The organism is Microbacterium martis, assembly GCF_047246685.1.
GTDB lineage: Bacteria > Actinomycetota > Actinomycetes > Actinomycetales > Microbacteriaceae > Microbacterium.
Genome location: NZ_JBFOKT010000001.1, coordinates 910798 through 967022, shown reverse-complemented (window position 1 = coordinate 967022; position 56225 = coordinate 910798). Strand labels below are relative to the sequence as shown.

General features: G+C 70.1%; 54 protein-coding genes (1 of these 54 running past the window's edge). 12 read left to right on the top strand and 42 right to left on the bottom strand.

Annotation, left to right across the window (positions count from 1 at the left end; all coding sequences use genetic code 11):
• The 13 genes from miaB to AB3M90_RS04515 all read right to left on the bottom strand — a co-directional run.
• Positions 1-531, bottom strand: partial view of a tRNA (N6-isopentenyl adenosine(37)-C2)-methylthiotransferase MiaB gene (gene miaB / locus AB3M90_RS04575; protein WP_412950230.1) — the start only. 1017 nt of this gene lie to the left of the window's left edge; 531 of the gene's 1548 nt are visible here — the first part of the coding sequence; its start codon is at positions 529-531; its stop codon lies beyond the left edge, outside the window.
• 71 nt (positions 532-602) lie between these two features.
• Positions 603-1508 carry a regulatory protein RecX gene (locus tag AB3M90_RS04570; RefSeq protein WP_412950229.1) on the bottom strand — a complete coding sequence of 302 codons (906 nt, stop codon included), beginning with the start codon at positions 1506-1508 and terminating at the stop codon, positions 603-605.
• A complete protein-coding gene (gene recA, locus AB3M90_RS04565; RefSeq protein ID WP_412950228.1) occupies positions 1508-2557 on the bottom strand; it encodes a recombinase RecA in 1050 nt (349 codons plus the stop codon). Before recA ends, AB3M90_RS04570 begins: the two co-directional genes overlap by 1 nt.
• Before the next feature lie 255 nt (positions 2558-2812).
• Positions 2813-3037 (bottom strand): DUF3046 domain-containing protein, encoded by a 225-nt coding sequence (locus AB3M90_RS04560; RefSeq protein WP_412950227.1) that lies wholly within the window; start codon positions 3035-3037, stop codon positions 2813-2815.
• 21 nt (positions 3038-3058) lie between these two features.
• A complete protein-coding gene (locus AB3M90_RS04555) occupies positions 3059-3367 on the bottom strand; it encodes a helix-turn-helix domain-containing protein (protein ID WP_046014377.1) in 309 nt (102 codons plus the stop codon).
• 141 nt (positions 3368-3508) lie between these two features.
• Entirely contained in the window at positions 3509-3997 is a 489-nt protein-coding gene (locus tag AB3M90_RS04550; protein ID WP_412950224.1) for a CinA family protein, read from the bottom strand.
• On the bottom strand, positions 3994-4569 hold the full coding sequence (gene pgsA, locus AB3M90_RS04545) for a CDP-diacylglycerol--glycerol-3-phosphate 3-phosphatidyltransferase (RefSeq protein ID WP_412950223.1): 576 nt from the start codon (positions 4567-4569) through the stop codon (positions 3994-3996). Before pgsA ends, AB3M90_RS04550 begins: the two co-directional genes overlap by 4 nt.
• On the bottom strand, positions 4569-7265 hold the full coding sequence (locus AB3M90_RS04540) for a DNA translocase FtsK (RefSeq protein WP_412950222.1): 2697 nt from the start codon (positions 7263-7265) through the stop codon (positions 4569-4571). Before AB3M90_RS04540 ends, pgsA begins: the two co-directional genes overlap by 1 nt.
• 91 nt (positions 7266-7356) lie before the next feature.
• Positions 7357-9033, bottom strand: coding sequence for a ribonuclease J (locus AB3M90_RS04535; RefSeq protein WP_412950221.1), 1677 nt, complete (start codon positions 9031-9033; stop codon positions 7357-7359).
• 53 nt (positions 9034-9086) lie between these two features.
• Positions 9087-10064 carry a 4-hydroxy-tetrahydrodipicolinate synthase gene (gene dapA / locus AB3M90_RS04530; protein ID WP_412950220.1) on the bottom strand — a complete coding sequence of 326 codons (978 nt, stop codon included), beginning with the start codon at positions 10062-10064 and terminating at the stop codon, positions 9087-9089.
• 73 nt (positions 10065-10137) lie between these two features.
• Positions 10138-10899 carry an SDR family NAD(P)-dependent oxidoreductase gene (locus AB3M90_RS04525; RefSeq protein ID WP_412950219.1) on the bottom strand — a complete coding sequence of 254 codons (762 nt, stop codon included), beginning with the start codon at positions 10897-10899 and terminating at the stop codon, positions 10138-10140.
• Entirely contained in the window at positions 10899-11372 is a 474-nt protein-coding gene (locus tag AB3M90_RS04520) for a dihydrofolate reductase (protein WP_412951216.1), read from the bottom strand. The genes AB3M90_RS04525 and AB3M90_RS04520 overlap by 1 nt, the downstream gene beginning before the upstream one ends.
• 20 nt (positions 11373-11392) lie before the next feature.
• A complete protein-coding gene (locus AB3M90_RS04515) occupies positions 11393-12202 on the bottom strand; it encodes a thymidylate synthase (protein WP_412950218.1) in 810 nt (269 codons plus the stop codon).
• 115 nt (positions 12203-12317) lie between these two features.
• On the opposite strand from AB3M90_RS04515, the gene AB3M90_RS04510 reads away from it, so the two are divergent.
• The 3 genes from AB3M90_RS04510 to AB3M90_RS04500 all read left to right on the top strand — a co-directional run bounded on the left by AB3M90_RS04510 (position 12318) and on the right by AB3M90_RS04500 (position 13846).
• Entirely contained in the window at positions 12318-12731 is a 414-nt protein-coding gene (locus tag AB3M90_RS04510; RefSeq protein ID WP_412950217.1) for a thioredoxin family protein, read from the top strand.
• A 36-nt stretch (positions 12732-12767) separates the two neighbouring features.
• Entirely contained in the window at positions 12768-13340 is a 573-nt protein-coding gene (locus tag AB3M90_RS04505) for a DUF4395 family protein (RefSeq protein ID WP_412950216.1), read from the top strand.
• Between the two features lie 80 nt (positions 13341-13420).
• A complete protein-coding gene (locus AB3M90_RS04500; RefSeq protein WP_412950214.1) occupies positions 13421-13846 on the top strand; it encodes an OsmC family peroxiredoxin in 426 nt (141 codons plus the stop codon).
• 30 nt (positions 13847-13876) lie between these two features.
• Here the strand turns inward: AB3M90_RS04500 and AB3M90_RS04495 are convergent, their stop codons facing one another.
• From AB3M90_RS04495 to AB3M90_RS04475, 5 genes are all read right to left on the bottom strand, one after another.
• Positions 13877-14314, bottom strand: a complete 438-nt coding sequence (locus tag AB3M90_RS04495; RefSeq protein WP_412950213.1) for a hypothetical protein — start codon at positions 14312-14314, stop codon at positions 13877-13879.
• Positions 14311-15051, bottom strand: coding sequence for a 4-hydroxy-tetrahydrodipicolinate reductase (gene dapB / locus AB3M90_RS04490; protein WP_412950211.1), 741 nt, complete (start codon positions 15049-15051; stop codon positions 14311-14313). Before dapB ends, AB3M90_RS04495 begins: the two co-directional genes overlap by 4 nt.
• A gap of 49 nt (positions 15052-15100) precedes the next feature.
• Positions 15101-15703, bottom strand: a complete 603-nt coding sequence (locus AB3M90_RS04485; protein WP_412950209.1) for a histidine phosphatase family protein — start codon at positions 15701-15703, stop codon at positions 15101-15103.
• A 69-nt stretch (positions 15704-15772) separates the two neighbouring features.
• On the bottom strand, positions 15773-16798 hold the full coding sequence (locus AB3M90_RS04480; protein WP_412950208.1) for an aldo/keto reductase: 1026 nt from the start codon (positions 16796-16798) through the stop codon (positions 15773-15775).
• A 212-nt stretch (positions 16799-17010) separates the two neighbouring features.
• Positions 17011-19281, bottom strand: coding sequence for a polyribonucleotide nucleotidyltransferase (locus AB3M90_RS04475; RefSeq protein WP_412950207.1), 2271 nt, complete (start codon positions 19279-19281; stop codon positions 17011-17013).
• A gap of 363 nt (positions 19282-19644) precedes the next feature.
• Between AB3M90_RS04475 and AB3M90_RS04470 the strand changes: the two genes are divergently transcribed.
• Positions 19645-20955, top strand: coding sequence for a UDP-glucose dehydrogenase family protein (locus AB3M90_RS04470; RefSeq protein WP_412950206.1), 1311 nt, complete (start codon positions 19645-19647; stop codon positions 20953-20955).
• Between the two features lie 122 nt (positions 20956-21077).
• Here AB3M90_RS04470 and AB3M90_RS04465 read toward each other — a convergent pair whose 3' ends face one another.
• Positions 21078-23012 (bottom strand): GDSL-type esterase/lipase family protein, encoded by a 1935-nt coding sequence (locus AB3M90_RS04465; protein WP_412950205.1) that lies wholly within the window; start codon positions 23010-23012, stop codon positions 21078-21080.
• 159 nt (positions 23013-23171) lie between these two features.
• Between AB3M90_RS04465 and AB3M90_RS04460 the strand changes: the two genes are divergently transcribed.
• Entirely contained in the window at positions 23172-23348 is a 177-nt protein-coding gene (locus AB3M90_RS04460; RefSeq protein ID WP_412950204.1) for a DUF5302 domain-containing protein, read from the top strand.
• A 63-nt stretch (positions 23349-23411) separates the two neighbouring features.
• On the opposite strand, the gene AB3M90_RS04455 is transcribed toward AB3M90_RS04460, so the two are convergent.
• From AB3M90_RS04455 to AB3M90_RS04445, 3 genes are read right to left on the bottom strand one after another with little or no spacing between them, the layout of a single operon-like run.
• Positions 23412-24764 (bottom strand): FAD-binding oxidoreductase, encoded by a 1353-nt coding sequence (locus tag AB3M90_RS04455; RefSeq protein WP_412950203.1) that lies wholly within the window; start codon positions 24762-24764, stop codon positions 23412-23414.
• Positions 24765-24822: 58 nt separating this feature from the next.
• Positions 24823-25467 (bottom strand): FMN reductase, encoded by a 645-nt coding sequence (locus AB3M90_RS04450; protein ID WP_412950202.1) that lies wholly within the window; start codon positions 25465-25467, stop codon positions 24823-24825.
• A gap of 1 nt (position 25468) precedes the next feature.
• A complete protein-coding gene (locus tag AB3M90_RS04445; RefSeq protein ID WP_412950201.1) occupies positions 25469-26689 on the bottom strand; it encodes an LLM class flavin-dependent oxidoreductase in 1221 nt (406 codons plus the stop codon).
• 111 nt (positions 26690-26800) lie between these two features.
• Here AB3M90_RS04445 and AB3M90_RS04440 point away from each other — a divergent pair, with 111 nt between their 5' ends.
• Complete coding sequence (locus tag AB3M90_RS04440) at positions 26801-28018, top strand: acyltransferase family protein (RefSeq protein WP_412950200.1); 1218 nt, start codon at positions 26801-26803, stop codon at positions 28016-28018.
• Positions 28015-28872 carry a serine hydrolase domain-containing protein gene (locus AB3M90_RS04435; RefSeq protein WP_412950199.1) on the top strand — a complete coding sequence of 286 codons (858 nt, stop codon included), beginning with the start codon at positions 28015-28017 and terminating at the stop codon, positions 28870-28872. The genes AB3M90_RS04440 and AB3M90_RS04435 overlap by 4 nt, the downstream gene beginning before the upstream one ends.
• Here the strand turns inward: AB3M90_RS04435 and efeB are convergent.
• From efeB to efeU, 3 genes are read right to left on the bottom strand one after another with little or no spacing between them, the layout of a single operon-like run.
• The gene (gene efeB, locus AB3M90_RS04430) at positions 28865-30169 is read right to left on the bottom strand and encodes an iron uptake transporter deferrochelatase/peroxidase subunit (protein ID WP_412950198.1); all 1305 of its coding nucleotides are present in this window, start codon (positions 30167-30169) and stop codon (positions 28865-28867) included. The two genes, AB3M90_RS04435 and efeB, sit on opposite strands and share 8 nt — an antisense overlap.
• 20 nt (positions 30170-30189) lie before the next feature.
• Positions 30190-31425, bottom strand: coding sequence for an iron uptake system protein EfeO (gene efeO / locus AB3M90_RS04425; protein WP_412950197.1), 1236 nt, complete (start codon positions 31423-31425; stop codon positions 30190-30192).
• Positions 31422-32366: an iron uptake transporter permease EfeU gene (gene efeU, locus AB3M90_RS04420; RefSeq protein WP_412950196.1), complete on the bottom strand. Its 945-nt coding sequence runs from the start codon at positions 32364-32366 to the stop codon at positions 31422-31424. Before efeU ends, efeO begins: the two co-directional genes overlap by 4 nt.
• A gap of 159 nt (positions 32367-32525) precedes the next feature.
• Between efeU and AB3M90_RS04415 the strand changes: the two genes are divergently transcribed.
• A complete protein-coding gene (locus AB3M90_RS04415; protein ID WP_412950195.1) occupies positions 32526-33530 on the top strand; it encodes an isopenicillin N synthase family dioxygenase in 1005 nt (334 codons plus the stop codon).
• A gap of 95 nt (positions 33531-33625) precedes the next feature.
• Here AB3M90_RS04415 and rpsO read toward each other — a convergent pair whose 3' ends face one another.
• Positions 33626-33895 (bottom strand): 30S ribosomal protein S15, encoded by a 270-nt coding sequence (rpsO, locus tag AB3M90_RS04410; protein WP_412950194.1) that lies wholly within the window; start codon positions 33893-33895, stop codon positions 33626-33628.
• A 180-nt stretch (positions 33896-34075) separates the two neighbouring features.
• On the opposite strand from rpsO, the gene AB3M90_RS04405 reads away from it, so the two are divergent.
• The gene (locus AB3M90_RS04405; protein WP_412950193.1) at positions 34076-35368 is read left to right on the top strand and encodes an MFS transporter; all 1293 of its coding nucleotides are present in this window, start codon (positions 34076-34078) and stop codon (positions 35366-35368) included.
• Between the two features lie 28 nt (positions 35369-35396).
• On the opposite strand, the gene AB3M90_RS04400 is transcribed toward AB3M90_RS04405, so the two are convergent.
• The 3 genes from AB3M90_RS04400 to AB3M90_RS04390 all read right to left on the bottom strand — a co-directional run bounded on the left by AB3M90_RS04400 (position 35397) and on the right by AB3M90_RS04390 (position 37962).
• Entirely contained in the window at positions 35397-35951 is a 555-nt protein-coding gene (locus AB3M90_RS04400) for a YceI family protein (RefSeq protein ID WP_412950192.1), read from the bottom strand.
• Between the two features lie 193 nt (positions 35952-36144).
• Positions 36145-36513 carry an FKBP-type peptidyl-prolyl cis-trans isomerase gene (locus AB3M90_RS04395; protein ID WP_412950190.1) on the bottom strand — a complete coding sequence of 123 codons (369 nt, stop codon included), beginning with the start codon at positions 36511-36513 and terminating at the stop codon, positions 36145-36147.
• Between the two features lie 273 nt (positions 36514-36786).
• Positions 36787-37962, bottom strand: a complete 1176-nt coding sequence (locus AB3M90_RS04390; RefSeq protein ID WP_412950188.1) for a PrsW family intramembrane metalloprotease — start codon at positions 37960-37962, stop codon at positions 36787-36789.
• 89 nt (positions 37963-38051) lie between these two features.
• Between AB3M90_RS04390 and AB3M90_RS04385 the strand changes: the two genes are divergently transcribed.
• A complete protein-coding gene (locus tag AB3M90_RS04385; RefSeq protein WP_412950186.1) occupies positions 38052-38921 on the top strand; it encodes a fumarylacetoacetate hydrolase family protein in 870 nt (289 codons plus the stop codon).
• 31 nt (positions 38922-38952) lie between these two features.
• On the opposite strand, the gene AB3M90_RS04380 is transcribed toward AB3M90_RS04385, so the two are convergent.
• Genes AB3M90_RS04380 through AB3M90_RS04365 form a run of 4 tightly spaced genes read right to left on the bottom strand, consistent with a single transcriptional unit; the run spans position 38953 to position 43098 of the window.
• A complete protein-coding gene (locus AB3M90_RS04380; protein WP_412950185.1) occupies positions 38953-40410 on the bottom strand; it encodes an aspartate ammonia-lyase in 1458 nt (485 codons plus the stop codon).
• A gap of 59 nt (positions 40411-40469) precedes the next feature.
• The gene (locus AB3M90_RS04375; RefSeq protein ID WP_412950183.1) at positions 40470-41387 is read right to left on the bottom strand and encodes a metallophosphoesterase; all 918 of its coding nucleotides are present in this window, start codon (positions 41385-41387) and stop codon (positions 40470-40472) included.
• Positions 41388-41407: 20 nt separating this feature from the next.
• Positions 41408-41743 (bottom strand): peptidase, encoded by a 336-nt coding sequence (locus AB3M90_RS04370; RefSeq protein ID WP_412950182.1) that lies wholly within the window; start codon positions 41741-41743, stop codon positions 41408-41410.
• On the bottom strand, positions 41740-43098 hold the full coding sequence (locus AB3M90_RS04365; protein ID WP_412950181.1) for an inorganic phosphate transporter: 1359 nt from the start codon (positions 43096-43098) through the stop codon (positions 41740-41742). Before AB3M90_RS04365 ends, AB3M90_RS04370 begins: the two co-directional genes overlap by 4 nt.
• A gap of 154 nt (positions 43099-43252) precedes the next feature.
• Here AB3M90_RS04365 and AB3M90_RS04360 point away from each other — a divergent pair, with 154 nt between their 5' ends.
• Positions 43253-45349 carry a S9 family peptidase gene (locus tag AB3M90_RS04360; protein ID WP_412950180.1) on the top strand — a complete coding sequence of 699 codons (2097 nt, stop codon included), beginning with the start codon at positions 43253-43255 and terminating at the stop codon, positions 45347-45349.
• A 22-nt stretch (positions 45350-45371) separates the two neighbouring features.
• On the opposite strand, the gene AB3M90_RS04355 is transcribed toward AB3M90_RS04360, so the two are convergent.
• The 7 genes from AB3M90_RS04355 to AB3M90_RS04325 all read right to left on the bottom strand — a co-directional run bounded on the left by AB3M90_RS04355 (position 45372) and on the right by AB3M90_RS04325 (position 52364).
• Positions 45372-46400 carry a 6-phosphofructokinase gene (locus AB3M90_RS04355; RefSeq protein WP_412950179.1) on the bottom strand — a complete coding sequence of 343 codons (1029 nt, stop codon included), beginning with the start codon at positions 46398-46400 and terminating at the stop codon, positions 45372-45374.
• 200 nt (positions 46401-46600) lie between these two features.
• The gene (locus tag AB3M90_RS04350; protein WP_412950178.1) at positions 46601-48766 is read right to left on the bottom strand and encodes a DEAD/DEAH box helicase; all 2166 of its coding nucleotides are present in this window, start codon (positions 48764-48766) and stop codon (positions 46601-46603) included.
• 200 nt (positions 48767-48966) lie between these two features.
• On the bottom strand, positions 48967-49920 hold the full coding sequence (locus AB3M90_RS04345; RefSeq protein WP_412950177.1) for a bifunctional riboflavin kinase/FAD synthetase: 954 nt from the start codon (positions 49918-49920) through the stop codon (positions 48967-48969).
• Positions 49917-50354 (bottom strand): hypothetical protein, encoded by a 438-nt coding sequence (locus AB3M90_RS04340; RefSeq protein ID WP_412950174.1) that lies wholly within the window; start codon positions 50352-50354, stop codon positions 49917-49919. The genes AB3M90_RS04345 and AB3M90_RS04340 overlap by 4 nt, the downstream gene beginning before the upstream one ends.
• 56 nt (positions 50355-50410) lie before the next feature.
• Positions 50411-50779, bottom strand: a complete 369-nt coding sequence (locus AB3M90_RS04335) for a hypothetical protein (protein ID WP_412950172.1) — start codon at positions 50777-50779, stop codon at positions 50411-50413.
• Positions 50776-51669 carry a tRNA pseudouridine(55) synthase TruB gene (gene truB / locus AB3M90_RS04330; RefSeq protein ID WP_412950171.1) on the bottom strand — a complete coding sequence of 298 codons (894 nt, stop codon included), beginning with the start codon at positions 51667-51669 and terminating at the stop codon, positions 50776-50778. The genes AB3M90_RS04335 and truB overlap by 4 nt, the downstream gene beginning before the upstream one ends.
• A gap of 47 nt (positions 51670-51716) precedes the next feature.
• Positions 51717-52364 (bottom strand): hypothetical protein, encoded by a 648-nt coding sequence (locus AB3M90_RS04325; RefSeq protein WP_412950169.1) that lies wholly within the window; start codon positions 52362-52364, stop codon positions 51717-51719.
• A 128-nt stretch (positions 52365-52492) separates the two neighbouring features.
• On the opposite strand from AB3M90_RS04325, the gene AB3M90_RS04320 reads away from it, so the two are divergent.
• Positions 52493-53326 carry an HhH-GPD family protein gene (locus AB3M90_RS04320; RefSeq protein WP_412951215.1) on the top strand — a complete coding sequence of 278 codons (834 nt, stop codon included), beginning with the start codon at positions 52493-52495 and terminating at the stop codon, positions 53324-53326.
• Between the two features lie 10 nt (positions 53327-53336).
• On the opposite strand, the gene AB3M90_RS04315 is transcribed toward AB3M90_RS04320, so the two are convergent.
• Entirely contained in the window at positions 53337-55481 is a 2145-nt protein-coding gene (locus AB3M90_RS04315) for a helix-turn-helix transcriptional regulator (protein WP_412950168.1), read from the bottom strand.
• A gap of 174 nt (positions 55482-55655) precedes the next feature.
• Positions 55656-56072, bottom strand: coding sequence for a 30S ribosome-binding factor RbfA (gene rbfA, locus AB3M90_RS04310; RefSeq protein WP_412950167.1), 417 nt, complete (start codon positions 56070-56072; stop codon positions 55656-55658).
• Positions 56073-56225: the final 153 nt, after the last annotated feature.

The window sequence follows — 56225 nt, the reverse complement described above, 5'->3', positions numbered from 1 at the left end:
GCCGACCGAGATCGACACCCAGCCGCTGTGCGCCGAGTCCCGCTTGGTGGGGAGAGTGGACGGGAAGACCTCGAGCGACTCGAGAATCTCGAGTTCGGCGTCGCCGTTGTGTCGCGCGCGCTCGAGCAGACCGGGCAGCGAGCCCATGTTGTGCGTGCCGAACACCACGTCGACCCAGGGAGCCTTGTCGAGCACGGCCTGCTTGTCCATCTGGGCGAGGCATCCGCCCACGGCGATCTGCATCCCGGACTTGCGTCGCTTGACGGCGGCGAGATGCCCGAGAGTGCCGTAGAGCTTTCCCGCCGCGTTGTCGCGGACCGCGCAGGTGTTGATGATCACGACATCGGCCTCGCTGCCCGCGGCGGCACGCACGTAGCCGGCGCTCTCGAGGGAGCCGGAGAGGCGCTCGGAGTCGTGGACGTTCATCTGGCACCCGAAGGTGCGCACTTCGTAGGATCGCTGACGGCCGTCGACGTCGACGGCCGCCGACGACGCACGGATGATCGTCGGCTCGCTGCGGGGGATAGTCATGGTGCTCCCATTCTACGAGCGCTTCCCACGGCGGGGAGCCGGGCGCCTCAGTCGGGCGCTCAGTCGGGCGCTCAGTCGGAGTCGACGAAGCGCACCCCGCTGGAGGTGCCGCCGCCGGACGTGCCGCCGTTCGCCTCGCGCAGCGCCTCCTTCGCGGCCTGCATCGCCACGGCTCCGCCGTACCCGCGACGGGACAGCTGTCCGACGAGACGGCGCAGCGCCGTGTCGCCATCGAGTCGGCTCAGAGATCGCGCCTTCGAACGCGCGTAGTCCAGAGCGCGCTCCGCATCGTCGTCGGGAAGCGTGTCGAGGGCCGCGTCGATCACCTCGCGCGGAATGCCTCGCTGCGACAGGGCGCGGGACAGCGCGACACGCCCCTGTCCCTTCCGCTCGACGCCCGAGGTCACGAGCAGTTCGGCGAGAACGGCGTCGTCGAGGTACCGGAGTCGGACGAAGTCGTCGATCACATCGTCGACACCGGCGGCATCGAGGTCGTGACCCTTGAGGACGAGTCGTGCCTCGGCGATCGAGAGCGACTTCGTTCGGAGCTTGCGCAGGAGGGCCTCTTCGGCCGCGGCTCGGATCTCGTCGGACGATCGCTCGTCGACGGTGACGCCGTCCGCGATCGGCGCGACGGACGCCTGCGGATCCCGCAACGCGCGGAGCTTCGGGGTCGCACTGCTCCCCGATGCCGACGTCTCGTTCCGCCCTCCGGCGCCACCTCGCGCGGGATGACGGTCGCTCGGTGTGCGGCCGTCACGCAGGTCGTCGAGCGGAGCAGGGCCCGCGGGTGAACTCCACGTCGACCTCCACAGGCCGGCGTCTCCGGTTCGCTTCGGCACGATGCTCTCGGCCCGATCCGGATCAGCGACCGATGGAGGCGCGTCACCTCCGGTCGGCCCCGCTGCGGGCTTCCGGCCGAAGAGAGGGATGATGGGGGCGATCCGCTCGGGATCGCCCCGACGGGAATCGCTCATCAGGCCTGGCGACGCTCGGCGAGCTCGTCGGCAGCCGCAGGGGCCGTCACCGCGGCGCCGATGCCGAGCTTCTGCTTGATCTGGCTCTCGATCGCCAATGCGATGTCGGCGTTGTTGAGCAGGAATGTCCGCGCGTTCTCCTTGCCCTGACCGAGCTGGTCGCCGTCGTAGGTGTACCACGATCCGGACTTCTTCACGATGCCGTGCTCCACACCGAAGTCGATGAGACTGCCTTCGCGCGAGATTCCGACTCCGTAGAGGATGTCGAACTCCGCCTGCTTGAAGGGCGGCGCCATCTTGTTCTTGACGACCTTCACCCGGGTGCGGTTTCCCACCGCGTCGGTGCCGTCTTTCAGTGTCTCGATCCGCCGGATGTCCATCCGGACCGAGGCGTAGAACTTCAGCGCCTTACCGCCGGCCGTGGTCTCGGGCGAGCCGAAGAAGACACCGATCTTCTCGCGGAGCTGGTTGATGAAGATCATCGTGGTGTTGGTCTGGTTGAGACCACCGGTCAGCTTTCGCAGAGCCTGCGACATGAGGCGCGCCTGGAGGCCGACGTGGGAGTCGCCCATCTCGCCTTCGATCTCGGCACGGGGCACAAGGGCTGCGACCGAGTCGATGACGATGAGGTCGATGGCCCCGGAGCGCACGAGCATGTCCGCGATCTCGAGCGCCTGCTCACCGGTGTCGGGCTGCGAGACGAGGAGGGCGTCGATGTCGACCCCGAGCTTCGCGGCGTAATCGGGATCGAGGGCGTGCTCGGCGTCGATGAACGCCGCGATCCCGCCGGCGCGCTGGGCGTTGGCGATCGCGTGCAGCGTGAGAGTCGTCTTACCCGAGGACTCCGGGCCGTAGATCTCCACGATTCGTCCGCGCGGGAGTCCGCCCACACCGAGGGCGACGTCGAGGGCGATGGAGCCGGTGGGGATGACCGCCACGGGGGCGCGCTCGTCGCTGCCCAGCCGCATGACGGAGCCCTTGCCGAACTGACGGTCGATCTGAGCGAGTGCGGTCTCGAGAGACTTCTCGCGGTCGGCGGGTGATGGCATTTCCTGCTCCTTCTGCTCGCGTGATGCCGCCTGTAGGCTGCCGCGGCGCTTCCGAATGGGAACAACTCTCCGACAAGGCGTATGGCTCTGGGCCTGTCTTCACCGTAGAAGGAGCCACCGACATTGCGTCGGGAACTCGAGGAACTGTGCGAGATGAAGGCTCGGGAACCACTTGTGCAGAAGACTACGCTCGTTTCGAACACATCTTCGATGACACGCCGGAGGATCGCGGAATGAGGGGACGAAGACGACGGTTCAGCGGCGGCGCGGTTCCTGGCGCCCGACCCCGTGACGCCGACTCTCCGGGACATCCATCTCTGCGCACAGCGCCAGCCAGATGTCGCGCGGCGGCATCCCCTCAGCCAGGGCTTCCACCGCGGTGCGGTTTCCGAGAGCCCCGAGCACGAGGTCGTTCACCAGCGACGAGGCGCGGGCCTGGAACTCCGTATCGACAGCACGGAGGAACTCACTGCGACGCATCGTCTCTGCGGGCGCCGCGGGTCAGCGCAGCGAGAGCTCGGGCTCGATCGATGCCACGAGGTCGTCCGGAACGACATCCGGGAACACCTGGATGCCCTCGAGAACGGAGATGCGGTCTCCGACTTCCCGCATGATGGTCGAAATGGGAACGTCGAGCGCGTCCGCGACCGAGGCGAGGATCTCGCTCGACGCCTCTTTCTGGCCCCGCTCGACCTCGCTGAGATAACCCAGCGCGACCGACGCCTTGCTCGCGACCTGCCGGAGGGTACGGCCCTTCTGCAGGCGGAAGTCCCTCAGCACATCGCCGATTTCCTGTCGTACAAGAATCATCGGAACCTCCTCCCCGTTCGGTTCGTCGGGGTCGCCCCCGTCGACAAAGCCAGTCTAGTCCCGCTGGCCTGCACAGAATCTACCCCTGCACTCTGTGGTTTGAATGTGAGCACATCGAGAACAACCTCGACGCACCGTCGGTTATTCCGCCAGCGTCTCGAGCAGCGCGTCGAGCACCGCGTCGACCGTCCGGGCGCGTATCGCCGCCCGGTCTCCTTCGAGGTGCAACTCTCTCGTCTTCGATGCCGCCGCCGATACCACGCCGACATGGACGGTGCCCGCCGGGACGCCGCCGTGCGCCCCTGGCCCGGCGACCCCGGTCGTCGATATCCCGACGTCGGCGTCTCGGCCGTCGACGCCCACGGCCCGACGGACGCCTGTGGCCATCTGAAGAGCCACAGCGGGATGCACCGGCCCCTGACGTGCGAGGAGCTCGGCGTCGACACCCAGGACCGAGTGCTTGAGCGGGGTCGCGTAGGCGACGATTCCCCCCAGCAGGACCTCTGACGCACCGGGGACCGACACGAGCTCGGCGCAGACCGCGCCCCCGGTGAGCGATTCGGCCACTCCGAGGGTCCAGCCGCGCTCGCGCAGCGCCTCGATCACCGCCGCGGCGCGCGATCCGTTCACGACGACCGCCGCGAGCCCCGGACCTGCGCGACGACGTAGTCGATGCCGCTGGCGACCGTGAGCACGAGGACGACGATCATCAGCACGGCGGTGATCGCGGTCCAGACATCGAGGCCGATGAGCGCGTTCAGCGGCAGCAGCGCCCAACCGAGGGCCACACCCTGGACCGCGGTCTTGATCTTCCCCATCCACGCCGCCGCGACGACGTGCTCGCGCGCGACGAGGAGTCGGTGCACGGTGATGCCCCACTCCCGGATCAGGATCACGACGACGATCAGCCAGCCGACCTCGCCGAGGATGGCCAGTCCGAGGAACCCCGCGCCGGTGAGCAGCTTGTCGGCGATGGGGTCCCAGAGCTTGCCGAAGTCGCTGACGATGTCGTACCGACGCGCGAGGTATCCGTCGACCCAGTCGGTGGAGATCGCGACGATGAACAGGATCGCCGCCGTCCAGCGCAGCCCGGACGCGTCCTCGCCGTAGCGGCCGCCGAGGAGGAGGACGACGAAGAAGACCACCGCGAGAGGGATGCGGGCGACGGTGATCGCGTTCGGCAGCTGCCGCGGGATGGCCATCAGTCGCGACCCGTCAGTCCCCAGGCGTCTTCGTCGCCCTCGCCCTCGACCACCGGAAGGCCCTCGTACTGCGCCTCGATCGGGTCGCGGGGCGGCGCGGGCGCAGCCGCCGGCTGCGACGGCGCCGCGGGGACGTCTTCGCCACGCAGCTTCGCCATGACCTGCGGCAGCTGCTCGGCGGTCGCGAGCACGTCGCGCGCCTTCGACCCCTCTGAGGGGCCGACGATCTCCCGGGATTCGAGTAGATCCATGAGGCGACCGGCCTTGGCGAATCCGACCCGCAACTTGCGCTGCAGCATCGAGGTCGAGCCGAACTGCGACGAGATGATGAGCTCGGCAGCCGCGAGCAGCAGCTCGAGGTCGTCTCCGATGTCCTCGTCGACCTCCTTCTTCTTGCTCGGCTCCAGGGCCTCCTGCACGTCGGGGCGGTAGTCGGGCCGCGCCTGTCGCGTCACGTGCTTGACGACGGCGTCGATCTCCTTCTCGTCGACCCATGCGCCCTGCAGGCGGAACGGCTTGGACGACCCCATGGGCGAGAACAGCGCGTCTCCCTGCCCGATCAGCTTGTCGGCGCCCGGGCTGTCGAGGATGACGCGGCTGTCCGTGACGCTGGTCACGGCGAACGCGAGACGCGAGGGCACGTTCGCCTTGATCAGACCGGTCACGACATCGACGCTCGGACGCTGCGTGGCCAGCACCAGGTGGATGCCGGAGGCGCGCGCGAGCTGCGTGATGCGCACGATGGAATCCTCGACGTCGCGCGGGGCGACCATCATGAGATCCGCCAGCTCGTCGACGACCACCAGGAGGTAGGGGTAGGGCTTGAGGACGCGCTCGCTGCCCACCGGAACCTCGACCTCGCCCGCGCGGACCGCTCGGTTGAAGTCGTCGATGTGACGGAAGCCGAACGATGCGAGGTCGTCGTACCGCATGTCCATCTCCTTCACGACCCACTGCAGCGCCTCGGCCGCCTTCTTCGGGTTCGTGATGATGGGGGTGATGAGGTGGGGGACGCCGGCGTAGCTGGTCAGCTCCACCCGCTTCGGATCGATGAGCACCATCCGCACGTCGGAGGGACGCGCGCGCATGAGCAGGCTCGTGATCATCGAGTTGACGAAGCTCGACTTTCCCGAGCCCGTCGAACCGGCGACGAGCAGGTGGGGCATCTTCGCCAGGTTGGCGATCACAATGTTCCCGCCGACGTCCTTGCCCACTCCGATCGTCATCGGGTGCGTGCTCTTCTGCGCCGCCGGCGACCGCAGCACGTCGCCCAGGGCGACCATCTCTTTGTCGGCGTTGGGGATCTCGATGCCGATGGCGCTCTTGCCCGGGATGGGCGACAGGATGCGGACGTCGTTCGAGGCGACGGCGTAGGCGAAGTTGTTGCTCAGCTGGAGGATCTTCTCGACCTTGACGCCGTGGCCGACCTCGACCTCGTACTGGGTGACCGTCGGTCCGCGAGAGAAGCCCGTGACCTTCGCATCGACCTTGAACTGCGTGAGAACGCTGGTGATCTGCTCGATGACCCGATCGGTCGCCTCCGACCGCATGACGGGAGGCGGGCCCTCGACCAGCAGCCCCGGCGAGGGGAGCACGTACGGCGCCACCGGCGCCTGCGGACCGCGCTCCCCCGGCCCGTCGGTGCCGAAGCCGTCGAGACCCGGCAGCTCGGGCATCTCGCCCGTGTCGGACTCGTCGTCGAGGAGCGCGGTGGCCTGCTGCTCGGCCAGCGAGTCGGTCACCGAGCGGACGTCGGTCAGGACCTCGGTCGCGGCGTCGTAGGCGTTCTCGACGACGACGGCCTGATCGTACGCCGGTGTCGGCTCCGACGTGGTGAGCAGGGCCGTGATGTCGTCCGAGCCGAGCGTGCCCTCGTCGGGGTCTTCCTCGCGACCCGACTTGTTCCGCCGCCACCAGGGCAGCACGTCGGGGTCGTCGACCTTGTCGGCGTCGTCGACCGCGTCGGCGTCCTTGGCCGGCTTCTCCGGCCGCTCCGCATCGAACATCCAGGCGTAGAGGTCGCCGAGTCGCGCCCCGATGCGGTTCGGCGGGGTCTTCGTGAGGATCAGGATCGCGAGGGCGGCCAGGAGGGAGAGCACCGCGTAGGCGGGGATGTCGGTCAGGTAGGTGAGCGGCTGGCCCAGCATCCAGCCGAACAGGCCGCCGGACTCGCTGAGCGCCAGCATGCCCTCCCGGGGCTGCGGACGCGCGCCGGCGACGTGGCAGAAGCCGGCGAGGGCCAGGATGAACAGACCGAAGCCGATGCCGATGCGACCGTTGTCGTGCACGGATGACGGATGCCGGAACAGCCACCCGGCGAGCAGCAGGAGCAGCACCGGCATGACGAACGCGATGCGCCCCACCAGCATCCCGACCGAAGAGGCGCTGATGTTCGCCGCGACCTCGTTGCCGATGAAGAACCACTCGTTCACGGCCCCCGCCACGGCGAGCAGCACCAGCAGGAACGGGAAGCCGTCGCGGCGATCGTCCTTCTCGAGGGTCTCGGGTCCGAACGCGCGGAACAGCCCGCCGACCGCGTGCGCGAGACCGATCCAGGCCCGCGCGGCGAGCGGCGGCTTGTCCTGCTCGTCGATGTACTTCTTGGGGGCGGGCTGGGCCTTGGGAGCCGTCTGCCGCTTCGGGCGCGACGGGGCGCCGGTCGACGCACGCTCGGTCTTCGTGGAACTCCTGGCCATGCTCTCACGTTACGACGAGCCACCGACGATTCCGCGCAATGACGCGGCAGTGCGCCGATCCCGCCACCGGAACCCGCCTCGTCGGCGGGGGTCAGGCCTCGATGACGAGCGGCACGATCATGGGGCGCCGACGCAGCTTCTGGTTGACCCAGCGACCGATCGTGCGTCGGATGACCTGCGAGAGCGCGTGCGTGTCGCGCACGCCGTTGCCCGCCGCCTCTTTGAGGGCTGCGACGATCTTCGGCGACACGTCGTCGAAGACCGAGTCGTCTTCGGCGACGCCGCGCGCATGGATCTCGGGTCCGGAGATGATCCGCCCCGTGCCGGCATCCACCACGACGATGACCGAGATGAACCCCTCCTCACCCAGGATCCGCCGGTCCTTGAGGTCGGCGTCGGTGATCTCGCCCACCGTCGATCCGTCGACGTACACGAATCCGAGGTCGAGCTGCCCGGCCACCCGGGCGACGCCGCCGACGAGATCGATCACGGTGCCGTTCGAGGCGATGATGGTGTTGGCCTCGGCGATCCCCGTGTCCTGCGCGAGCTTCGCGTTCGCGATGAGATGGCGGTACTCGCCGTGCACGGGCAGCACGTTCTTGGGCTTGAGGATGTTGTAGCAGTAGAGCAGCTCGCCCGCCGCCGCATGGCCCGACACGTGCACCTTGGCGTTCGCCTTGTGCACCACGTTCGCCCCGAGCTTGGTGAGTCCGTCGATGACGCGGTAGACGGCGTTCTCGTTGCCCGGGATCAGGCTGGAGGCGAGGATCACGGTGTCGCCCTCGCTCACCTCGATCGCGTGGTCGAGATTGGCCATCCGGCTGAGCACCGCCATCGGCTCGCCCTGCGACCCGGTCGACATGTAGACGATCTGGTCGTCGGGGAGGTCGCGCGCCTTCTTGTAGTCGATGAGCACGCCCGCGGGGACCTTGAGGTACCCCAGCTGCTCGGCGATCGTCATGTTGCGCACCATGCTGCGGCCGAGGAAGGCGACGCGGCGGCCGTGGGCGTGGGCGGCGTCGATGACCTGCTGCACACGGTGGACGTGGCTCGAGAAGCTGGCCACGATGACGCGGCGCGGCGCCTTGCCGATCACCTGGTCGAGGACCGGGCCGATCGAGCGCTCGGTCGGCGTGAAGCCGGGCACGTCGGCGTTGGTCGAGTCGACCAGGAACAGATCGACTCCCTCCTCCCCCAGACGCGAGAAGGCGCGCAGATCGGTGATCCGCCCGTCGAGCGGCAGCTGGTCCATCTTGAAGTCGCCGGTGGCGAGCACCATGCCGGCCGGGGTGCGGATCGCCACGGCGAGAGCATCCGGGATCGAGTGGTTCACGGCGACGAACTCGAGGTCGAACGGACCGACCCGCTCCTGCTGCCCCTCGGTCACCGTGAGCGTGAACGCCTTGATCCGGTGCTCCTTGAGCTTGGCCTCGACGAGGGCGAGCGTGAGACCGGACCCGATCAGCGGGATGTCGCTCTTCAGCCGCAGCAGATACGGCACCGCGCCGATGTGGTCCTCGTGTCCGTGGGTGAGCACGACGCCCACGATGTCGTCGAGGCGGTCGCGGATCGGCTCGAAGTCGGGAAGGATCAGGTCGACGCCCGGCTGGTGCTCCTCGGGGAACAGCACGCCGCAGTCGACGATGAGGATCTTGCCGTCGAACTCGAACATCGTCATGTTCCGGCCGATCTCTCCGAGACCGCCGATGGGGATGACGCGCAGCGTTCCGGCGTCGAGAGCGGAGGGTTCGGACAGGGGGATCGACATGCTGTCTCCTCAGTCGGACACGCGGCGCGTCCGGTCGTTCGTGGCGACGCGGATCAGCGCGTCGTGCCGTGCACCTTGGGCAGGGCCCCGCCCGCTGCCGCATTGCGGTCGGGTCGGAAGTTCGAGAAATCGGCGCCGGGAACACCGTCGACGAGGTCGAGCTCGTCTTCGATGAGCGCCGCCTCCCACTCCTCCGGTCCGACCAGCGGCAGGCGCACACGCGGACTCGAGATGCGGCCGAGGCCGTGCAGGATGTACTTCGCCGCGACGGTGCCGGGCACATGGGTCATCACGGCGCGCACGAGCGGCTCGAGCCGCTGATGCTCGGCCGTCGCCGTGGCGAGGTCGCCGGCGTTGACCGCGTCGACGATCGCCCGGTAGGGCGCGGCGGCGACGTTGGCGGTGACCCCGATCAATCCCGCGGCGCCGATCGACAGGTGCGGGAGCACGTTGGCGTCGTCGCCGGAGAAGTACATCAGGTCGGTCTGGTTCAGCACCCGACTGACCTCGGAGAAGTCGCCCTTGGCGTCTTTCACGGCCAGGATGTTCGGGTGCTTGGCGAGACGCAGGATGGTCTCGTACTTGATCGGCACCCCCGTGCGCCCCGGGATGTCGTAGAGGATGACCGGGAGGTCAGTGGCGTCCGCGACCAGCCGGAAGTGCGTCAGGATGCCGGCCTGGGTCGGCTTGTTGTAGTAGGGCGTGACGATCATGATGCCGTCGGCGCCGGCCTTCTCGCTGGCCTTGTACAGCTCGATGGCGTGGGCGGTCTCGTTCGACCCGCCACCGGTGATGATCTTCGCGCGACCTCCGGAGACCGACTTGCCGACCTCCACCAGCTTCAGCTTCTCGGGGTCCGTCAGGGTCGAGGTCTCGCCGGTCGTTCCCGTCACGACGATGCCGTCCGCTCCCGCGGTGATCACGTCATCGATGTGCTTCTCGACGGCGGGCCAGTCGACTTCGCCGTCGGCGGTCATGGGGGTGACCAGCGCGACGAGAACCTGTCCGAAGGGGTTGCCCGAGTGCGTCATGCCACCAGCGTATCGGTCCCGCGCCGCTCACACCGACGTGGTGACGCGCCGGAACCGGACGATCCGCCCCCGGTCACACCCGGCCGCGCCGGGCGACGCCCGACGTGACCGAATCCGGGAGGAGGCGGGTGAGGGCGACGACCGCCTTGTACCTCAGCGACGGGATCGACACGGCCTTTCCGCGAGCGGCATCGCGCAGCCCTTCGCGCACCACGTCGCGGGCATCGAGCCACAGGATCGCGGGCACGCCCTCCTCCCCGGCGGCCAGCCCCATGCGCTCGTGGAAGGAGGTGTGCGTGAAGCCGGGGCACACCGCCGTCACCGTCACGCCGTCGCGGGCGTACTCGCGGTTCGCCCAGCGGCTGAAGCCGATCAGCCAGGCCTTGCAGGCGGAGTAGGTCGAGCGTGAGATGAACCCGGCGACCGAGGCGACGTTGATGATGCGACCGCCGCGACCGCGCATGGTCTGCAGCGCGGCATGCATCAGCCGCATCGACGCCTCGACGTGCACGCGCAGATGACGCACCTCGTCGTCGATGTCGTTGTCGGCGAACTGCAGCGGCAGTCCGAAGCCGGCGTTGTTCACCAGGAGGTCGACGGGATCGGCGGCGTCGCGCAGGCGACCGGCGACCGTCTCGACACCCCGATCGTCGGCGAGATCGGCGACCACCACCTCGACGGCGATCCCGTATTCGCTCCGCAGATCGCGGGCCAGCGTGTTCAGCGCGTCCTCGGATCTCGCGACCAGGACGAGGTCGGCTCGCCGACGGGCGAGCTGGCGAGCGAACTCGGCGCCGAGTCCGGCGCTCGCTCCCGTGATGAGTGCCGTGGGCATCAGCGCTCGTACCCGAGGAAGCGGTAGCGGATGCCGGTGCGCGAGGTCTGCCACTCTCCTTCGTCGACGAGGCGCCATCCGGCGGTGGAGGGGGCGAACGCGTCGCCATCGACCTCGAGATCGAGTTCCGTCACCTCGAGCCGGTCCGCATCGCCGATCACCTGGCGGAAGATCTCGGCGCCGCCGATGATCCAGACCCGGTCCCTGCCCCGCACGGCCTCGGCGACCGTGGCCGCCCGACGCGCGCCCTCGGCCGTCCAGTCCTGCTGACGGGTGACGACGATGTTCTCCCGCCCTTCGAGAGGACGGAACCGCTCAGGGAGCGAATCCCAGGTCTTGCGGCCCATCACCACGGGAGAGCCGAGCGTGACCTCCCTGAAGTGCGCGAGGTCCTCGGGAACGTACCAGGGCATTCCGCCCGCGGCTCCGATCACGCCGTCGCGCGCCTCGGCCCAGATGAGGCCGACCATCATCCCTCCGACCTGAGCGCCGCTCACACCGCCACCGCCGCGCGGATCGGAGCGTGGTGCTGGTAGTCCTCCACGACGAAGTCCTCGTAGCGGTAGTCGAGGATCGACGCGGGGGTGCGGGCGAAGCGCAGCGTCGGGTAGGCGTAGGGTTCGCGGCCGAGCTGCTCGCGCACCTGCTCGAGGTGGTTGTCGTAGATGTGGCAGTCGCCCCCGGTCCACACGAAGTCGCCGGGCTCGAGACCCGTCTGCTGCGCGATCATCATCGTCAGCAGGGCGTAGGAGGCGATGTTGAACGGCACGCCGAGGAACATGTCGGCGCTGCGCTGATACAGCTGACAGGACAACCGGCCGTCGGCCACGTAGAACTGGAACAGCGCGTGGCACGGCGCGAGGGCCATGTCGGGGATGTCGGCCGGGTTCCACGCCGAGACGATCAGGCGGCGCGAGTCGGGTGTCCGTCGGATCTGGTCGACCACCTCCGAGAGCTGGTCGATGCTCTTCCCCTCCGGCGCGGGCCATGAACGCCACTGCACGCCGTACACGGGCCCGAGGTCGCCCTCGGCATCGGCCCATTCGTCCCAGATGGTGACGCCGTTCTCCTGCAGCCACCGCACGTTCGAATCACCGCGCAGGAACCACAGCAGCTCGTAGGCGATCGACTTGAAGTGCACGCGCTTGGTGGTGATCAACGGGAACCCCTTCGACAGATCGAAGCGGATCTGTCGGCCGAAGACGCTCGTGGTGCCCGTTCCCGTCCGATCGGACTTGTGGGTGCCGTTCTCCAGCACATCGCGGAGCAGATCTTCGTACGGTGTCGGAACGGCTGCGCTCATGGGAGCCACGATACCGCCCCGGCTCCGGCGGCGGGCGGAGCGCGGCGCGTGGCCGCCGGCCGTCATGCGCCGACACATCGGCGCTCGCGGGACGGTCGCGCCGTAGTCTCGAGTCATGTCTCCCGCCCTGGCCGCCATCGTGGCCGTCGGGCTGGTCGGGCTCGCCGTGATCATCGGGCTGGTGCTCCGCCGACGTGACGGCCGTCGCCGCGCGGCCGGCGTGACCCGGTTCGATCCGGCCGATGCCGGAGCGGCCGGGCTCGGATCGCACGTCACCCTGGTGCAGTTCAGCACCGAGCTGTGCGCCCGGTGCCCGCACGTGCGGCGGATGCTGCGCGCCGTCGCCGCCGAGCACCCGGGGATCCGCCACGTCGAGGTCGATCTGACGCACCGACCCGACCTCGCCTCCCGGTACCGGGTGCTGCAGACGCCGACGACGCTGGTCGTCGATGACGGCGGCGCGGTACGGGCACGATTCCCCGGTGTGCCGCAACGGCACGCCGTGACCGACGTCGTCGCCTCGCTCTGAGGCCGAGACCGGAGAAGAAGTGAGACCGGAGAAGAGATGACCACTCCCGCAGGAATCGATCCGCGCGGCCCGCGATTCGCCGCAGGGATCACGGCGGCGCTGCTGCTGGTAACGACGTTCCTCTCGCTGATCGGCATCTCGACGGCCCGACTCCCGGGAACCTGGCTCTCGTTCGCACCCGGGTTCGACTTCGGCTTCCTCGGGGGCGAGCCGTGGGCGATCCGGGTGGCGCCCCTCGCGCAGCGCGCTCTCGACCCCGGCTTCCTCCTCGCCGCCCTGATCGGCCTGCTGTTCCTCTGGGGCGCCGTGTCGCCGAGCACCGCGCCGTGGAGCGTGCTCTTCCGTCGGGCGGTCCGGCCGCGGCTCGCGGCACCGATCGATCTGGAGGACCCTCGTCCGCCGCGCTTCTCGCAGGGTGTCGGTCTGGTGGTGATCGTCGCGGGCCTGCTCCTGCACCTCGCCGGTGTGCCCTGGGCCCTGCCCATCGCCACGGCCGCTGCATTCCTCGCCGCTTTCCTCAACGCGGCGTTCGCCTTCTGCCTCGGATGCCGGCTGTACCTGCTGCTGCAGCGCGCCGGTGTCATCGGGCGCGCGGCGCCCGCCTCCTGAGCCTGTTCCGTCGGCCCGGCCCGCTCGATAGGCTGGCCGCGACGTGCCCCGCCGACGAGGGCGCGAGAACCGGAGGAACCATGCCCGTCACCAGCGAAGCCGCCAGCACCTGGACCGGATCCCTCACGGAGGGCTCGGGCACCGTCGCCTTCTCGTCGTCGCATCTGGGCACCTTCCCCATCGACTGGAGATCGCGCAGCGAGGGAAGCGACACCACGACCACCCCCGAAGAGCTCATCGCGGCCGCGCACGCCTCGTGCTTCAGCATGGCCCTCTCGCACGCCCTCGCCGAGAACGGCACTCCGCCCGAGCGGGTGAACACCAGCGCCGCGGTCACCTTCAAGCCCGGAGTCGGCATCACGGGCAGTCATCTCAACGTCAACGCCACCGTGCCGGGCCTCACTCCCGAGGCCTTCCACGAGATCGCCGAGGGCGCCAAGACCGGGTGCCCCGTCTCGCAGGCCCTCGCCGGCATCGAGATCACCCTGGAGGCGACGCTCGCCTGACCCCGCGGGCGGGTCGGATCGCCCGTCGCGTCAGGACCGAGCGAGTCGGATCGCCGCGCGGATGCTCGCCCTGGCGTCTTTTCGGTGCCCCGCGGCATCCTGCACGACGCCGAGCCGATAGCGCGCCCGCCAGTCGCTCGCGTCGGCATCGGCCGCCGCGGCGTAGCGTTCGATGAGCGGACCGGCGTCGGCACGAGCGATGCGTCCACTCGGTGTCAGCTCCGTCTCGACGGGCGGCATGCCGCCCTCTTCGTCGAGCCGGCGCCCGAGGCGATCGGCGGCGAACCCGAACTGCATCTCCCGGACCAGTGCCCAGGCGCCGATGGGGGCGAGCACGATCAGGGTGACGCCCATGCCGATCGCCAGGGGCGACCCGACGGAGATGAACATCACCGCCAACCAGATCGCCACGGCGAGGTACACCAGCAGCGCGGCCGCCATCAGTCCGACGCTGATGCGCGACATCATGACCGGAGACCGAGATCGATCATCGACTCCAGGCCCACCACCACACCGCGTGCGTCACGGGCGAACGGAAGAGCGAGACGGATGCCGGGGGCGTAGGCCAGCGCGGGATCGATCGTGTCGTGGACGAAGGCGAGCGACTCGCCCGGCCCCGACAGCACGACCTCCTGCTTGGCGACCACGCCCGGCCGGCGCAGAGAATGGATCGGGACGCTGCCCACCTGCTGGCCCCGCGCCCGCTGATCGGCGTGCGGTGCGCTCACCGGCCCCTGCTCCGCTCTGGCCGACGCGATCAGCTCGGCGGTCCGCACGGCCGTGCCGCTCGGGGAATCGACCTTGGTCTCGCGGTGCGCCTCGACGATCTCGGCCGAGTCGAAGAACGGCGCCGCGGCGGCGGCCAGCGCCGACCCGAGCACCGATCCGAGGGAGAAGTTGGGGATGAAGACGGCCCCGGTCTCGGCCGCCTCGACCAGCGGCCGCACGAGGGCGATGCGTTCGGCCGACCAGCCCGACGTCGCCACGAGCACGTTGACGCCCCGGTCGACGGCCGCACGGACCACGTCGATGCTGACCTGTGGCGTCGAGGCGTCGACGACGAGGTCGGCGCCGTCGAGCTCGGCCAGATCGCTCGACGAGGTGAGCACGCGGCTCACCTCGAAGTCCTCGAGCTCGTCGACCACCGCATGGATGATCGTGCCGAGCTTCCCGGATCCGCCGACGAGTGCTACCTGCGTGGTCATGCGTCCAGTCTAGGGAGCGCGCGTCGGCGCCCGGACGGGGCGCGCGGGCTCAGACGGGCATCGGATCGGGGATGCCGGTGCGCAGTTCGACGGGGAGATGGCCGGTGTCGTTGTGATTGAGCAGGGTCCACGGACGACCCTGCTTCTGCGCGATGATGGTCAGCCCGCAGTGCGCCTGGTTGAGGGTCATCCAGCGCCACTCGGGCGCACCGAGGACCTCGCGGACGAACCACGAGATGACGAAGTTGTGCGTGATGAGGACCTCGTGCACCTCGCCGTTCTTGCGCATGAGGAACTCGTTGACCGCATCGGCCATCTGCGCACGACCCGCGTCGATCTCGGCATCCGACACCGATCCGAAGAAGGGCTCGAAGACCGCCGGCGTCTCTTCGGTCATGCCCGTCGGGACGCAGTCGAACAGCAGCGCCGTCGGCTCCGGGACGACCGACGGGAGTCGCCCTGCGATCGCCCGCGCCGTCTCGTTCGCCCGCAGGAGCGGCGAATGCCAGACCGCGTCGAGCGGGAGTCCGGAAAGCCGATCGGCGATCAGCTCGGCCTGACGCTGCCCTCGCGGGGAGAGGGGACCGTCGGCGAGACCGTACTCCGCATCCTGATGTTCGCCATGTCTGACCAGATATATGTAGTGCGTCACAAACTCGCTCGCTTCATCGCCAGCATCCGCCGACCTCTCCCCCAGCCTATGCCACGCGGGGAACGATACTCAGTTGCCCGCGCGCGTGAGCTCGGCGACCTGTGCGCGCGACAGCGCGATCCCGGCCCCCGCCATCAACTCGTCGACGTGCTCGGCCGCGAAGGTGTTCACGATCGGGGCCGCCACCGTGCGCTGCGCGAGGAGCCAGGCGATCGAGACGGCGGCGACGGGAGCGGCGAGCTCTTCGGCGACCTGATCGAGGGCGCGGAGGATCTTGATGCCCCTCCGGTTGAGGTGACCGCGCAGCTGCTCCCCGCGCACGCCGTTCGAGGCCCCGGCCTTGGTGCGGTGGCGACCGGAGAGGAAGCCGTGCTCGAGCGCGTGCGACGGCGTGACCGCGAGGTTCTGCGCGCCGGCCACGAGCCGGAGATCGCCCTCGAAGGGCTGCCGTCGCAGCAGGTTGTAGGGCTCGTCGATCACCTCGATGCGCGGATAGCCGGCGGAGGCGAGGATGCGCGCCTCGACCAGTCGCTCGGGGGCGAACCCGAAGCCCCCGACGGCGCCGATCTTCCCGGCGTCTCGCAGCCACTCGACCGTGGCGAGGGTGTCTTCGACGTTCGTCGTGTCGTCGAGCGTGGCGTCGAGGTACACCAGATCGATGCGTTCGACGCCGAGACGTGTCAGCGAGCCCTCGACCGCACGGACGAGGTTCACCGATCCCAGCCCGGGATTGTCGGCGTGCGCGCCGATGCGGACGCTCAGGATCGTGCGGTCGCGATGCCCGCGCGAACGCAGCCACTGGCCGATGATGTGCTCGCTCCGGCCGCCGGAGAAGCCGTCGGCCGTGTGGATCGCGTTCCCGCCGAACTCCACATAGCGGTCGAGGATGCCGTGACTCGTCTCGAGGTCGACGTTCCAGCCGAACTCCGCCGCACCGAGCATGAGGGGGAAGGTCTCGTACCCCGTCTCGCCGAGCGGCGCGCGCACTCCCTCGCCGACGCCGGGGCCCACGATCGGGATGGGTGCTGACGGGTGCTCGGCGTCGTCGTGGGCTCGCTCGTCGGAGGTTCCCGCGCCTACGCTGAACAACCGCATTCCCTCACCCCCGCGTCGATCGGTGCGTTCCGATCTGCTTCGCTGCCGTACCTGCACCCCCCCCGGTGCGTACTTCGAGGGTAAGGGACGCGGGAGAACGCGCCGACCAATACGGGGAACGGCGCGGAAACTTCCCGTAACGGTTTGGTCACGGATCACGACGAAGCCCGGGCCCGTCCCTCACGGACGAACCCGGGCTCCGAGGGTGATGCCTACTCGGCGGCGTCCTGCGCGGGCGCCTCGTCGCCCGGGGCGTCGTCGAGCACGGGCTCGAGCGACAGCTTGCCGCGGTCGTCGATCTTCGTGATCTTCACGAGGATCTTCTGACCCACCGAGAGCACGTCGTCGACGTTCTCGACGCGCTTGCCGCCGGCGAGCTTGCGCACCTCGGTGACGTGCAGCAGTCCGTCCTTGCCGGGCAGCAGCGAGATAAAGGCGCCGAACGTGGCGATCTTCACGACCGTGCCGAGGAACTGCTCGCCGACCTCGGGGTTGGTCGGGTTGGCGATCGCGTTCACCTGGGCGCGGGCCGCCTCGGCCGAGGGGCCGTCGGTCGCGCCGATGTACACGGTGCCGTCCTCCTCGATCGAGATCTGCGCGCCGGTCTCGTCCTGGATCGCGTTGATCGTCTTGCCCTTCGGGCCGATCAGCTCGCCGATCTTGTCGACCGGGATCTGCACGCTGATGACACGGGGCGCGGTGGGCGCCATCTCGTCGGGAGCGTCGATCGCGGCGTTCAGGACGCCCAGGATGGTCAGTCGCGCGTCGCGGGCCTGGGTCAGGGCGCCGGCGAGCACCGACGACGGGATGCCGTCGAGCTTCGTGTCGAGCTGGATGGCCGTGACGAACTCGCTGGTACCGGCGACCTTGAAGTCCATGTCGCCCAGCGCGTCCTCGGCGCCCAGGATGTCGGTGAGCGCCGCGTAACGGGTCTCACCGTCGACCTCGTCGGACACGAGGCCCATCGCGATGCCGGCGACGGGAGCGCGCAGCGGCACACCGGCGTTCAGCAGCGAGAGGGTCGAGGCGCAGACGGATCCCATCGAGGTGGAGCCGTTGGAGCCGAGGGCCTCGGACACCTGGCGGATCGCGTAGGGGAACTCCTCGCGGCTCGGCAGCACCGGCACGAGCGCGCGCTCGGCGAGGAAGCCGTGCCCGATCTCGCGACGCTTCGGCGAACCCACACGGCCGGTCTCACCGGTCGAGTAGGGCGGGAAGTTGTAGTGGTGCATGTAGCGCTTGCTGGTCGTGGGCGACAGCGAGTCGATCTGCTGCTCCATCTTCAGCATGTTCAGCGTGGTGACGCCCATGATCTGGGTCTCGCCGCGCTGGAAGATCGCGGAGCCGTGCACGCGCGGGATGACCTGCACCTCGGCGTCGAGCGGGCGGATGTCCGCCAGGCCGCGGCCGTCGATGCGGGAGCCCTCGGTGAGGATGCGGCCGCGAACGATCTTCTTGGTGACCGACTTGTACGCGGCGGAGAACTCGAGCGGGGCCGCGGCCGGAAGCGATCCCGCCTCGGTGGCCTCGATGAGCTCGGCCTTGACGCGGTCCTTGACGGCGTCGTCGGCGTTCTGGCGCTCGGTCTTGTCGGCGATCTGGTAGATGCCCACGAGCTCGTCGTACGAGCGGCCCGCCACGAAGTCGTAGACCTCCTGGCTGTACGCCGGGAACACCGGGTAGACGCCCGGCTCCTTCGAGGCGGTGGCGGCGAGGTCGGCCTGCGCCTTCACGAGCTGCGCGATGAACGGCTTCGACGCCTCGAGCCCCTGAGCGACGATCTCCTCGTTCGGCTTCGTGGCGCCGGCCTTGATGAGGTTCCAGCTGCCTTCGGTGGCCTCGGCCTCGACCATCATGATGGCCACGTCTTCCGAACCGTCGGCCTTGGTGACCACGCGACCGGCGACGATGAGGTCGAACACGGCCTCGCCGACCTGGTCGGCGGTCGGGAAGGCGACCCACTGGTCGTCGTTCTCGCCGTGCCCCGGGATGAACGCGAGGCGTACGCCGGCGACCGGGCCGGAGAACGGCAGACCCGAGATCTGGGTCGACGCCGAGGCGGCGTTGATCGCCAGAGCGTCGTAGAACTCGCCCGGCGCGATCGAGAGCACGGTGATGACGATCTGGACCTCGTTGCGCAGGCCGTCGACGAACGACGGGCGCAGCGGACGGTCGATCAGACGGCAGACCAGGATCGCCTCGGTGGAGGGACGGCCCTCGCGGCGGAAGAACGAGCCGGGGATCTTGCCTGCGGCGTACGAGCGCTCCTCGACGTCGACCGTCAGCGGGAAGAAGTCGAAGCCCTCGCGCGGGTGCTTGCCGGCGCTCGTGGCCGAGAGGAGCATGGTCTCGCCGTCGAGGTAGGCGGCGACGGCGCCCTGAGCCTGCTGCGCGAGGCGGCCGGTCTCGAAGCGGATGGTACGGGTGCCGAAGCGGCCGTTGTCGAGAACGGCCTCGGTGGCGGTGATTTCAGGACCTTCCAAGAGGTCTCTCCTTCTTTGTTTAGACTCGCGCATCCGTGTGACGCGCGAGCGTGTTCGAAGGAACGGGACGGCAGGGTTCGGGCGCGCGGGCTCTCCCGCGGAACTCGCCTGCGCTGGCCACCAGTAGAAAGCCACCCGACGACGCCCGCCGAGGAACCCACCACAGGGGACCAGCTTCTCCGCTGTTCGCTCCATGAGTCGATGTTCGGTTGTGCGACCGACAGACGTCGATCCCATCCACCCTATCAGCGGCACCCCCGGGAATCCCTCGCGCACGGCGGGCAGCGGATCCGACACCGGCCGGTCACACCGCGTTCACCGCGCGGATGCCGGTGCGTGGGCGGCATCCGCTCTGCTGGCTCCATGCGCATGTCAGTCATCGGCTGCGGGTACCTCGGTGCCGTGCACGCCGCCGCCATGGCCTCGATCGGACACGACGTGATCGGCATCGATGTCGACGCGGGCAAGGTCGCCGCGCTCGCGGACGGAGTCGCCCCGTTCTTCGAGCCGCAGCTCGACGAGCTCCTCCAGGAAGGAGTGGCATCGGGCCGCCTGCGGTTCAGCACGGAGACGGCCGATGCCGCCGGCGCAGCCGTGCACTTCCTCGCCGTGGGCACGCCGCAGGTCGCCGGTGGGCACGCCGCCGACCTGCGCTTCGTCGACGCAGCCGTCGACGCTCTCCTCCCCCACCTGCGGGCAGGCGACGTCGTCGCGGGGAAGTCGACGGTGCCGGTGGGCACGGCCGCGCGTCTGACTCCCCGGATCGCACAGACGGGCGCCGCCCTGGTCTGGAACCCGGAGTTCCTGCGCGAGGGCTGGGCCGTTCACGACACGATCATGCCGGACCGTCTCGTCGTCGGCATCCCGCAGACGTCGGCCGGGGAGGAGGCGGCAGCACTCCTCCGCGACGCCTACGCGCCGGCGATCGAGGCGGGTGCGCCGTTCCTCGTCACCGATCTCGCGACCGCCGAGCTCGTGAAGGGCGCGGCGAACGCGTTTCTCGCGACCAAGATCTCCTTCATCAACGCGATGGCGGAGATCGCGGAGGCCGCAGGCGCCGACGTGACGCTCCTCGCCGACGCACTCGGGCACGACACGCGAATCGGCCGGCGGTACCTCGGCTCGGGCATCGGCTTCGGCGGCGGCTGCCTGCCGAAGGACATCCGCGCGTTCGCCGCCAGGGCCGAGGAGCTCGGGCGCGGCGAGGCCGTCGGGTTCCTCCGCGAGGTCGACGGCATCAACCTGCGGCGACGCGATCGCGCCGTGCAGCTCGTGGTCGACGCCCTCGGAGGGCTCGTGTTCGGACGCCGGATCGCCGTGCTGGGAGCGGCGTTCAAGCCGTTCAGCGACGACATCCGCGACTCACCCGCACTCGACGTCGCGGTGCGTCTGCGTGGTCTCGGGGCCGACGTGGTGGTGACCGATCCTGCCGCGCTCGAGAACGCCGCCGCCGCTCACCCGCAGCTCGGGTACGCTCCGCACCGTGACGACGCGCTGCGCGACGCGGATGCCGTGGTCATCGTCACCGAGTGGGACCACTACCGGCGCGAGCTCACCCCCGAGCATGCCGGCTCGCTCGTCGCCGGTCGTGTGATCGTCGACGGCCGTAACTGCCTCGACGCCGCCGCCTGGCGCGCCGCCGGCTGGCAGTATCACGGCATGGGCCGCCGCTGACCCGCCCCCCTCTCATCAGGCGAGACCCCGCTTTCGCGTCGAGACCCCGCCCTGCGGACGTCCGCAGCGCGGGGTCTCGGCGATAACACGGGGTCTCGGCGGAAGGAGGGCGGCGAGCGGGGTCAGGCGCGGGGGGCGGGGGCGACGGCGCGGCCCAGTATCACGTAGTCGTCGTGCTTCGCGACGCGACCGTCGCCCGCGGTCCTTCCGTGCAGGCGGCGCCAGACCCACGGCAGTGCGTGCCTGCGCCACCACACGCCGGCGCTGATCGGCTCGTGCTCGTGCAGTGCGGCGTCGAGGGCACCGAGCGCCTCCGCGTGCGGGACGCCGAGCACCTCCCCCGCCCGATACGCGAGGAAGCGATGCCCGCGGCTGCTGAGGTGCACCAGGTCCTCACCCCAGTTCTGCCGATCGCCGAGCGTCGGGTGCAGGTCGGTGTCGATGAGGATCGCCCCGGTGCGTGCGGCGATCCCCGCCACGGCCGTGGCGAAAGCCGAGAAGCGCCTCGCGTAGACCTGGGCGGCGCGTCGGCGCGGGAGAAAAGGCGTGACGAGGAGCACGTCGGCACCGCTGTCGCGCAACCGCACGACGGCCTCCTCGAGCTGTGCGGCGATCAGGCGCACGTCGACCGCGCGACCGACGAGATCGTTCGCGCCGACGAGGATCGACACCAGGTCGGGCCGCAGCGCGAGAGCGCGGTCGAGCTGCGTGCCGCAGACGTCGCGCACGCGCTTCGATCGGACGGCGAGGTTGGCGTAGTGGAGCCCTCCTCGCGCAGCCAGCAGAAGTGCGAGCCGGTCGGCCCAGCCGCGGAGCGACCCGTCGGGTGCGGGATCGCACAGCCCCTCGGTGAGCGAGTCGCCCAGGGCCACGTACCGGTTCCACCGTCTGCCGGAGAGGGCGACCGACGCCTCCGGCCGCGTCAGGCGGCGCGCGCGCAGCCCGGAGTCCACCCTGCGCAGCGCGATCGCGTCGTCGAAATGGCCCAGGAGTTGATCGCAGACACTCCCCCAGCTGCGTGACTGCACCGCCTCCCACCCCGCCCGTCCCAGTGCGCGACGCTTGCGCGCATCACCGACGAGATCCTCCACGCGCATCCGCAGGTCGTCGAGGTCCCCGGGCCGGTACAGCCAACCGTCGACGCCCATGCGCACGAGGTCCAGCGGACCTCCCCGCCCGGTGGCGACGACCGGCACTCCGCTCGCGTGCGCCTCCTGGAGCGTCTGGCCGAACGTCTCGCTCTCCCCCGGGTGCACGAAGACGTCGAACGAGGCCATCGCGGCGGCGAGCGCATCGCCGCTCAGGTGGCCGAGGAAGAGGGCGTGCGGCATCAATGCTTCGAGCTTCGTCCTGCTCGGTCCGTCACCCACGATCACCAGCCGCACGCCCGGGATGCCGTGGAGGCGCGCCAGGTCCTCGACCTGCTTCTCCGGAGCGAGACGGCCGACGTATCCGACGACCACCTCCGCCCCCCACCTCGCGCGCAGCTCCTCGTCGCGACGCCGGGGGTGGAAGCGCTCGGCATCCACTCCCCGTCCCCAGCGGCGCACGCGGTCGACGCCGAGACCGGCCAGCTGGTTCGCCGACTCCGCGGACGGAGCGAGGCTGATCGTGGCACGCCGATGCAGGCGGGCGATCTGGGCCTGAGCGAGGGTCGTCGTCACGGCGACGCGATAACGCTCCGCGTACGCGGCGACGTCGGTCTGGTAGGCGGCCACGGAGGCGAGGTCGAGGCGGTCGGCGGCGAGGACACCGCGCCACCCGAGCGCGAAGGGCGAGGCGAGGTGCACGACATCGGGCCGGAACCCCCGGAGCGACGCCGCCACCCGGTGCGCCGACGAGGTGCCGACCCGCACCGTGCGGTACCCGGGAAGCGGGAGACTGGGGATCGGGTGCACCGGCGCGCCGGAGATCGTGGTGGGGATGCCCTCCGCATCCGGCGCGAGGACGTGCGCGTCGTGTCCGCTCGCCTCGAGATGGCGCAGGATCTGGAGGACGGAGCCGGTGACCCCGTTCATGTGCGGAAGGAAGGATTCGGTGACGATCGCGACTCTCACACGCCCAGGATGACGGGGTCGCGACCATGCCGGCGCCGGAATCGGCGTCGGGCACCGGATGTTCACCGGATGCTGCATCGCCGGACACCCGCCATCCCGACATCGGTTGCCGTTCACCGGCCCCTCCCCCTCCGCACGACCGTGCTCTAGGCTCGGGGCATGAGCACCGAAGAAGGCGCCTCCTCGGCCGAGGAGATGAAGCGCAAGTTCAAGGAAGCGCTCGAGAAGAAGAACGCGCACCACCGGCAGGGCGAGGCTCACCTCGACGGCGATTCCGCCGTTCACGCCGCCGCCGCACCCCAGACGCGGCGCGAGTTCCGACGCAAGAGCGGTTGACCGCCCGGATGCGGGGGCCGCCATGGATCGGCTCCCGCATCCCCTCTGCGCGAAGGGCGCCGCTCAGCGCGGAAGCCGGCCGGCGTACAGCACGCCGTCGGGATCGACGACGTCCCTGACCGCGCGCAGCCGCTCGATCTCCGCCGGCGGCACGCACTGCTCGAGAGTCTCGCCCGGTCCCAGGAACGTCGGGATGGTCCGCAGCGCTGCGGCGTGCGCCAGCACTCCGCGCAGCCCGTCGAGACTCGCGTCGCCGAGACCCGCGGGCGCCCCGGGCAGAGACGGCGCGAGCGCGTGCAGCAGCCACCCCACCGACTGCAGCGAGGCGAACCCGGCGCGGCGGGGCGCGGCGAGCGCTCCACCCAGCATCCGGAGGTCAATGCCGATGATCGACGCCTGCTCGGGCAGATCGCGGAAGGCGACGAGGGCATCGATGGTGGCGTCGTCCAGGCTGGTCAGCGCCATCGATGCGCCGCCGGCCGGCATCGGCTCGGTCGGCTCGGTCGAGGCTGCGACGAGCGCTCCCGGTGACGTGGGACCGGATGCCTCATGCTGCACGCGTCCTGCTCCCCGCACGGCGGCGAGCAGCGCATCGGCCTCACCGTCGACGGACAGCGCCTGCAGCGCGAGGAAGCTGCGCCCTCGGATCGCCTCGGGCAGCTGCGGGGCGTCGGGCATGCGCGCGGAGTTGAGGAACACGTTCAGCGTGGGCGGCGCGTCGGCCGACAGGTCGCGGACGGCCCTGATGACGGCGGCGGAGTCGGCCGCGTCGAAGACGATGTTGGCGCCCCACAGCGAGGGCGTGCGCACGAGATCGATCTCGAGTCGGGTGACGATGCCCACGACGCCGCCCGCCCCGCGCAGCGCCCACATCAGATCGGGATCGCTGCCGTCGTCGACGCGGGTGTGCGAGCCGTCGGGGCGCAGCACCCATGCCGCCCGCAGGTTGTCGGAGCCGAGCCCTGCCGTGCGACTGAACCAGGAGTGCCCTCCGCCCAGGGTGTACCCGCCGACGCTGATCACCGGGCTGGTCCCCGAGGGCGCGGCCCAGCCCGAGCCCTCGAGCGCCGCGATGACCGTTCCCCACCGCACACCGCTGCCCACGTGCAGGACCCCCGCGTCGGCGTCGATCCGAAGGTCGTCGAACGCCGACATCCGAACCAGGATGGCGCCCTCGAGATCGCCGGAGGCGCCGTGACCGCTGGGCTGCACGGCGAGGGGCGCCCCGGTCGTGCGCGCGGCCTCGACGAGCACCGAGAGGTCGTCGATACCCGCCGGCTCGGCGACCGCAGCGGGCCGCTGGTCGACGGTGAGGTTCCACGGCAACCGCGCGGCGTCGAAGCCGGAGTCGCCGGGAAGGAGGAGGGAACCGCTCAGACGGGAGCGGACGGCGTCGAGCGCAGCGGTCGATGACATGACCACACGGTACGACGCTGCCCCGACCCTTGTCGATGCCTCGGCGACGACCGGCGACTCACTCCCCGGCGAGGCCCCCCAGCAGGTGCCCGAACGAGCGGCCCTCGCCGAGGTACGTGGCCGGATCGAACGGGTCGGCGCTCGAGGCGGCGTCGCGACGGGCGACCGCTTCGGCGAGCTCGTTCGCGCCCTTCTCGATCCGCGCCGACAACGGGGCGACCCCGTCGCCCGCACCGCCCCAGTCGCCGGAGGCGGCGAACACGCCCGTCGAGACGGCATCCGCGTGCAGATAGGCGAACAGCGGACGGATCGCGTAGTCGATGGCCAGGGAGTGGCGAGCGGTTCCCGCGTTCGCGCCGATGAGCACGGGGGTGCCGGTGAGCGCGTCGGGGTCGAGCACGTCGATGAACGACTTGAACAGCCCGGAGTAGCTCGTCGAGAAGATCGGCGTCACCGCGATCACGGCGTCGGCCGATACGACGGTGTTGATCGCCGTCTCGAGAGCCGGGGGCGCGAAACCGGTCAGCAGGTTGTTCGTGATGTCATGCGCGTGGTCGCGCAGCTCGATCACGTCGACGGTCGCCTCGATGTCGCGTTCGGCGAGGGCCCGCACCGTCTCCGCCGCGAGCCGGTCGGCCAGCATGCGGGTGGACGAGGGGTTCGACAGTCCGGCCGAGACGACCGCGATACGACGGGTGGTCATCTCAGGCTCCCTTCCGGCTGAGCCCGAAGGCGGCGCCCGCGGGAGCCGGGGTGTCCTCGTAGGGCGAGTCGCCGGTGAGATTGTCGCCGCGGTTCGCGCCGGGGCGGGCCTGGCGCGTCGGGCCATCGCCGAACGCGGCCGTGACGCGCGCGGCGTGGGTGGGGGCGTCGGGGACGTTCGCGGGACGGTTCTTCGCGAGCTCCCTGCGCAGCACCGGCACGACCTCGGAGCCGAGGATGTCGATCTGCTCCAGCACGGTCTTGAGCGGCAGGCCGGCGTGGTCCATGAGGAAGAGCTGGCGCTGGTAGTCGCCGTAGTAATCGCGCATCGCGGCGTAGCGGTCGATGACCTGCTGCGGGGATCCCACCGTGAGCGGGGTCATCTCGGTGAAGTCCTCCATGCTCGGGCCGTGGCCGTAGACGGGGGCGTTGTCGAAGTACGGGCGGAACTGCGTCACGGCATCCTGCGACTTCGCGGCCAGGAACACCTGACCGCCGAGGCCGACGATGGCCTGCTCGGGCGCTCCGTGGCCGTAATGGGCGTACCGCTGCCGGTAGAGCTGGATGAGCCGCTGGTAGTGCTCCTTCGGCCAGAAGATGTTGTTCGCGAAGAACCCGTCGCCGTAGTAGGCGGCCTGCTCGGCGATCTCGGGCGTGCGGATGGAGCCGTGCCAGACGAACGGGGCGACGCCGTCGAGCGGACGAGGCGTCGAGGTGAAGCCCTGCAGCGGGGTGCGGAACTTGCCCTCCCAGTCGACGACGTCCTCGCGCCACAGCTTGTGCAGCAGCGCGTAGTTCTCGATCGCGAGCGGCAGGCCCTGACGGATGTCCTGTCCGAACCAGGGGTACACCGGTCCGGTGTTGCCACGGCCGAGCATGAGGTCCATGCGCCCGTCGGAGAGGTGCTGCAGCATCGCGTACTCCTCGGCGATGCGCACGGGGTCGTTGGTGGTGATGAGCGTCGTCGAGGTCGACACGATGAGGCGCTCGGTCTGCGCGGCCAGGGCCGCCAGGAACGTCGTGGGGCTCGACGACCAGAACGGCGGATTGTGGTGCTCGCCGATCGCGAAGACGTCGAGGCCGACCTCTTCGGCATGCTTCGCGATGGTCAGGGTGGCCTTGATGCGCTCCTGCTCGCTCGGCGTGATGCCCGTGGTCGGGTCGCGCGTGATGTCACTGACCGACATGAGGCCGAACTGCATCGCGCCTGACTGCTCACTCATGATTGCTCCGTCTTCTCCGAAGCGGATGCCGCCGCACCCGTTTCTATTCATTTGAATGTATAGGAGTCAACGCGATCCCGACAACATTATTCCCGGCGGTAGCCTCGGAGGATGACCGATGCAGGAGCGCCCCCGTCCGGCCCGGCGACCGGATCCACCTCGCGCCCCCGCCGGCGCGTGCCGTTCTGGGACAACGCCCGCTACGCGTGCATCGTCCTCGTCGTGCTCGGCCACGCGATCCAGCGCCTGATCTACGATTCCGACATCGCCTTCGCCTTCTATCTCGCCCTCTACGCGTTCCACATGCCCGCGTTCGCGATCATCTCCGGATACTTCTCGAAATCGGGTTCGCCGACGCGCACGCAGATGGCCCGCGTCATCACCGACATCCTCATCCCCTACCTCATCTTCGAAGTGCTGTGGACGCTCACGAAGTGGCTCGTCGAAGGACAGGCGAATCCCAACCCGACGAAACCGTCGTGGACCCTCTGGTTCCTCCTCGCGCTCGGCATCTTCCGGCTGGTCATCCCCTACCTCGCCCTGGTGCGCTGGCCTCTGCTGTGGACGGTCCTCATCTCGATCGGTGTCGGGTATCTGCCCAACGTCGACAGCACCTTCTCCCTGTCGCGGACCCTGGGGCTGCTGCCGTTCTTCGCGTTCGGCTGGTGGCTGCGCGAGCGCGACATCGTGGCCCGCTTCCGCCTGCTCGACGTCCGGCCCTGGTGGGTGCGCGTGGTCGCCGTCGCGGTCCTCGCCGCCGCGGGGTGGGCCGCGTGGCACTGGCTGCCGGTGTGGCAGGCGATCGATCTGCGTCACTGGCTCTTCTACGACGACTCCTACGCCGACCTCGGCGGCGAGCAGTGGTGGGCCGGCGGCGTCCGGTTCGCCCTCATGCTGCTCGCGGTCGTGCTGTGCGCGGCGTTCTTCGCTCTGGTCCCCCGCGGCACCTACTGGTGGACGCATTTCGGCCAGTACACGATGTACGTGTTCCTCCTGCACTCGTTCGTGCTGTATCCGTTCCGCGAATCCGGCGCCCTACGCGACCTCGAGCCGACCTGGATCTGGCTGCCGCTCGTCACGGCGCTCTCGGTGGTCCTGGCACTGGCACTCGCGACCAAGCCGGTACGACGGCTCTTCCGCCCGCTCATCGAGCCCCGGCCGAAGTGGCTCTTCGTCGATCCGGTGCTCGCGGGCCGCGAAGGCCGGCGGAACGACCCCACCGGCTCGCGTCGTCCGCGCGACGTCCCGCGCGACCCCTCTCGCAGGGGCTCCGCCTCCGGCTCCGCCTCCGGCTCCGCCTCCGGCTCCGCCGAAAGCGGCGAGCGGTGACCGCCCGCGCGCTCCGCGACGCGATCGTCGGCCACGCCGACGCCATCGGGTTCCGCGGGCACGGACTGCACGTGCGCGTCGGTGACGACGTCGCCGTGCACCGCTGGACCGCCGACGTCCGGGAGAACGTCCACTCGGTGGCCAAGGGCGTCTGCGTTCTCGCGGCCGGGATCGCCGCCGACGAGGATCTCGTGCGCCTCGACGAGACCGTCGCCGCCCTGCTCCCGGACGCCGATCTCGGACCCGGTGTCGAGACGGTGACCCTGCGCCATCTGCTGACGATGTCGAGCGGCATCGACATGCCGTGGTCCGAGACCGAGATGTCGGACTGGCCCGACCTCGCCGAGGAGTACCTGGCACGCCCCACCCGTGGTCGGGTCTTCCAGTACGCCAACGCCAGCACGTACACCGCGATGACCGCGCTCGCCGCGCGCGTCGGCGACGTCGCCGACTACCTGGGCCCGCGCCTGTTCACCCCGCTCGGGATCGAGGGCGTCGAATGGGATCGGTGCCCCCACGGACGCATCGTCGCCGGCAGCGGACTGGCCCTGCGCACCGACGAGCTCGCGAGGCTCGGCCTGCTCATCCGTGATGGCGGCGTCTGGCAGGGGCGCCGGATCGTGTCGTCGGCGATCATCGACGGGATGCACGCCGACTGGGTCGCCGCCGGAACGGATCCCGGATACGAGCGCTATGCGCTCGCGGGCTGGGACGGGCCCGGCGATGCCTGGCGGCTGCACGGCGCTCACGGACAGCTGCTGATCTTCTCGGGCGACGCGGTCGTGACGATCACCGCGGACGATCACGGACGTGCCGACGCGCTGGCCGCCTTCGTGGCCTCGGCTCTCAGCTGAACAGGCGGGCACCGACGTAGGAGCCCGGCTCGATGCCGCCCGGGACCGCCCAGACACCCGACCCGACGTGCCGGATGTACTCGTTCATCCGGTCTGTGGAGAGCGTGCGCTGCAGCGTGATGAACTGCGCGGGGTCGCGCTGATACGACAGGAAGAAGAGCCCGGCGTCCAGCCGGCCGAGATCGTTGTTGCCGTCGACGTAGTTGTAGCCGCGACGGAGGATCCGGATGCCGCCGTTCCGGTCAGCGTGGGCGAGGCGGACGTGGGCGCTCGCATCGATGGCTGCGCCCGAGAAGTCGGGCGCCGTGAACTCGGAGCCGCCCGACAGAGGCGCCCCCTCCCCCTTGTCGCGGCCGACGATCGTCTCCTGCTCGGAGAGGCGGACGCGGTCCCACGTCTCGATCAGCATCGCGATCTTCCGGGCGACGAGGTACGACCCGCCCGCCATCCACGCCGGCTGGTCGGTCTCTGCGACCCAGACGTGCTCGTCGAGCGCCCGCGCATCGTCGGAGAGGATGTTCGCGGTGCCGTCCTTGAAGCCGAAGAGGTTCCGCGGGGTCGTCTGCGCGGCCGTCGTCCGCGAGGTCTTGCCGAAGCCCAGCTGCGACCAGCGCAGTCGCGCGCGGCCGAACGCGATGCGGCTGAGATTGCGAACTGCGTGCACGGCCACCTGGGGATCGTCGGCGCACGCCTGCACGCACAGGTCTCCGTGGGACGACTGCGGATCGAGATCGTCGCCGAGGAACGCCGGAAGCCGCTCCAGACCGACCGGCCGAGAGGCTGCGATCCCGTACCGGTCGCCCTCCTCGTTCTCGAAGAGCCCGGGACCGAAGCCGAAGGTGATCGTGAGACCCGCGGTGGTCAGCCCCTGCGCCTCCCCGGTGTCATCGGGCGGTTCCTCCGCCGAACCGCCGACGGCGCCGGTCGCGCTGACCTCCAGCCCCTGCACCAGGCGCGACGCGGCGTAGGTCCAGTCCTCCAGCAGTGAGATCAGATCGGCGCGATCGGTGCGGGGCATCATGTCGAAGGCGGCGAAATGCAGATGTTCCTGCACGGGTGTGGTGATGCCCGCCTGATGTCGACCGTGGAAGTCGTACGCGGTCGCGGCGTCGCCCGAGGCTCGGGTGCGCTCGAGCGCCACCCCTCCCGCGAGGCCAGCCGCTCCTACGACGGCGAGCCCGGCGACGCCGCCGCCGATCGCGAGACCGAGCAGGCCTCGCCTGCTCAGACCGCCCGGCGGAGGAGTCGCCGGACCGGCGCCCGCGTCGCGCGCGGCATCCGCTCCCGATCCGTCCACGTCCGTGCCGTTCCGCGCGATCAGTCGAGCACTGTGCCGGTGAGCTGCGACAGCGGCTCGGCGAGGGCGTTGATCAGGTCGGTGAACTCGCGCTTGTCGGCATCGGTGAGCGCGGTGTAGCCCACGAAGCCCTCCGTCAGCGATCCGTGCGCGGCCAGGGACTCCTCCAGAGCCGCATATCCGTCCTCGATCTCGCCGACGAGCGCCTCGCCGTCGTCGCCCTGGGCCGACGCGAAGTCCTGGACCAGCGAGAAGGCCATCTTCGAACCCTCGACGTTGGCGGCGAAGTCGTAGAGGTCGGTGCCCGACCACCAGTCCTCCTCGCCGGAGATCTTCCCCGTCGCCACCTCGTCGAGCAGAGCGATGGCGCCGTTCGAGATGCCGCCGATGCCCTGATCGTCGAGAGACGTCGTGAAATCCTCCGAGTGCACGTAGTCGTAGAGCTCCTGGGCGTCGGCGAGGAGCAGGTCGCCGAAGTCGGCCCGCTCCTCTGGCGTGGAGGGCGCCCAGTCCTGCCAGGCCGGCGTCTCGCCGTCGGCGTTCAGCGCGTCCTGCGCGGGCACCCAGAGATCCTTCTCGATGCGATGGAAGCCGGTCCAGTCCAGTCCTTCGGCGACGGCGTCGACCTCGCGGTAGTCGATGCGGGGGTCGAGATCGCCGAGTGCTTCGGCGACCGGCTCGATGCGCTCGTAGGAGGCCCGGGTGAGCGGGAAGAGCGACCGCGCGGTGGCGTCGTCGCCCGACTGATAGGCGGCGACGAACTCCTCGACCGCCGGAAGGAGCTGCCCGACCTGATCCTTGACGAACGCGGCGTACAGGTCGACCGCCTGCTGCTTCTGATCGGCGTCGGGTCCGTCGACGGCGACCCGGTCGCCCGTGACGGTGAACGCCGCGCGTCCGACACCCTCCCCGATCATGCCGGGCTTGCAGAGGGTGAAGTACTCGCCGGGCTGCGCGACGACGGTGAGCGTGCGCGAGGCCGCCGGGGCGATGTTCTCCACCTCGCCGACGATGCGCAGTCCGTCGTCGGCGAGCAGATAGAACTCGGACACCTGGTCGGTCTCGTTCCGCACGTCGAACGTGAGGGTGCCGCTCGACGCGGTCGCCCCGGAGACCGCGCAGTCGCCGTCGGTCGAGGCCACCTCGAACGCCGCGGACGTGTCGGTCGCGTCGCTCTTCGCGACGCAGCCGCTCAGCATCAGCGCGGCCGCGCCCGTGGCGGCGAGGACGGCGAGGGAGGGACGGGTGGTGGTCATGCTGCTCCTTGCGGTGAGAGAGGGGTCGGCTCGGACCGGTCGTCGACCGGCGCCGGAGGTGTCGACGGACGGCGCGTCCGCAGTCCCCGGATGTACAGGCCGCCGACGATGACGAGGTAGAGGGTCCAGGCGATCACCTGAAGCCACGTCATCGCGGGCATGAAGCCGATCGTGGCCTGCAGGATCGCAGCGGCCGGGCTGCCGGGAGAGATCGTCGCCGACACGTCGAACGCCCAGCCGAACGGGAAGCCGGCTGCGCCGACGGCCACGCCGCCGGAGATCGGATCCATCGGCGCGGCCGCCGTGAACGGCCCGGGAAGCGCCCCCGCCTCCTGAAGGTCCATCAGGGCGTACGCGAGCACTCCGCCGGCGACGACGACGAGGAAGCCGCCGGTCCAGGCGAAGAAGCGCCGAAGGTCGAGCTTCACGGCGCCGCGGGAGAGGAGCCAGCCGACGACGACTGCCGCCCCGAGACCGAGCAGGGCTCCGATCAGGGCCGTGGGTGCGTCGGGGAACGACTGGGTCATGGACCACAGCAGAAGGGTCGTCTCGATGCCCTCGCGCGAGACCGACACGAACCCGATCGCGACGAGCCCCCACAGGCCGCCGGTGGTGAGGGCGCGGTCGATTCCGCCCTCGAGCTCCGCCTTCATCGTGCGACCGGCGCGCTGCATCCAGAAGATCATTCCGGTGACCATGGCCACGGCGAGCAGGGAGAGTCCGCCGCCGATGAGTTCCTGCGCGGTGAACGTCAGTTCGTACGCTCCGAAGGTGAGCACGGCGCCGATGCCGAGAGCGAGTGCGATCGCGAGTGCGACACCGCCCCAGAGCCGCGGAAGGGCGTCGGCACGTCCGAGTCGTCGGAGGTAGGCGACGAGGATGCCGACGACGAGCGCGGCTTCGAGGCCCTCGCGAAGGCCGATGAGGAAAGTGGCGAGCACGGACCAGACTCTCGGAACGAAATGAGGTAAGGCATTCCTTACCCACGCGACCCTAGCACCCCGTCGGCGAATGTTTCGTCACGCCCGTTCACACCTGTGCGCGGGTAACCCGACGAAACACTCGTCTCCACCCGGATGGGAGCGACCTACTCTCGGTCCATGGCTGATCTCTCGCTCCCCATCCTCGACCTCTCCCAGCTCGATGCCGGCCCCGAGGCCGCGGCGCGGTTCCGCGACGACCTGCGTTCCGCGACCCACGACGTCGGCTTCTTCTACCTGACGGGCACGGGCATCTCGCCCGACCTGGAGGCGCGCCTGCACCGGGCCGCCCTCGACTTCTTCGCGCTGCCCGAGCACGAGAAGCTCGCGATCGAGAACATCAAGAGCCCTCACTTCCGCGGCTACACACGGGTCGGCGGAGAGCGGACGCAGGGCAAGGTCGACTGGCGCGAGCAGATCGACATCGGCCCCGAGCGCGAGCCGGTCGAAGGCGGGCCCGCCTTCAACCGCCTCACCGGTCCGAACCTCTGGCCTGCCGCCCAACCCGAGCTGAAGGAGGTCGTCACGGAGTGGCACGACGCCCTCACCGAGATCTCCCGCACGCTGCTGCGCGCCTGGGCGCTCACCCTGGGAGCCGATGAATCGTACTTCGACGAGTCGTTCCGCGACCCGTCCACCCTCATCAAGATCGTGCGCTATCCCGGCACGCACGAGCCGGAGCCGCAGCAGGGCGTCGGAGCGCACAAGGATTCCGGCGTGCTCACCCTTCTCTGGGTCGAGCCCGGCAAGGGCGGCCTCCAGGTCGAGCGGAACGGGGAATGGGTGTCGGCGCCCTCCGTCCCGGGCGCCTTCGTGGTGAACATCGGCGAGCTGCTGGAGTACGCGACCGGTGGCTACCTGAAGGCGACCAACCATCGCGTGATCTCACCGCGTGCGCCGGAGGAGCGCATCTCGATCCCGTTCTTCTTCAATCCCGCGCTCGATCAGCAGCTGCCGCTCCTCGAGCTTCCCGCGGAGCTCGCCGCCGCGGCCACGGGCGTCACCGATGACCCGAGCAATCCGATCCACGCCACCTACGGTGAGAACGCGATGAAGTCGCGTCTGCGGGCACACCCCGACGTGGCCGCGATCCATCACCCCGACCTCGTGGGCGCTCGGGCCTGACGGACGCACCCGAACGCACGACGAAGGCCGCCCCACACCGTGGGGCGGCCTTCTCAAGAATGTTCTGCGCGATTGAACGCTGGGTTCGCTCTGCCTTATCGCCGTAGTCCGAGACGCTCGATCAGCGAGCGGTAACGCTCGATGTCGATGTCCTGGAGGTAGCCGAGGAGACGACGGCGCTGACCGACGAGCAGGAACAGCCCACGACGCGAGTGGTGGTCGTGCTTGTGTCCCTTGAGGTGCTCGGTGAGGTCCTTGATGCGCTGCGTCAGCATTGCGACCTGCACCTCGGGGGATCCGGTGTCACCGGGGTGCGTCGCGTACTCTTCGATGATCGCCTTCTTGACGTCTGCTTCCAGTGCCATAGATTCGATCCCCTCTCTGCTTGTTGCGCGGCGCCCGACGCCTGATGCGCGAGCTCTCTTTATCCGCGGCCGATCGAACGGCAACCTGAAGAGTCTACCAGTCGCAGGCTCGGCTCGTGACCGCCGAACGCCCCGTTCCGTGAGCCGATACGCTCGAGGGATGCAGGACAGGCGTTCGGCGTGAGCGGGGCTCGCAGCCATCTCATCGATCTCAGCCCGTTGAAGGCCAGCCCGGCGTTCGCCCGCATGTGGATCGGCTCATCCCTGGCCGGCATCGGTGGACAGCTCACGATCGTCACCGTCATGCTCCACGTGTTCGCCCTGACGGAGAGCACCTTCGCGGTCTCGATGATCGCCGTCGCCGGTCTCGTGCCGATGGTCCTCGCCGGACTGTACGGCGGAATGCTCGCCGACGCCTTCGACCGTCGACGGGTCGCCCTGATCGCCGCCACCGTCACCTTCGTGTCCACGGCCCTCCTGGCCGCCCTGACCTGGACCGGTGCGGAGACCATCTGGTGGCTCTACGTGCTCAGCATCGTGAACTCGGCCGCGAACTCGGTGGGCATGGCTACGCGCACCGCGATCGTACCCCGTCTGATCCCGCGCGAGCTCCTGGCCGCGGCATCCGCCCTCAACGGCGTGACGTTCGGGCTCACCGTCATGGCCGGCCCCGCCCTCGCGGGGCTTCTGGTCGCTCTCACGGGCTACGGCTGGACCTACACGATCGACGTCGTGCTCATGCTGTCGATGTTCCTCGGGCTCTGGACGCTCCCTGCCCTGCGCCCCGAGGGCGAGATCGTCCGCCCGGGCCTGGCGTCCCTCGTCGACGGATGGCGGTTCCTCCGGCGCGCCGGGAACATCCGGATGCAGTACATCGTCGACATCATCGCGATGACCTTCGGACAGCCTCTGGCCCTCTTCCCCGCGCTGGGGACGGTGATCCTCGGCGGCGGCGCCGTGACCACCGGCATCCTCACCGCATCGGTCGCCGTCGGCACGTTCGCGTCGAGCCTCTTCTCCGGTCGGGTCGTGCAGTACCGATGGCACGGACGCGGAATCGCCCGCGCCGTCGAGGCCTATGGCGCGGCCATCCTGCTGTTCGGTCTCGTGCTGCTGTTCGGCGCCCTCACCGGCGGCGCCTCGGAGACCGCACCCGCCGTCGCCCTGATCGTCGCGGCGTGCATCGCCCTCGCGATCTCCGGCGCATCCGACAATGTGAGCTCGATCTACCGCAACACCATGATGCAGGCGGCCGTTCCCGACACGATGCGCGGACGCCTGCAGGGCGTCTTCATCGTCGTCGTCGCCGGAGGACCGCGCCTGGGTGCGCTGTACGCCGGAGTCCTCGCGTCGCTCACGACGCTCTGGTTCCCGCCGCTCCTCGGCGGATTCCTCGTGGTAGCCCTCGTCGCCGTGCTCGCCGGCCGCAACCGCCGTTTCCACGCCTACGACGCCGAGAACCCCGCACCCTGACGGGCACGGGGTTCTCGGCGTCTCGCGATCAGTCCTGCTGCAGAGCGCCCTGCAGGTCGAGGCTGATCGTGACGTCCTTGCCCACCAGCACGCCGCCGGTCTCGAGCGCGGCGTTCCAGGTCAGACCGAAGTCCTCGCGGTTGATGACGGTCGTGGCCGAGGCGCCGGCCTTGTAGTTGCCCCACGGGTCGGAGCCGAAGCCGCCGAAGTCGAGCTCGAAGCTGACCGGCTTGGTGACGCCGCGGATCGTCAGGTCGCCGTCGACGAACAGCTCGCCGTTCTCGGCGCGTGCACCGGTCGAGACGAACTCCATGGTCGGGAAGTTCTCGGTGTCGAAGAAGTCCGCCGAACGGAGGTGGGCGTCGCGACCCTCGTCCTTGGTGTCGATCGAGGTGACGTCGACGCTCGCCTCGACCTTCGCGTCGAGCGGGTTCTCGGGAGCGATCAGGGTCGCGCTCTTGACGCCGAAGGTGCCGCGGACCTTCGAGATCATCATGTGCCGGACGCTGAAGGTGACCTCGCTGTGCGAAGGGTCGAGAACCCAGGTGCCGGGACGGTAGCCGGGAATGTCGATGCTGGTCATGCTCTCTCCTCGGGAGACGGTGGCCGCGGATGCGGCGGGTGGGACGGGGCCGCGTGCGCGGCGTCTCCATCCCCCAACTTACATGCGTTCGCATGTATTCCCGATCCGTGCGACCTCCGCCCGTGAAGATGCCGCCGCACGCGAAGACGCCCCGCTCGGGAGAGCGAGGCGTCTTCGAACGAGTGGATCGGGGTCAGCCGATGGCCAGCAGGTCGATGATGAAGATCAGCGTCTTGCCGGAGAGGAAGTGCCCTCCGCCGGCGGGACCGTAGGCGAGGTGGGGCGGGATGGTGAGCTCGCGTCGGCCGCCCACCTTCATTCCCGGGATGCCCTCCTGCCATCCGCGGATCAGGTCCGGCAGAGGGAACCGCGCGGTCTGACCGCGGCTCCACGAGGAATCGAACTCCTCGCCGGAGGAGTACTCGACGCCGGCGTAGTGGATGGTCACGGTGTCACCGGGCTCGGCCGCGGCTCCGTCGCCCTCGATGAGGTCGCGGATCACGAGCTCGGACGGAGCGGGTGCGGTGGGGGCGTCGAACTCGGGCTTCGTACGATCTGTCATGTCCTCCATCCAACCCGAGCCCGCGGGCGCGGTCAACGCGGCCCGACCTGCTCAGAGCGAACACCCCGACCGGAGCGCTCCGGCTCGGGGTCTTGACACCCGCAGAACACGGGTGCACCCTGTTTACAGACCAACTCAGCGCCCGGGAGACATGCAGGCATCGCCGCAGCACCGGGCGCTGAGTCTGTCCGGCGGCGGATGCGCCCGGCGCCGCCTTCGGCTCAGGCACCGCCTCCGACTCCGGCTGCGGCGTCCCCGACCAGTCGCGCGGTTTCAATACGCCAGCAGCGCCGCCCGCGTCGCGCGCGTACGGATCAGCAGCGCCCGCTCGTCGTCGGCGGCGAGTGGGTCGCGACCGGTGAGGGCGCGCTGCCGCACGGCCGCCAGCGCCGTCGCGTCTGTGATGAACTCGCGCATCAACGGGCGCCGGTCTCCGCGCAGCTGACGAGCCCAGGCGAGGCCGACCTTGCGGCCCGCGGGAGTGGCGAGCATCGTCACCTCCTCGGGGGTAAACCATCCGGCGGCCGCGTACTCGCCCAGCCGCGCCCTGGTCAGACGCGACTCCTCGCGACGGAGCGCGACGATGCCGATGACGAACCCGATGAAGAGCGGGATCTGAAGGGTGACGTACAGGCCGAAGAAGTCGGCGAAGGTGGCGGATCCGTTCCAGAGGGCGTGCAGGAGGATTGCCCCCACCATCCCGACCAGACCCGTTCCCAGCGCCGTTCCCGCGGAGGCGTGGCGCCGGGCGGCCAGCCCGATCGCGAAGCCGGTGAGGGCGGTGAACATGGCGTGGGCGAAGGGCGAGAGCAGGGCGCGAACGACGAACGTGGCGGTGAGCTGCGCGCCGCCGCCCTCGATCAGGCTGATCGCGAAGTACTGGATGTTCTCGGTGAAGGCGAATCCGGCACCGACGAGCGCCCCGTACACGACCCCGTCGACCGGGCCGTCGAAGGCGCGACGGGCGACGAGGAAGATCAGGAAGACCCCGAGGCCCTTCCAGAACTCCTCGACGATCGGCGCCTGCACGACCGCCGAGAGCGCATCGTCGCGCAGGCCGACCAGGAGCGTCAGTCCGATGTCGACGAGGAGCGACAGGCCGACCGCCGCGATGGCGCCCCAAGCGATCGCGAAGACCACGAGCCGCCGCGGCTCGGGCTCCCAGCGGTCGATCATCCGCACGCCCAGGAAGACGATCGTCAGCGGGATGAGCGCCAGCACGAGACCCACGGCCGAGGCCAGCGGACCGAGCGCCCAGCCGAAGTACCCGATCAGAGCGAGAAGCAGGAAGCCCAGGAAGGCGAAGAGCCAGACCGAGACCGAACGCCCCTTCTTCGACGGCACCGGTAGCGCGGGCAGGGAGGCGGCGGGGGCGGGCGGCACCGGAGCCGGCGGCGCATAGGGGGTCGGCTGCGCCAGCGCGGACGCATATGTCGGCGAGGAGCTCATAGCTGAAGCATATGGCGCACAACCCTCGGGGCCCCGTTCTGACGAACACCTCCAGGCGACGATCCCCGGCCACCGGGTAGCGTAGGAGCATGCGGTTCGCTCATCTGCGCCGTCCTGACTCCCCTCATGCGCATCTCGCCGTGGTCCAGGACTCGGACGCCATCCTCGTCTCTGATCTCGTTCCCGACGCTCCTGCCACGCTGCAGCACCTCATCGAGGGAGGAGATGCGGCATTGGACGACCTGCGCGCCGCCCTCGCCGACACCACCGCCCCGCGGCATCCGCTCGGCGAGTGGGAGTACGCCTCCGCCGTGCTCGCTCCCCCGGCCGTGCTGGCCGTCGGCCTCAACTACGCCGCGCACTCCAGCGAACTCGGCCTCAAGACGGATGCCGCGCCGACGGTGTTCACGCTCTGGCCGAACTCCCTGAGCGGGCACGATCAGATCACCTCGTGGTCCCGCGCGCTCAGCGAGGCCGTCGACTACGAGGCCGAGCTCGGCGTCATCATCGGCGCCCCGGCGAAAGACGTCAGCGAGGCCGACGCCCTCTCGCACGTGTGGGGCTACACGGTCGTGAACGACATCACGGCCCGCAACATCCAGTTCTCCGAGGCGCAGTGGTCGCGGTGCAAGTCGTTCGACGGATTCACGCCCACCGGGCCGTTCGCGGTGACCGCAGACGAGGTCGCCGATCCGCAGGACCTGCACATCTGGGCCGTGCTCGACGGTCAGACGGTGCAGGATGCCAGCACCGGCCAGATGGTGCGCTCCGTGGCGACGCTGATCGCACACCTGTCCCAGTCGGTGACGCTGCTTCCGGGCACCCTGATCTCCACCGGGAGCCCGGGAGGAGCGGGATACTCGCGCGACCCGCAGATCTTCATGCGCGACCGTTCGACGGTCACCGTCGGCATCGACGGGCTCGGCGAGCTCACCACCCACTGCCGCGTCGTCGACTAGAAGCGGCTCCCGTCCGGGAGCCGCCTCACCGTCAGACCGCGAGGTCCTCGGGGGTGATCACCGGAATCGCCGCGGTGACCGCCTCGAGGCCCGAGAGCCGAGCCGGCGACAGTTGCTTGACGACCTCGTCGCGCGACATCAGGCCGGCCTCGACGACGAGGTCGGCCACATTGCGGTTGGTCAGCAGAGCGGTCTTGGCCAGCGCGGCCGCCGCGGCGTAGCCGATGAACGGCGTGAGAGCGGTGATGACCCCCACCGACGCGCCGACCATGGCCCCGAGCCGATCGCGATTGGCCGTGATGCCGTCGACGCAGTTGACGCGCAGGGTCCACATCGCCTGGCGCATCCAGGTGATCGACTGGAAGATCGAGTGCGCGATGACCGGTTCGAACGCGTTGAGCTGCAGCTGACCGCCCTCGACCGCCATGGTGACGGTCATGTCGGCGCCGACGACGGCGAAGGCGACCTGGTTCACGACCTCGGGGATCACGGGGTTCACCTTGCCGGGCATGATGCTCGAGCCTGCCTGCATCGCGGGGAGGTTGATCTCACCGAGGCCCGCCTGCGGGCCGGACGCCAGCAGCCGGAGGTCGTTGCAGATCTTCGACAGCTTGACGGCGTTGCGCTTGAGCGAGGCGGAGAACGACATGAAGGCACCGGTGTCGCTCGTGGACTCCACCAGGTCGGTCGCCGTCTCGAGGTCGAGGTCGGTGATGTCGCGGAGATGCCGCAGAACCGCCGAGGCGTAGTCGGAGTGCGTGGTGATGCCGGTTCCGATGGCGGTCGCGCCCATGTTGATCTCGAACATGAGCGACGCGTTCTCGGTGAGACGGCTGTGGTCCTCCCCCAGCGTGGTGGCGAAGCCGTGGAACTCCTGACCCAGGGTCATCGGCACGGCATCCTGCAGCTGCGTGCGCCCCACCTTGAGCACGTCGTGGAACTCGCGGGACTTGGCCAGGAACGACTGACGCAGAAGGTCGAGCTCGTCCAGCAGCGAGCGCAGGGTGAGGGACAGTCCGATCTTCACGGCCGTGGGATAGACGTCGTTGGTCGACTGGCTGCGGTTGGTGTGGTCGATCGGGGACAGGAACGCGTAGTCGCCCTTCTCGCGACCGGCCATCTCGAGCGCGATGTTCGTGATGACCTCGTTCGCGTTCATATTCGTCGAGGTGCCCGCGCCGCCCTGGATGACGCCCACGGTGAACTGGTCGTGGAACTCGCCCTCGATCACGCGCTGAGCGGCGCGGTCGATGAGGTCCGCGCGTTCGGCATCGAGGACGCCGATCTCCCGGTTCGCCCGCGCACTGGCCTGCTTGACCATCGCGAGCGCGATCACCAGGTCGGGATAGACCGAGATCGGGCGCTTCGTGATGGGGAAGTTCGCATCGGCCCGAGCGGTGTGGATCCCCCAATAGGCGTCGAGAGGGATCTCCATGCTCCCCAGCGAATCGGTCTCGGTGCGTGTCAATGCGGGCGCGGCAGAAGCCATGTCACATCCTTGTGGGTCGTGGCGGGTGGGATTCGGGGGATTCCCCCAGTCTACGCCGGTCACCGACCCGGTTTGCGGGAGAAGGCCTCCAGCCGGGCCTCGGGCGTGAGCCGCGCCATGCGCTCGATCCACTCCTGGGAGAACGCGTCTCCGGTGGGCGCATCGATCACGGGGACCACGGTGTGCGTGATCGTCTCCGGGTACACGTGCACGAGCTGGAACGCCTGCGCGGCATCCATTCCGTTGACGTCGGCAGCCGGACGCGCCACGTTCATCGTGTAGCAGGTGGCCGAGGCGACGCTCACGGGCACACCGGCGAACGAGCCGTGCGACGAGTAGTGCAGGTGTCCGGCGAGGATGCCGCGGACATCGGTGCCGCGGACGACCTCGGCCAGCTCGTCCTGGTGCCGGAGCTCGAGGATGTCGAAGAGCGGGACGTGGCTGGGCAGCGGGGGGTGATGCATCGCGAGCAGCGTCCCGTGCGGCGCGGGCTCCGCGAGGACGTCGGCCAGCCACTCCAGCTGCGCGTCGTCGAGGTCGCCGTGATGCCACCCCGGGACGCTGGTGTCGAGAGCCACGATGCGGAGGCCGTCGAGATCCCACACCCCGGTGACCGGCTCCTCGGTGGCGGCAAGGCCCAGGAGGTCGCGGCGCAGCGCCGAGCGTTCGTCGTGATTTCCGGCGACCCAGACGACGGGCGCCGCGAGCTCCGCCGCGACGGGCTCGACCGCCGCGCGGAGCCGCCGGTAGGCGTCGGGCTCGCCGAGATCGGCGAGGTCGCCCGTGACGACGATGGCGGAGGGATGCGGATGCACCGCACGGATCGCCCCGAGCGTGCGGTCGAAGTTCGCCTCGACGTCGAAGCGCCCGGCGAGCGCGGCCCCGTCGGCGAGGAAGTGCGGATCACTGACGTGGATGAGCACATGAGACGCGGAAGGATGCCGGCCGAAGGCCGGAGTGCCGGATGCTGCGGACATGGCCCCAGCCTAGGCCGCCGTCAGTGACCGACGACGATGATGAGGATGCCGGCGACCACGGCCGCGGCGCACAGCGCGAAGCAGGCGTAGGCGCCGATCCGCGCCACGGTCTTCTGCCCCTCGGTCAGAGGGCTCTTCTTCGCGGCCTTCGCGGCCTGCTTGGCGGCGCGCTTGAGCTCCTTCTCGGAGATCACGGTGATCGCATCGGTGAACTCGGCCGGGCTCACCACCGGAGCGCGGCCGCTGCGGACGAGGAGCCGCAGTCCCAGAGCGTAGAAGGTCACGATCGCCGTCGCACCGAGGAGAGCCGCGGCGAAGACCTGGAGGAAGGCGAGCCAGTCGATCGTCACGTTCATGCCGGGTCCTCGTTCCGGTGGTCGTCCCCGGGCTTCGCCGTCTTGACCGACTTCGCCGCGGCCTTGGCCTCCGCCTTCTTCTTCGCGTGGGCCTTGGCGTCGGCCTTGGCCCGCTCGCGCACCTCGGCGCGGGCCTTCGCCTCGGCCTTCGCGCGCTCGATGCGCTGCTGACGACGCGTCGGGGGCGGGGTGTCGGGCACCTCGACCGCGAGATGCGACTCGGCGACGTCGCTCATCGCGTTCGCGTGCGTGACCGCGTTCCTCCGGGAACGCAGGAACAGGCCGAGGATGACGGCGACGGCGATGACCGCATCGATCGCCACGCCCCAGTTCCCCAGCCAGACGACCAGGAGGGCGGCGAGAGCGCCGACACCGCCGGCGGCCGGCAGCGTGAGGAGCCAGCCGACGCCGATCCGGCCGGCCGTCCGCCACCGGACCGTCGACCCGCGGCGGCCGAGGCCGGAGCCGATCACCGAGCCTGATGCGACCTGCGTCGTCGAGAGCGCGAAGCCCAGGGCGCTGGAGGCGAGGATCGTCGCGGCCGTCGAGCTCTCGGCGGCGAAGCCCTGTGCCGGCTTGACGTCGGTGAGCCCCTTTCCGAGCGTGCGGATGATGCGCCAGCCGCCGAGGTACGTGCCGAGCGCGATGGTGAAGGCGCAGGCGATGATGACCCAGAGCTCGGGCTCGTGGTGCGCGCCCGACTGCCAGCCGATCGTGATCATGGCGAGGGTGATGACGCCCATCGTCTTCTGGGCGTCGTTCGTCCCGTGCGCCAGGGCCACCAGCGACGAGGTGAAGATCTGCCCCCAGCGGAAGCCGTCGCGGCCGTCGGGCTTGCCGTCGTAGCGGCGGGTGACCGAGTAGGCGATCTTGGTCGCCGCGAACGCGATGATGCCGGCGGTGATCGGGGCGATGAGCGCCGGGAGGACGATCTTCGAGAGCACGGCGCCGAAGTCGATGCCGCCGAGTCCCGCGCCGACCAGGGTGGCGCCGATGAGACCGCCGAACAGGGCGTGCGACGAGCTCGAGGGCAGGCCGAGCAGCCAGGTCAGCATGTTCCATGTGATGGCGCCGATCAGGCCCGCGAAGATGAGTGCGAGGAAGAGATCGGCGCCCGCGGCGATGATGGCGTCTTCCTGGATGATGCCGCCGGAGATGGTCTTCGACACCTCGGTCGAGAGGAACGCTCCGATGAGGTTGAGCACCGCGGCCAGCAGGACGGCGGTCTTCGGCTTCAGTGCACCCGTGGCGATGGGCGTGGCCATCGCGTTCGCGGTGTCATGGAACCCGTTGGTGAAATCGAAGAAGAGTGCCAGCGCGATGACGAGCACGACGATGAGGGCTGCGGTTTCCACCGTTCGCTTTCGGTCGTTGAGGAAGAGGGAATGTCGACGGGATCGACGTGATGAACGAAGAGTTCACCGTGGGTTTGACTTCCGTTAACCGGCCCCGCTCGATCCTCCCACCCTCCCCGGTGCCGGTCAACTCGACCTGGGATAGCGTGGAGCGGTGATTGATGCCCCCCTGGCCGAGCGCCGCTCCTCCCTCCGCACCCACCACGGCGACCAGGTCGACGACCCCTACGAGTGGCTGCGGGCGAAGGACTCCACCGAGGTCGTCGCGCACCTCGAGGCGGAGAATGCGTACACCGAGGCGCGGACCGCGCACCTCGCGGGTCTCCGCGAGCAGCTGTTCCAGGAGATCAAGGGCCGCGTCCAGGAGACCGATCTCTCCGTGCCCACTCGCCGAGGCGACTGGTGGTATTACAGCCGCACCGAGGAGGGTGCGCAGTACGGCATCCACTGCCGCGCCGCCGCCGCCCCCGACGACTGGACGCCGCCGCGCCTCGAGCCGGGCGAACCGGTTCCCGGCGAGGTCGTGCTGCTCGACGGGAACGTCGAGGCCGACGGACACGAGTTCTTCGCGCTCGGCGCCTTCGACACGTCGGACGACGCGACGAAGCTCCTGTGGTCGACCGACTTCGAGGGCGACGAGCTCTACACCGTCCGGGTCCGCGACCTGGTGACGGGCGAGACCCTTGGCGATGAGATCCCGAACACGGGCGGCGCGTTCTTCACGCCCGACGGCACGGGCATCCTCTACACGACCAGGGACGACGCCTGGCGACCGGACACCCTGTGGCTGCATCGCATCGGCACCCCGATCGTCGATGACGTGAAGCTCTTCCACGAGCCCGACGAGAAGTTCTGGCTGGGCGCCGGCATCACGCGCAGCCGCCGGTACCTGGTGATCGGCGTCGGCTCGAGCATCACGAGCGAGGAGTACCTGGTCGACCTCACCGGCGATCTCACCGCCGAGCCCCGCCTCGTGTGGCCACGGCGCGAAGGCGTCGAGTACTCGCTCGAGCACGCGGTGGTCGACGGCGAGGACCGGCTGCTCATCCTCCACAACGACGATGCCCTCGACTTCGAACTGGTCTCCGTCGCCGCGGCCGATCCGCAGGGAGAGCGCCGGGTGGTCGTCCCGCACCGGCCGGGCAGGCGTCTGCTCGGCATGGACGCGTTCCGCGACTTCGCGACCGTGGAGTACCGCAGCGAGGGACTCGAGCGCGTCGGGCTGCTGGACTACGCGACCGACGCCGTCGCGGAGATCCCGTTCGAGGAGCCGCTGTACTCGGCCGGCGTGAGCGGGAACCCGGAGTGGCACTCCCCCTATCTGCGTCTCGGCTACACGTCGTTCGTCACCCCTGCGACCGTCTTCGACCTCGACCTCGCGTCGCGCGAGCTCGTGCTGCGCAAGCAGGTCGCCGTCCTGGGCGGGTACGACCCCGCGGAGTACGGTCAGCGGCGCGACTGGGCCACCGCGCCCGACGGCACGAAGGTGCCGGTCTCGCTGGTCTGGAAGCGGTCGTTCGGCGATCCCGGCTACGCGCCCCGCCCGGTGCACCTGTACGGCTACGGATCGTACGAGCACTCGATCGACCCCGGGTTCTCGGTCGCGCGGCTGTCGGAGCTCGACCGGGGGGTCGTCTTCGCCGTCGCCCACGTCCGCGGCGGCGGCGAGATGGGCCGGCAGTGGTACGAGGAGGGCAAGCTGCTTCACAAGCGCAACACCTTCACCGATTTCGTGGCGTGCGCGGAGCACCTGGTGGCCTCGGGCATCACCGTGCCGGAGAAGCTCGTCGCCGAGGGCGGCAGCGCCGGCGGTCTGCTGATGGGCGCGGTGGCGAACCTCGCACCCCACCTGTTCGCCGGCATCCTGGCGGGAGTGCCCTTCGTCGACGCCCTGACGACGATCCTCGATCCGTCGCTGCCGCTCACGGTCATCGAGTGGGACGAGTGGGGCGATCCGCTGCACGACCCCGAGGTGTACGCCTACATGAAGTCGTACACCCCCTACGAGAACGTCCGCGACGGCGTGCGCTACCCGCGCATCCTCGCCGTGACGTCGCTGAACGACACCCGTGTGCTGTACGTCGAGCCCGCGAAGTGGGTCGCGCGGCTGCGGGAGGCCGGGGCATCCGACGTGCTGCTCAAGTGCGAGATGGTCGCGGGCCACGGAGGAGTGAGCGGACGCTACAACTCCTGGAAGGAGCGCGCCTTCGAGCTGGCCTGGCTGCTCGACACGCTCGACCTCGCCGAATGAGCGGCACACGCCGCCGCCGAGGTCAGCCGAAGAGCGCGGCCGCCTCGTCGTAGCGATAGCGGGGAACGGTGTTGAGCTCGCCGAGCGCATCGGCGAACGGCACCCGGACGATGTCGGTGCCCTGCATGGCGACCATCTGCCCCCACGCCCCTTCGACGATCGCGTCGGCCGCATGCAGCCCCAGACGGGTCGCGAGCACGCGGTCGAAGGCCGACGGCGAACCGCCGCGCTGAATGTGGCCGAGGATCGTCGCGCGCGTCTCGATGCCGGTGATGCGCTCGATCTCCGGCGCGAGCTGATCGCCGATGCCGCCGAGGCGGGGACGATTGAACGCGTCGAGACCCTTGTCGCTGTAGGCCTCCTCCATGCCGGAGAGCTTGAACCCCTCGGAGACGACGACCAGGGGGGCGCGTCCGCGGTCGTGCGCGCTCGTGACGAGTGCGGTGATCTCGTCGATCGACATCGGCACCTCGGGGATGCAGATGACGTGCGCGCCGGCGGCCATACCGGCGTGGAGCGCGATCCAGCCGACGTGCCGTCCCATGACCTCGGCGACCATGCAGCGCTGGTGCGAGTCGCCGGTCGTGCGCAGGCGGTCCATGGCATCGGTGGCGATGTTCACCGCGGTGTCGAAGCCGAAGGAGTAGTCCGTGGCGTGCAGATCGTTGTCGATGGTCTTCGGAACGCCGAGCACCTTGATGCCGTCCTTCGAGAGGCGGTCGGCCGCGGCCAGTGTCCCCTCGCCTCCGATCGCGACGATGCCGTCGATCTTGTGCCCGTACAGCGTCTTGGCGATGTTCTCGGCACCACCGCGTTCGCCCTCGTACGGGTTCGTGCGGCTGGTGCCGAGGATCGTGCCTCCCACCTTCGACAGACCCTTCACCTCATGCCGGGTCAGCGGCATGAAGTCGCCCTCGACGACGCCCCGCCAGCCGTCGCGGATGCCGACGAACTCGAGGTCGTACGAGGTGGTGCCCTTGAGCACGATGCCGCGGATGACCGCGTTGAGTCCGGGGCAGTCGCCGCCGCTCGTCAGGATGCCGATCTTCATGCTGGTGCCTTCAGACGTTCGGGAAAGGGGGAAAGGCGACGCTGCCTGCGATCGACACTACTGCCCCGTCACCGCCGCGCGCCATTCGAGCGCGCCGAAAAGGCACGATCTTGCCGGGCAGCGGCAGCGATATCGGAGTTCTTGGCCGACGAGCGGCTTCGGACCCCGAGATCAGCGTTAAGAAAGGGGGTTCTTGACGCCTAAGCGGAGCCGAGCGCCTGCCGGAGCAGGTGCATCAGCGCGGCGAGCTGCACCGGTTCCGCGGCGGCCTCGTCGATGGCCTCCCCGTCGAGGGCGCGGGCGGCCAGGCCCTGCTTCTGGTCGATGAGCTCGGCGATCTTGGTGTCGATGGTGTGCGCCGCGATGATCCGCCACGCCGTGACCGGCTCGTCCTGACCGATGCGGTGCACGCGGTCGATCGCCTGCGTCTGCTCTGCGGCGGTCCACGACAGTTCGGCGAGCACCACGTTCGATGCCGCCTGGAGGTTCAGTCCCACACCCGCGGCCGTGAGCGAGCACACGGCGATCCCGACCTCGGGGTCGCCGTTGAACGCGTCGATGGCCTGCTGACGAGCGGTCGACGTCTGGTCGCCGCGGATCGACACCGCGCGGATGCCGGCCGAGGCGAAGTGCGCCTCCGCCTGATCCATCACGTCGATGTGCTTGGCGAAGAACACCACCTTGCCCACCGAGCGCTGCAGCTGGGCAGCGTAGTCGGCGGCCAGGAGCGCCTTCGCCTGACCGATGCGGCGGACCATCGTGAAGACGTTGTCTCCGCCGGTGCCGGCCGCCTTCGACTCCTCGAGCTCGTTCTGCGCCACCAGACGGACGATGTCGTCGTCGATCTCGCCGTGAGCGCCTCTCGACGCGCTCGCGGACCCGGCGGACGAGGAACGCGCCTCGATGATGCGGCGGTACTTCGCCGCGAGGCGCTCCCCCAGCTCGCGCTCCGCCTGACGGATGCTGCGCCCGAACTCGTCGTCGAGCTGCACCGGCAGATCGGCGACGAGCTTGTCGGGGAGGTCGGCCGCGACATCCTTCTTCTTGCGGCGCACGATGCCCATCGAGATGACGGCATCCCGCGCTTCGGGATAGAAGGCCTTGTCGGCCGGAGTGAGTCCGGTGGCGTCGAGCTTCTCCATCAGCGTCGCGCCGGGCTTCTCTCCGGTCGTCCACCCCAGGAAGCGCCAGATCGCGTCGAAGTCCTCGACGTCGTTGATGAGGGGCGTTCCGGTGAGCGCGAGCATGAGCGGGTCGCCGCCGGGGGTGCGCTCTCGCACCCGGGCCGCGAGCGACAGCACGTTCTGCGACCGCTGCGACGAGAGGTTCTTGATGAAGTGCGCCTCGTCGACCACCATGCCGCGCAGCCCGATCGACGAGAGCCACGACAGGTGGCGATCGAGGATCTCGTAGTTGACGATGAAGACGTCGGCGAAGGCATCGATGTCGTCGCCGTCGCCCTGGATGACCGTGGCACGGCGCTGCGGCGTCCACCGCTCCACCTCGCGCGCCCAGTTCATCTTCACGACGTTGGGCACGACGACCAGCAGCGGGTAGGCACCGGCGACCGAGGCGGCCATCAGCGACTGCGCGGTCTTGCCGAGGCCCGGCTCGTCGGCGAGCAGGAAGCTGCGGTGGCCCGCACGGACCGCTTCGAGGAAGCGCGACTGATGCACCATGATCTCGAGGCCCTTGGGCGACAGGTGATCGTACTCCGGGGCGGGCGGCAGTTCCATGGTCGCCGCCGATCCCCCGGCTCCGGTCTCGAAGGCCTTGTAGAGCGGTCCCATCAGCTCCCACCCGTCGAGGCGACGACGAGGCGTGACCGTGCTGCGCGGAGTCAGGTCGGGTGCGAGGAAGGGATTGGCCAGCTGACGCGCCTCGACCGACGGCGGGGTGACCTGCCGCTCGGCGATGGCGGCGGGCACCGGCGAGATCTGCACCGGAGCGGCATCGGCGATGATGAGCTCCTCCGGCGCGAGCTCCGCTCCCGACTCGAGCAGCCAGTCGCGCCGCATCCGCTTCGCCACCGGTGACGTCGCCTGGTCGGCCTCCAGCAGCTGGATGAGCGACGTGTCGCGGGCGGCGGTCTTCGCGAGGATCGTGGCCACGCCGTCGAGTCTCTTCAGCAGCTCCGCGCGAGCGGGGTCGCCGATCTCGGCGTCGGCCTTGACCCTGGCGCGCTCCTCGCGCACGAGGAAGGCGATCACCTGGAACTTGACCCGATTGGTGGGTCCGAGCTTGCCGCGCTGCGACTTGGCCTCGATCTCTCGGACCTTGCGGGCCAGGATCGGGATGAGGGGCGCCTCGTCATCGCGACGGGACGTCTTCTTGCGCCGCGTGGCGGCGGTCGCCGTGGTCGGCATGCTCCTCCTGAGCGTGAAGGTCCGGCATCCTCAGGTGCCGAGAGCCGTTCTCGATGTCCGCGTGTGGCGCGAGCCAGGACCGTGCGAACAGTGGATCCGGTCCCCGCCGATGCACGAAAAGCGCGAGGATCGGTGAGAACCGCTCCCCATTCTATGCCATCGATGCGTCTCGACGCGGAGCCGGCGCGGTGCCGGTCGTGTCACCGGGTGGGCGCCGACAGCACGCGGCGCGCGTCGTCGACGTCGACGGCGATCTGTGCCGACAGCTTCTCGATCCCCTCGTACGCGACCATGCCGCGCAGCCGCTCGACGAACTCGACGGTCACGTCGTGCCCGTAGAGATCGAGGCCGGTCTCATCGAGGACGTGCGCCTCGACCTGCCGCTGCGCGACGTCGTCGAAGGTCGGATTGGTGCCGACCGAGATGGCCGACGGATGACGGATGCCGGTGTCGTGGTCGACCAGCCATCCGGCGTACACCCCGTCGGCGGGCACGAAGGCGTCGACGATCGGAGAGAGGTTGGCCGTGGGGAACCCCAGCTCACGCCCGCGCTTGAGGCCGTGCACGACCTCGCCGCGCACGTCGGGGTTCCGTCCGAGCACGCGCGCCGCGCCCGCGACGTCACCCTCGATCAGGAGCTCGCGGATCCAGGTCGACGACACTCGTCGGGCGGACCCCGGCAGGTACACGTCGTCGACCACCTCGACGGTGAAGCCGAACCGCGGCCCCAGTTCGCGGAGCAGCGCGGGGGTGCCCGCGCCTCCCCGCCCGAATCGGAAGTCGACTCCCACGAAGACCTTCGAGACCTTCAGCGCGCCGACCAGGATGCCGACGACGAAGTCCTCCGCGCTCTGCGCCGCGAGCTCGCGGTCGAACGTGAGCATGAGCGTCGCGTCGAGTCCGAGCTCGCCCAGCAGCTCCAGCTTGCGATCGACCGTCACGACGTTCTCGGGGCAGTGGTCGGGGCGGAGGACGGCGAGGGGGTTGCGGTCGAAGGTGACCGCGACCGACCGGCTCCCGGAGGCCGCCGCGACCTCGTTCAGCCGCTCGATGACCGCGCGATGCCCGGCGTGCACGCCGTCGAACTTGCCGATGGCGACGGCGGTCGGCCCGAAATCGGACGGCACCTCCTCCGGGCTGCGGAAGACGATCACGCGGTCACCTCGACGGGGCGGTCGGCGGCGACCGGACGGTGCGTGCGCAGCCACCAGATGCCGAAGACCGGAAGGACCAGCGGGATGAACAGGTAACCGCGGCCGAAGAGCGACCACACCGTCTCGTGCTGGAACAGCGCGGGCAGGACGATGCTGAGCAGGCCCACCACGAGCACGCCCGTCAGCTCGAACACGATCGCCACCCAGGCGACGGTGTACCAGCCACGGCGCCTCGCGAGGACGAGCGCGAGCGTGGCGAGGATGTACACCGCGGCGGCGAGAGCCGACAGCGTGTAGGCCAGCGGGGCCTCGTCGAACCGGCGGACGATCTGCACGAAGCTGCGCCCCGTGGCAGCCAGCGCCATGACGGCGTAGACGATCACCAGGACGCGACCGATGCCGGTCATCCGAGTGGAGGGGGCGGGGGAACTCATGACGCATCCCATCTTAGAGCCGGGCGACGACACCGACGGCGCCGGATGCCGGGCCCTCAGGCGATCTGGATCGTCCAGATCACCTGCATCCGCCACAGCATGATCGCGATCGCGAGAGCCGCGACGCCGAGGACGACTGTGCTCCAGCGACTGCGCTCGGTCAGCGCCCACAGCACCGCACCCACGGGGAGCAGAGCGGCCGACACGAGGTAGACCCAGTACTCGAGGAGATCGCCCGTCGGCGCGTTGCCGACGAAGGGCGCGATGACGGCCACGACCACCTGGACGACGAGGAGGAGCTCGACGAGCGCCAGCGCCCCGACGGTGTAGTCGCTCGGACGACGACCGGTGAGGCCTGCCACGGCGCAGAAGACCCCGGCGGCCACCGCGACCGCGATCTGGACGATCGTCAGCCACAGGATCATCGGAGCACCTCCGGCATGTTCATGGCGCTCTTCAGATCGGCACCGCGCTTCTCCACGATGCCGACCAGCACGCCGTCGGGGTCGATCGCGGCCGCCGGCGTCGACGCGATCTCGCCGGCGCGGCCGTGGATCCTCTTCCCGTGGCGGAGGTCACGGGCCTCCTCCTCCGACACGGCGAACGACGGGAGCACGCGCGAGGCCGCCTCGGCGGGCGTCAGGGTGGCCGTGCCCGTCAGGGCGTCCAGCCCCACGGCGTCGCGCACGCCGAAGGGACCGACGCGGGTGCGGCGCAGGGCTGTCAGATGGCCGCCCACGCCGAGACCGGCTCCCAGATCGCGCGCGAGCGCCCGGATGTACGTGCCCGACGAGCAGTCGACCGCGACGTCGAGGTCGAGGAAGCCGGCGCCCTCGCGCCGTGCGATCACGTCGAACCGGCTGACCACCACGTCTCGGGCGACGAGCACCACGTCCTCCCCCGCCCGCACACGATCGTATGCGCGGCGCCCGTCGACCTTGATCGCCGAGACCGTGCTCGGAACCTGGGAGATCGCACCGGTGAGCGCCGCGATCCCGTCGTCGAGTGACGAGTCGGTGACCGCCTCCCATGCAACGGGATCGGCGCGGGTCACGATCTCACCGTCGGCGTCGTCGGTGGTGGTCGTCCAGCCGAGCCGGATGGTGGCCTCGTACGTCTTGTCGGCGCCCACGATGTAGGTGAGCAGGCGCGTCGCCCCCTCGATGCCGAGCACCAGCAGTCCGGTCGCCATGGGGTCGAGCGTGCCCGCATGACCGACCTTCCGGGTTCCGAAGGCACGGCGTGTGCGGGCCACCACGTCGTGACTCGTCAATCCGGTCGGCTTGTCGACGAGGAGGATGCCGGGTGGGACCATCCCCCCAGCCTACGATGCGTGTGCGGCGGCTCCGTGCGTGTGCGGCGTCAGCCGCACACCTCGTACGACGGCTGCTCGTGCGTCGTGACGACCACGCTGCTGGCGGTCGTCTCGCCCTCGCGGAACTCGAAGAACACCCGGCCGTCAGCATCGCCGGGGAGGCGGATCCACGTCGACGATCCGATCTCGGCCGTCACCTGCTCGGCGTCCGGATAAGCCGCGAAGAGCTCCTCCGAGGTGGCGCCGATGCCGAGACCGTCGGCGGTGCGCGGCAGACCGTCGGCCGTCGACCCCGTCGCGGCCGTGTACACGGAGATCTCCGAGATGGGCGCCGTCTCCGACTCGGTACCGCGCAGGAAGAACAGGCCCGTGCCGGTCTCCTCCCCCTCCCACCAGGCGGTCCAGCTGCAGGCCTCGTCGTTCCTCCACGTGTCGGGAAGCTCGGCGAGGGTCGCGGCGAGATCGCCGCCCAGCTCGATGGGACCGACGCCCGCATCGGTGATGACCCAGGTCCCGGGGTCGTCGGGATCGATCTCGGCCGCCTCGCTCGGAGAGGGCGGGCGCGAGGCAGACGTCTCCGCGGCCGTCGTCCGGGTGGGCGAGGGGTGCGGTTCGCCCGCAGCTGCGCAGCCCGCCAGCAGCACCATCGCCGCTGCGACGGGAATCAGAGAGATCGTCCGTGCTCGTGCGCTCATGCGTCTCGTTCCCTCCGGGCCCTGTCAGCCGAGTCGTGCTCGTCTAGGCTGTCGGGGTGTCCCGCCGCATCTCCTCGACCCCCGTCGATGAGATCGCACAGCCTCTCCTGCGATGGTATCGGGCGGGTATGCGTGACCTGCCCTGGAGGCGCCGGGCGTTCCACGACGAGTTCGGCGCATGGGGCGTGCTGGTCAGCGAGTTCATGCTGCAGCAGACGCCCGTGACCCGGGTCATCCCCCACCTCGAGGCCTGGCTCGCCCGCTGGCCCTCTCCGGCCGAGATGGCGGCCGCCACCGCGGCCGACGTCGTGCAGCAGTGGGCGAACCTGGGCTACCCGCGCCGGGCGCTCTGGCTGCATCGCGCCGCGGTCGAGGTGACGCAACGCCACGGCGGCGTCGTCCCGCGCGACGTGGATGCGCTGATGTCGCTCTCCGGCATCGGCGACTACACGGCGCGGGCGGTGGCCGTCTTCGCCTATGGAGACCGCCATCCCGTGGTCGACACCAACACCCGGCGGGTGCTCGCCCGGGTCGTGCAGGGCCGCGCGCAGCCGTCGGCGCCCGCTCGCTCCGATCTCGTCGTCATGGAGGGGCTGCTCCCCGCATCCGACGCCGACGCCGCCGCCTTCAACGCCGCGGCCATGGAGCTCGGTGCCACGGTGTGCACGGCGCGGTCGCCGCGTTGCGACGCGTGCCCCATCGCCACTTCGTGCGCCTGGCTCGGGGCGGGGCGACCCGACACCGGCGACGTCCGCAGACGCCAGGCTCGCTACGAGGGGTCGGACCGACAGGCGCGGGGTTCGATCCTGCGGGCGCTGCGGCGGGAAGCACCCGTGCCCGTGCCCCTGGACGAGATCCTGCCGGACTGGCCCGACGCGGCCCAGCGCGACCGGGCGATCGACTCGCTCATCGCCGACGGCCTCGCGGAGGCCGATGGCGGGGCGATCTCGCTGCCGCGGTGACGCGGCGAGCTCAGAGGTGCTGATTCGTGCGGTGGGCCAGCGCCGTGAGCTCCACGCGTCGGCGCACGTCGAGCTTGCCGAAGACGCGCCCGAGGTGCACCTCGACGGTGCGGACCGACACCCCGAGAGCCTGTGCGATGTCGCGATTGGCGGCTCCGTCGACCGCGAGCATGGCGACTTCGACCTCGCGGGCCGTGAGGAGCAGGGACCAGGCGTGCCGGCAGGCGGCGAGCGGGTCGGCTCCCGACGTGCGACGGCCTTCCTCGATGTCGAGCCTCGTCAGACGCCGCTCGACCGATTCCGCCCAGGCCGCGGCTCCGCTCAGCTCGAAGAGACGCTGCGCGCTGCGGAGGTGGCTGCGCGCCGCCACGCGCTCGTCTCGGATCGCGCACTGGGCGCCGATCATCGCCTCGACCCGGGCACGCGAGAAGGGCGAGCGCAGCGTACGCGCCGATGCCCGCACCTCGTCGCGCTCGGTGCGCCAGCGCCCCTCGGTCGTCTTCGCGATCCGCATCCGCAGCTCGTGCGCGAGGATCAGGTCGGGTGGAGCGACGATCCCCGGAGCGCGGGTTCCGACCTCCCACGTCAGAGCGACCTCGTCGAGGCCGGGCACGGACATGGTCGTCTGCGGGGCGCCGAGGTCGAGCCACAGCTCGACCGACGCCGCAGCGTCGTCGAAGTCGCCGGCGAGGTAGGAGCGGATGCCCCGGTCGATCAGCCGGTCGATCTTCACGGCTGCGGGCAGGGCCGCCGTCAGTGCGCGCGCTATGGGGCCGAGGTCGCCGAACACGGCCAGGTCGAGCCGTCGCAGCAGGACGACGCCGAGGCCCGCGAACGGCATCGCGACCGGCAAGTGGAGCGCAGCGTGCGACAGGTGTTCGCGTGCCGGGCCGAGGTCGCCGCGCCAGACGAGGAGCAGTGCCTCGACGACAGACCGGTAGGCCTGGACGACCGGGCTGAACTCGAACCCGGCGACGAGCGGGTCGGTCTCTCCCTCCGTCGTGTCGTCCGCAGCCCGCAGGATCCGGAGCCCGCGGTCCACCTCGCCCGCCACTGCCGCCCGGATCGCGCGCAGCATCCGTCCGCTCACCGGACCCGACCCGGCGACATCGTCGACGTCGCGCTCCCCCGCGATCAGCCAGCTGAGGGCGACGACGGGATCGCGCAGGGTGCGTTCCGCACCGACCCGGGCAGCTCCCTCCCGCAGCGCGTCCAGCCAGGACCGCATCCCGACGCGATCGCTCCGCTCGGCGCAGAGCACAGCGGCGAGGGCCGCCGCACGCGTCCACGAATACCAGTCCTCCGGATCGTCGCTGCGCGGACGGAGAGTCCCGGGATCGACCTCGGGCACCGCCCCGTGCAGATGCGCGCGAGCGGTGAGAAGTCCGGCGAGGCCCTGCAGGCGATACCGCTCTGCTCCTCCCGAGAAGAGCCGTCCCAGCCGCGCGGACGCTTCGACGACGAAGCCCGCGCCGACCGCCGACGCGCCGGCGACGAGCAGCGCCTCGTCGAGGGCGACGCCCTCGGCGTGCTCGGTCGCCTCGCGGGCGAGGAGCAGGGCCCGATCCGGGTACCCCGCCTCGGAGAGCTCCCTGGCGATGCGGGTCAGCTCTGCCGCGGCGGCGGGATCCCGATCCACGGAGGCCCGAGCGCGGTGCCAGTCGGCACTCACCCGATCCCCGCGAGCGGCGAAGATCGCGCTCAGCCGATCGTGCACCGCTCCGATCACCGCCGGATCGGTGCGGGAACGGATCCAGATGGCCAGCCGAGGGTCGACCATCCGGGCGCGCCCCGCTCGAACGATGAGGTGACGGCCGACCGGCGCGGCGGCGATCTCGAGCGCGGATCGTCCGTCGAATTCCACGAGGGGGTCGAGGTCGTCGTCGAGGCAGACCGACACCGCCAGCAACAGGTCGCGGTCGCGCGCCGGAAGCAAGAGATCGTGGAAGGCGCGCGCGATCGCCGGGACGAGCGGGAGCGGCGTCGGCAGCGAGTGGAGTCCCCCTCGCTGCGCGGGCGCCAGGCGCGCGACCACCTCGCGGATCGACTCCTCGTCGCCGTGCAGCTCCGCGACGAGGCGGGACACCACGTGAGGAGCGCAACTCAGGCCGCGCTCCTGCAGGTCGTGGAGCATCGGCTCGACGACCTCGGGCACGACCGAGCGAGCTCCTCCACGCGCGTCCGAACCCTCGATGCCGATCCCCCTCAGCTCCGCGGGAATCGATCCCGCCGAGCCGAGAGTAGCAACCCGGGAGTGGGCGCAGAGGCGTTCTCCAACGCTGTATATCGGTGAGATCGACCCCGCGAACGGGCAGTCCGGTCAGTCCTGTTAGTCGTCGGTGCGGTACGGGTCCGCATCTCCGGCGTGCGAGGCCGATGACGCGAGCTTCGCGACCTCGGCGTCCCGCTCCTGCGCCTGACGCAGCAGGGCGCCGATGTGGTCGGCGCTCTCCGGCAGGGCGTCGGGGATGAACTCCAGCGTCGGCACCAGTCGGGTGCTGAGCTGTCGCCCGACCTCGCTGCGCAGCATCCCCGTCGCCGAGGTGAGCGCGGCCGCGCTGGCGACTCGCTCCTCCTCGGAGCCGAGCACGGTGTAGAACACCGACGCGTGCTGCAGGTCGCCGCTGACGCGGACGTCGGTGATCGTCACGAAGCCGAGCCGCGGGTCGCGGAGACCCTTCTCGAGCCGCTCGGCCAGGATCACGCGGATCCGGTCCGCCAGACGGGCCTGTCGTTCACCAGCCATTTTTCTCTCCTACAGACAGCCGGTCGTGGGGGGGGGGGGGGGGCCCCCCCCCCCCCCCCGGGGGGCCCCCCCCCCCCCGGGGGGGGGGGGGGGGGGGCCGGCCGGGCGTGCGGGATGGGCCGGGTCGGGCCCGGCGGGCCGGGTGTCGGTGGG

Bases quoted from the DNA above. Each gene is read 5' to 3' on its own strand.
- AB3M90_RS04570 (WP_412950229.1), bottom strand. From the start codon at position 1,508: ATGAGCGATTCCCGTCGGGGCGATCCCGAGCGGATCGCCCCCATCATC.
- recA (WP_412950228.1), bottom strand. From the start codon at position 2,557: ATGCCATCACCCGCCGACCGCGAGAAGTCTCTCGAGACCGCACTCGCT.
- AB3M90_RS04560 (WP_412950227.1), bottom strand. From the start codon at position 3,037: ATGCGTCGCAGTGAGTTCCTCCGTGCTGTCGATACGGAGTTCCAGGCC.
- AB3M90_RS04555 (WP_046014377.1), bottom strand. From the start codon at position 3,367: ATGATTCTTGTACGACAGGAAATCGGCGATGTGCTGAGGGACTTCCGC.
- pgsA (WP_412950223.1), bottom strand. From the start codon at position 4,569: ATGGCCATCCCGCGGCAGCTGCCGAACGCGATCACCGTCGCCCGCATC.
- AB3M90_RS04540 (WP_412950222.1), bottom strand. From the start codon at position 7,265: ATGGCCAGGAGTTCCACGAAGACCGAGCGTGCGTCGACCGGCGCCCCG.
- AB3M90_RS04535 (WP_412950221.1), bottom strand. From the start codon at position 9,033: ATGTCGATCCCCCTGTCCGAACCCTCCGCTCTCGACGCCGGAACGCTG.
- dapA (WP_412950220.1), bottom strand. From the start codon at position 10,064: ATGACGCACTCGGGCAACCCCTTCGGACAGGTTCTCGTCGCGCTGGTC.
- AB3M90_RS04525 (WP_412950219.1), bottom strand. From the start codon at position 10,899: ATGCCCACGGCACTCATCACGGGAGCGAGCGCCGGACTCGGCGCCGAG.
- AB3M90_RS04520 (WP_412951216.1), bottom strand. From the start codon at position 11,372: ATGATGGTCGGCCTCATCTGGGCCGAGGCGCGCGACGGCGTGATCGGA.
- AB3M90_RS04515 (WP_412950218.1), bottom strand. From the start codon at position 12,202: ATGAGCGCAGCCGTTCCGACACCGTACGAAGATCTGCTCCGCGATGTG.
- AB3M90_RS04510 (WP_412950217.1), top strand. From the start codon at position 12,318: ATGTCTCCCGCCCTGGCCGCCATCGTGGCCGTCGGGCTGGTCGGGCTC.
- AB3M90_RS04505 (WP_412950216.1), top strand. From the start codon at position 12,768: ATGACCACTCCCGCAGGAATCGATCCGCGCGGCCCGCGATTCGCCGCA.
- AB3M90_RS04500 (WP_412950214.1), top strand. From the start codon at position 13,421: ATGCCCGTCACCAGCGAAGCCGCCAGCACCTGGACCGGATCCCTCACG.
- AB3M90_RS04495 (WP_412950213.1), bottom strand. From the start codon at position 14,314: ATGATGTCGCGCATCAGCGTCGGACTGATGGCGGCCGCGCTGCTGGTG.
- dapB (WP_412950211.1), bottom strand. From the start codon at position 15,051: ATGACCACGCAGGTAGCACTCGTCGGCGGATCCGGGAAGCTCGGCACG.
- AB3M90_RS04480 (WP_412950208.1), bottom strand. From the start codon at position 16,798: ATGCGGTTGTTCAGCGTAGGCGCGGGAACCTCCGACGAGCGAGCCCAC.
- AB3M90_RS04470 (WP_412950206.1), top strand. From the start codon at position 19,645: ATGCGCATGTCAGTCATCGGCTGCGGGTACCTCGGTGCCGTGCACGCC.
- AB3M90_RS04460 (WP_412950204.1), top strand. From the start codon at position 23,172: ATGAGCACCGAAGAAGGCGCCTCCTCGGCCGAGGAGATGAAGCGCAAG.
- AB3M90_RS04455 (WP_412950203.1), bottom strand. From the start codon at position 24,764: ATGTCATCGACCGCTGCGCTCGACGCCGTCCGCTCCCGTCTGAGCGGT.
- AB3M90_RS04450 (WP_412950202.1), bottom strand. From the start codon at position 25,467: ATGACCACCCGTCGTATCGCGGTCGTCTCGGCCGGACTGTCGAACCCC.
- AB3M90_RS04445 (WP_412950201.1), bottom strand. From the start codon at position 26,689: ATGAGTGAGCAGTCAGGCGCGATGCAGTTCGGCCTCATGTCGGTCAGT.
- AB3M90_RS04440 (WP_412950200.1), top strand. From the start codon at position 26,801: ATGACCGATGCAGGAGCGCCCCCGTCCGGCCCGGCGACCGGATCCACC.
- efeO (WP_412950197.1), bottom strand. From the start codon at position 31,425: ATGACCACCACCCGTCCCTCCCTCGCCGTCCTCGCCGCCACGGGCGCG.
- AB3M90_RS04415 (WP_412950195.1), top strand. From the start codon at position 32,526: ATGGCTGATCTCTCGCTCCCCATCCTCGACCTCTCCCAGCTCGATGCC.
- rpsO (WP_412950194.1), bottom strand. From the start codon at position 33,895: ATGGCACTGGAAGCAGACGTCAAGAAGGCGATCATCGAAGAGTACGCG.
- AB3M90_RS04400 (WP_412950192.1), bottom strand. From the start codon at position 35,951: ATGACCAGCATCGACATTCCCGGCTACCGTCCCGGCACCTGGGTTCTC.
- AB3M90_RS04395 (WP_412950190.1), bottom strand. From the start codon at position 36,513: ATGACAGATCGTACGAAGCCCGAGTTCGACGCCCCCACCGCACCCGCT.
- AB3M90_RS04390 (WP_412950188.1), bottom strand. From the start codon at position 37,962: ATGAGCTCCTCGCCGACATATGCGTCCGCGCTGGCGCAGCCGACCCCC.
- AB3M90_RS04385 (WP_412950186.1), top strand. From the start codon at position 38,052: ATGCGGTTCGCTCATCTGCGCCGTCCTGACTCCCCTCATGCGCATCTC.
- AB3M90_RS04380 (WP_412950185.1), bottom strand. From the start codon at position 40,410: ATGGCTTCTGCCGCGCCCGCATTGACACGCACCGAGACCGATTCGCTG.
- AB3M90_RS04375 (WP_412950183.1), bottom strand. From the start codon at position 41,387: ATGTCCGCAGCATCCGGCACTCCGGCCTTCGGCCGGCATCCTTCCGCG.
- AB3M90_RS04370 (WP_412950182.1), bottom strand. From the start codon at position 41,743: ATGAACGTGACGATCGACTGGCTCGCCTTCCTCCAGGTCTTCGCCGCG.
- AB3M90_RS04355 (WP_412950179.1), bottom strand. From the start codon at position 46,400: ATGAAGATCGGCATCCTGACGAGCGGCGGCGACTGCCCCGGACTCAAC.
- AB3M90_RS04350 (WP_412950178.1), bottom strand. From the start codon at position 48,766: ATGCCGACCACGGCGACCGCCGCCACGCGGCGCAAGAAGACGTCCCGT.
- AB3M90_RS04340 (WP_412950174.1), bottom strand. From the start codon at position 50,354: ATGAGTTCCCCCGCCCCCTCCACTCGGATGACCGGCATCGGTCGCGTC.
- AB3M90_RS04335 (WP_412950172.1), bottom strand. From the start codon at position 50,779: ATGATCCTGTGGCTGACGATCGTCCAGATCGCGGTCGCGGTGGCCGCC.
- truB (WP_412950171.1), bottom strand. From the start codon at position 51,669: ATGGTCCCACCCGGCATCCTCCTCGTCGACAAGCCGACCGGATTGACG.
- AB3M90_RS04325 (WP_412950169.1), bottom strand. From the start codon at position 52,364: ATGAGCGCACGAGCACGGACGATCTCTCTGATTCCCGTCGCAGCGGCG.
- AB3M90_RS04320 (WP_412951215.1), top strand. From the start codon at position 52,493: ATGCGTGACCTGCCCTGGAGGCGCCGGGCGTTCCACGACGAGTTCGGC.
- rbfA (WP_412950167.1), bottom strand. From the start codon at position 56,072: ATGGCTGGTGAACGACAGGCCCGTCTGGCGGACCGGATCCGCGTGATC.